Origin of the sequence: Streptomyces sp. NPDC056628, assembly GCF_042792555.1 — a bacterium.
Taxonomy (GTDB): domain Bacteria; phylum Actinomycetota; class Actinomycetes; order Streptomycetales; family Streptomycetaceae; genus Streptomyces.
In genome coordinates this window covers 1-54591 of the sequence record NZ_JBHTWG010000013.1, presented here as the reverse complement: position 1 = coordinate 54591, position 54591 = coordinate 1, and the positions used below count along the sequence as shown (strand labels likewise).

63 protein-coding genes, 3 tRNA genes and 2 pseudogenes (1 of these 68 only partly in view) are annotated in these 54591 nt (G+C 68.3%); 59 read left to right on the top strand and 9 right to left on the bottom strand.

Annotated features, from left to right (window positions below):
* From ACFRAC_RS18210 to ACFRAC_RS18200, 3 genes are all read right to left on the bottom strand, one after another.
* Positions 1–680: the 5' portion of an FG-GAP and VCBS repeat-containing protein gene (locus ACFRAC_RS18210; protein ID WP_382924862.1), read on the bottom strand. It extends 685 nt beyond the left edge of the window; 680 of the gene's 1365 nt are visible here — the first part of the coding sequence; it begins with the start codon at positions 678–680; its stop codon lies off the left edge, out of view.
* Positions 681–694: 14 nt separating this feature from the next.
* On the bottom strand, positions 695–2098 hold the full coding sequence (locus tag ACFRAC_RS18205) for an FG-GAP repeat protein (RefSeq protein ID WP_382924861.1): 1404 nt from the start codon (positions 2096–2098) through the stop codon (positions 695–697).
* Between the two features lie 867 nt (positions 2099–2965).
* Complete coding sequence (locus tag ACFRAC_RS18200) at positions 2966–3550, bottom strand: NADPH-dependent FMN reductase (RefSeq protein WP_382924860.1); 585 nt, start codon at positions 3548–3550, stop codon at positions 2966–2968.
* A gap of 370 nt (positions 3551–3920) precedes the next feature.
* On the opposite strand from ACFRAC_RS18200, the gene ACFRAC_RS18195 reads away from it, so the two are divergent.
* Together ACFRAC_RS18195 and ACFRAC_RS18190 are read left to right on the top strand one after the other, a co-directional pair.
* On the top strand, positions 3921–4220 hold the full coding sequence (locus tag ACFRAC_RS18195; RefSeq protein ID WP_382924859.1) for a hypothetical protein: 300 nt from the start codon (positions 3921–3923) through the stop codon (positions 4218–4220).
* 72 nt (positions 4221–4292) lie between these two features.
* Entirely contained in the window at positions 4293–4505 is a 213-nt protein-coding gene (locus ACFRAC_RS18190; RefSeq protein ID WP_382924858.1) for a hypothetical protein, read from the top strand.
* Between the two features lie 20 nt (positions 4506–4525).
* Here ACFRAC_RS18190 and ACFRAC_RS18185 read toward each other — a convergent pair whose 3' ends face one another.
* Both ACFRAC_RS18185 and ACFRAC_RS18180 read right to left on the bottom strand, forming a co-directional pair.
* Entirely contained in the window at positions 4526–5182 is a 657-nt protein-coding gene (locus ACFRAC_RS18185) for an SDR family oxidoreductase (protein WP_382924857.1), read from the bottom strand.
* Between the two features lie 127 nt (positions 5183–5309).
* Entirely contained in the window at positions 5310–6569 is a 1260-nt protein-coding gene (locus ACFRAC_RS18180; protein WP_382924856.1) for an amidohydrolase family protein, read from the bottom strand.
* 282 nt (positions 6570–6851) lie between these two features.
* Between ACFRAC_RS18180 and ACFRAC_RS18175 the strand changes: the two genes are divergently transcribed.
* The 9 genes from ACFRAC_RS18175 to ACFRAC_RS18135 all read left to right on the top strand — a co-directional run bounded on the left by ACFRAC_RS18175 (position 6852) and on the right by ACFRAC_RS18135 (position 12188).
* Positions 6852–6924, top strand: a tRNA-Thr gene (locus tag ACFRAC_RS18175).
* A gap of 46 nt (positions 6925–6970) precedes the next feature.
* Positions 6971–7043 (top strand) — tRNA-Met (locus ACFRAC_RS18170).
* Positions 7044–7133: 90 nt separating this feature from the next.
* Positions 7134–7298, top strand: a complete 165-nt coding sequence (rpmG, locus tag ACFRAC_RS18165) for a 50S ribosomal protein L33 (protein ID WP_003948671.1) — start codon at positions 7134–7136, stop codon at positions 7296–7298.
* 155 nt (positions 7299–7453) lie between these two features.
* Complete coding sequence (locus ACFRAC_RS18160; RefSeq protein ID WP_382924855.1) at positions 7454–7912, top strand: MaoC family dehydratase N-terminal domain-containing protein; 459 nt, start codon at positions 7454–7456, stop codon at positions 7910–7912.
* Positions 7913–7917: 5 nt separating this feature from the next.
* Entirely contained in the window at positions 7918–8346 is a 429-nt protein-coding gene (locus ACFRAC_RS18155; protein ID WP_382924854.1) for a MaoC family dehydratase, read from the top strand.
* A gap of 151 nt (positions 8347–8497) precedes the next feature.
* On the top strand, positions 8498–9067 hold the full coding sequence (locus ACFRAC_RS18150) for a TetR/AcrR family transcriptional regulator (RefSeq protein ID WP_382924853.1): 570 nt from the start codon (positions 8498–8500) through the stop codon (positions 9065–9067).
* A 92-nt stretch (positions 9068–9159) separates the two neighbouring features.
* Positions 9160–10623 carry an MFS transporter gene (locus tag ACFRAC_RS18145; RefSeq protein ID WP_382924852.1) on the top strand — a complete coding sequence of 488 codons (1464 nt, stop codon included), beginning with the start codon at positions 9160–9162 and terminating at the stop codon, positions 10621–10623.
* Positions 10624–10666: 43 nt separating this feature from the next.
* Positions 10667–11047, top strand: coding sequence for a DUF3291 domain-containing protein (locus ACFRAC_RS18140; protein ID WP_382924851.1), 381 nt, complete (start codon positions 10667–10669; stop codon positions 11045–11047).
* An 85-nt stretch (positions 11048–11132) separates the two neighbouring features.
* The gene (locus ACFRAC_RS18135; RefSeq protein ID WP_382924850.1) at positions 11133–12188 is read left to right on the top strand and encodes a UDP-N-acetylmuramate dehydrogenase; all 1056 of its coding nucleotides are present in this window, start codon (positions 11133–11135) and stop codon (positions 12186–12188) included.
* A 77-nt stretch (positions 12189–12265) separates the two neighbouring features.
* On the opposite strand, the gene ACFRAC_RS18130 is transcribed toward ACFRAC_RS18135, so the two are convergent.
* Positions 12266–12898, bottom strand: coding sequence for an NAD(P)-dependent oxidoreductase (locus ACFRAC_RS18130; RefSeq protein WP_382924849.1), 633 nt, complete (start codon positions 12896–12898; stop codon positions 12266–12268).
* A 106-nt stretch (positions 12899–13004) separates the two neighbouring features.
* Here ACFRAC_RS18130 and ACFRAC_RS18125 point away from each other — a divergent pair, with 106 nt between their 5' ends.
* Both ACFRAC_RS18125 and ACFRAC_RS18120 read left to right on the top strand, forming a co-directional pair.
* Positions 13005–13628: a TetR/AcrR family transcriptional regulator gene (locus tag ACFRAC_RS18125; RefSeq protein ID WP_382924848.1), complete on the top strand. Its 624-nt coding sequence runs from the start codon at positions 13005–13007 to the stop codon at positions 13626–13628.
* 24 nt (positions 13629–13652) lie between these two features.
* Positions 13653–14306 (top strand): annotated as a pseudogene (locus tag ACFRAC_RS18120) (hypothetical protein); the annotation flags it as partial.
* Here ACFRAC_RS18120 and ACFRAC_RS18115 read toward each other — a convergent pair.
* Positions 14290–15330, bottom strand: a complete 1041-nt coding sequence (locus tag ACFRAC_RS18115) for an adenosine deaminase (RefSeq protein WP_382924847.1) — start codon at positions 15328–15330, stop codon at positions 14290–14292. The pseudogene ACFRAC_RS18120 and the gene ACFRAC_RS18115 overlap by 17 nt on opposite strands.
* Positions 15331–15452: 122 nt before the next feature.
* Positions 15453–16679, bottom strand: a complete 1227-nt coding sequence (locus tag ACFRAC_RS18110) for a pyridoxal phosphate-dependent aminotransferase (protein WP_382924846.1) — start codon at positions 16677–16679, stop codon at positions 15453–15455.
* A 282-nt stretch (positions 16680–16961) separates the two neighbouring features.
* Here ACFRAC_RS18110 and ACFRAC_RS18105 point away from each other — a divergent pair.
* The 15 genes from ACFRAC_RS18105 (at position 16962) to tuf (ending at position 35517) form a co-directional block, all read left to right on the top strand.
* Positions 16962–17034 (top strand) — tRNA-Trp (locus ACFRAC_RS18105).
* 108 nt (positions 17035–17142) lie between these two features.
* Positions 17143–17424, top strand: coding sequence for a preprotein translocase subunit SecE (gene secE, locus ACFRAC_RS18100; RefSeq protein WP_361348331.1), 282 nt, complete (start codon positions 17143–17145; stop codon positions 17422–17424).
* Positions 17425–17505: 81 nt separating this feature from the next.
* Positions 17506–18387, top strand: a complete 882-nt coding sequence (gene nusG / locus ACFRAC_RS18095) for a transcription termination/antitermination protein NusG (protein WP_382924845.1) — start codon at positions 17506–17508, stop codon at positions 18385–18387.
* A gap of 170 nt (positions 18388–18557) precedes the next feature.
* The gene (gene rplK / locus ACFRAC_RS18090) at positions 18558–18992 is read left to right on the top strand and encodes a 50S ribosomal protein L11 (protein ID WP_055622551.1); all 435 of its coding nucleotides are present in this window, start codon (positions 18558–18560) and stop codon (positions 18990–18992) included.
* A gap of 83 nt (positions 18993–19075) precedes the next feature.
* Positions 19076–19801, top strand: coding sequence for a 50S ribosomal protein L1 (rplA, locus tag ACFRAC_RS18085; RefSeq protein WP_382924844.1), 726 nt, complete (start codon positions 19076–19078; stop codon positions 19799–19801).
* A gap of 129 nt (positions 19802–19930) precedes the next feature.
* Positions 19931–20737, top strand: coding sequence for a hypothetical protein (locus ACFRAC_RS18080; protein WP_382924843.1), 807 nt, complete (start codon positions 19931–19933; stop codon positions 20735–20737).
* Between the two features lie 288 nt (positions 20738–21025).
* A complete protein-coding gene (gene rplJ / locus ACFRAC_RS18075) occupies positions 21026–21556 on the top strand; it encodes a 50S ribosomal protein L10 (RefSeq protein ID WP_345015597.1) in 531 nt (176 codons plus the stop codon).
* Between the two features lie 110 nt (positions 21557–21666).
* Positions 21667–22050 carry a 50S ribosomal protein L7/L12 gene (rplL, locus tag ACFRAC_RS18070; RefSeq protein WP_382924972.1) on the top strand — a complete coding sequence of 128 codons (384 nt, stop codon included), beginning with the start codon at positions 21667–21669 and terminating at the stop codon, positions 22048–22050.
* A 552-nt stretch (positions 22051–22602) separates the two neighbouring features.
* Positions 22603–26088 (top strand): DNA-directed RNA polymerase subunit beta, encoded by a 3486-nt coding sequence (gene rpoB, locus ACFRAC_RS18065; RefSeq protein ID WP_382924842.1) that lies wholly within the window; start codon positions 22603–22605, stop codon positions 26086–26088.
* A 94-nt stretch (positions 26089–26182) separates the two neighbouring features.
* Positions 26183–30082: a DNA-directed RNA polymerase subunit beta' gene (locus tag ACFRAC_RS18060; RefSeq protein WP_382924841.1), complete on the top strand. Its 3900-nt coding sequence runs from the start codon at positions 26183–26185 to the stop codon at positions 30080–30082.
* Between the two features lie 155 nt (positions 30083–30237).
* Positions 30238–30816, top strand: a complete 579-nt coding sequence (locus ACFRAC_RS18055) for a DUF1707 and DUF4190 domain-containing protein (RefSeq protein ID WP_382924840.1) — start codon at positions 30238–30240, stop codon at positions 30814–30816.
* 341 nt (positions 30817–31157) lie between these two features.
* The gene (rpsL, locus tag ACFRAC_RS18050) at positions 31158–31529 is read left to right on the top strand and encodes a 30S ribosomal protein S12 (protein ID WP_003948652.1); all 372 of its coding nucleotides are present in this window, start codon (positions 31158–31160) and stop codon (positions 31527–31529) included.
* 2 nt (positions 31530–31531) lie between these two features.
* Positions 31532–32002 (top strand): 30S ribosomal protein S7, encoded by a 471-nt coding sequence (gene rpsG / locus ACFRAC_RS18045; protein ID WP_003992340.1) that lies wholly within the window; start codon positions 31532–31534, stop codon positions 32000–32002.
* A gap of 39 nt (positions 32003–32041) precedes the next feature.
* The gene (gene fusA, locus ACFRAC_RS18040; protein WP_382924839.1) at positions 32042–34168 is read left to right on the top strand and encodes an elongation factor G; all 2127 of its coding nucleotides are present in this window, start codon (positions 32042–32044) and stop codon (positions 34166–34168) included.
* 155 nt (positions 34169–34323) lie between these two features.
* Positions 34324–35517 (top strand): elongation factor Tu, encoded by a 1194-nt coding sequence (gene tuf, locus ACFRAC_RS18035; protein ID WP_361348290.1) that lies wholly within the window; start codon positions 34324–34326, stop codon positions 35515–35517.
* Between the two features lie 109 nt (positions 35518–35626).
* On the opposite strand, the gene ACFRAC_RS18030 is transcribed toward tuf, so the two are convergent.
* Positions 35627–36253 (bottom strand): TetR/AcrR family transcriptional regulator, encoded by a 627-nt coding sequence (locus ACFRAC_RS18030; protein ID WP_382924838.1) that lies wholly within the window; start codon positions 36251–36253, stop codon positions 35627–35629.
* 118 nt (positions 36254–36371) lie between these two features.
* Here ACFRAC_RS18030 and ACFRAC_RS18025 point away from each other — a divergent pair, with 118 nt between their 5' ends.
* The 31 genes and pseudogenes from ACFRAC_RS18025 to ACFRAC_RS17875 all read left to right on the top strand — a co-directional run.
* The gene (locus tag ACFRAC_RS18025; protein ID WP_382924837.1) at positions 36372–37391 is read left to right on the top strand and encodes an aldo/keto reductase; all 1020 of its coding nucleotides are present in this window, start codon (positions 36372–36374) and stop codon (positions 37389–37391) included.
* A gap of 462 nt (positions 37392–37853) precedes the next feature.
* Positions 37854–39212, top strand: coding sequence for an NADP-specific glutamate dehydrogenase (gene gdhA, locus ACFRAC_RS18020; protein WP_382924836.1), 1359 nt, complete (start codon positions 37854–37856; stop codon positions 39210–39212).
* 442 nt (positions 39213–39654) lie between these two features.
* Positions 39655–39963: a 30S ribosomal protein S10 gene (gene rpsJ, locus ACFRAC_RS18015; RefSeq protein ID WP_003948644.1), complete on the top strand. Its 309-nt coding sequence runs from the start codon at positions 39655–39657 to the stop codon at positions 39961–39963.
* 17 nt (positions 39964–39980) lie between these two features.
* Positions 39981–40625 carry a 50S ribosomal protein L3 gene (gene rplC, locus ACFRAC_RS18010; RefSeq protein WP_361348279.1) on the top strand — a complete coding sequence of 215 codons (645 nt, stop codon included), beginning with the start codon at positions 39981–39983 and terminating at the stop codon, positions 40623–40625.
* Between the two features lie 8 nt (positions 40626–40633).
* Entirely contained in the window at positions 40634–41290 is a 657-nt protein-coding gene (rplD, locus tag ACFRAC_RS18005) for a 50S ribosomal protein L4 (RefSeq protein WP_382924835.1), read from the top strand.
* Positions 41290–41709 (top strand): 50S ribosomal protein L23, encoded by a 420-nt coding sequence (rplW, locus tag ACFRAC_RS18000; RefSeq protein ID WP_382924834.1) that lies wholly within the window; start codon positions 41290–41292, stop codon positions 41707–41709. Before rplD ends, rplW begins: the two co-directional genes overlap by 1 nt.
* A gap of 38 nt (positions 41710–41747) precedes the next feature.
* Positions 41748–42584 carry a 50S ribosomal protein L2 gene (gene rplB, locus ACFRAC_RS17995; RefSeq protein WP_059192905.1) on the top strand — a complete coding sequence of 279 codons (837 nt, stop codon included), beginning with the start codon at positions 41748–41750 and terminating at the stop codon, positions 42582–42584.
* A 12-nt stretch (positions 42585–42596) separates the two neighbouring features.
* Positions 42597–42878: a 30S ribosomal protein S19 gene (gene rpsS, locus ACFRAC_RS17990; RefSeq protein WP_361348271.1), complete on the top strand. Its 282-nt coding sequence runs from the start codon at positions 42597–42599 to the stop codon at positions 42876–42878.
* A gap of 43 nt (positions 42879–42921) precedes the next feature.
* Positions 42922–43269, top strand: coding sequence for a 50S ribosomal protein L22 (gene rplV / locus ACFRAC_RS17985; protein WP_003998827.1), 348 nt, complete (start codon positions 42922–42924; stop codon positions 43267–43269).
* Positions 43269–44096 carry a 30S ribosomal protein S3 gene (gene rpsC / locus ACFRAC_RS17980; protein WP_030839666.1) on the top strand — a complete coding sequence of 276 codons (828 nt, stop codon included), beginning with the start codon at positions 43269–43271 and terminating at the stop codon, positions 44094–44096. The genes rplV and rpsC overlap by 1 nt, the downstream gene beginning before the upstream one ends.
* Before the next feature lie 5 nt (positions 44097–44101).
* Positions 44102–44521: a 50S ribosomal protein L16 gene (rplP, locus tag ACFRAC_RS17975; protein WP_030745246.1), complete on the top strand. Its 420-nt coding sequence runs from the start codon at positions 44102–44104 to the stop codon at positions 44519–44521.
* Entirely contained in the window at positions 44521–44745 is a 225-nt protein-coding gene (rpmC, locus tag ACFRAC_RS17970; protein ID WP_007494763.1) for a 50S ribosomal protein L29, read from the top strand. Before rplP ends, rpmC begins: the two co-directional genes overlap by 1 nt.
* A complete protein-coding gene (gene rpsQ, locus ACFRAC_RS17965) occupies positions 44742–45026 on the top strand; it encodes a 30S ribosomal protein S17 (protein WP_361348267.1) in 285 nt (94 codons plus the stop codon). Before rpmC ends, rpsQ begins: the two co-directional genes overlap by 4 nt.
* Positions 45027–45123: 97 nt before the next feature.
* Positions 45124–45492 carry a 50S ribosomal protein L14 gene (rplN, locus tag ACFRAC_RS17960; protein WP_003998823.1) on the top strand — a complete coding sequence of 123 codons (369 nt, stop codon included), beginning with the start codon at positions 45124–45126 and terminating at the stop codon, positions 45490–45492.
* 2 nt (positions 45493–45494) lie between these two features.
* Positions 45495–45818 carry a 50S ribosomal protein L24 gene (gene rplX, locus ACFRAC_RS17955; protein WP_033272457.1) on the top strand — a complete coding sequence of 108 codons (324 nt, stop codon included), beginning with the start codon at positions 45495–45497 and terminating at the stop codon, positions 45816–45818.
* Entirely contained in the window at positions 45818–46375 is a 558-nt protein-coding gene (rplE, locus tag ACFRAC_RS17950; RefSeq protein ID WP_007494758.1) for a 50S ribosomal protein L5, read from the top strand. Before rplX ends, rplE begins: the two co-directional genes overlap by 1 nt.
* 5 nt (positions 46376–46380) lie before the next feature.
* On the top strand, positions 46381–46566 hold the full coding sequence (locus ACFRAC_RS17945; protein WP_003948630.1) for a type Z 30S ribosomal protein S14: 186 nt from the start codon (positions 46381–46383) through the stop codon (positions 46564–46566).
* A gap of 213 nt (positions 46567–46779) precedes the next feature.
* Positions 46780–47178 carry a 30S ribosomal protein S8 gene (gene rpsH, locus ACFRAC_RS17940; RefSeq protein ID WP_053759511.1) on the top strand — a complete coding sequence of 133 codons (399 nt, stop codon included), beginning with the start codon at positions 46780–46782 and terminating at the stop codon, positions 47176–47178.
* A 24-nt stretch (positions 47179–47202) separates the two neighbouring features.
* Positions 47203–47742, top strand: a complete 540-nt coding sequence (rplF, locus tag ACFRAC_RS17935; RefSeq protein ID WP_382924833.1) for a 50S ribosomal protein L6 — start codon at positions 47203–47205, stop codon at positions 47740–47742.
* A 3-nt stretch (positions 47743–47745) separates the two neighbouring features.
* Positions 47746–48129 carry a 50S ribosomal protein L18 gene (gene rplR / locus ACFRAC_RS17930; RefSeq protein WP_007494754.1) on the top strand — a complete coding sequence of 128 codons (384 nt, stop codon included), beginning with the start codon at positions 47746–47748 and terminating at the stop codon, positions 48127–48129.
* 39 nt (positions 48130–48168) lie between these two features.
* Entirely contained in the window at positions 48169–48777 is a 609-nt protein-coding gene (rpsE, locus tag ACFRAC_RS17925) for a 30S ribosomal protein S5 (protein ID WP_030671799.1), read from the top strand.
* Positions 48777–48959: a 50S ribosomal protein L30 gene (gene rpmD, locus ACFRAC_RS17920; RefSeq protein WP_005481207.1), complete on the top strand. Its 183-nt coding sequence runs from the start codon at positions 48777–48779 to the stop codon at positions 48957–48959. The genes rpsE and rpmD overlap by 1 nt, the downstream gene beginning before the upstream one ends.
* A gap of 2 nt (positions 48960–48961) precedes the next feature.
* Entirely contained in the window at positions 48962–49417 is a 456-nt protein-coding gene (gene rplO / locus ACFRAC_RS17915; protein WP_062664033.1) for a 50S ribosomal protein L15, read from the top strand.
* Positions 49418–49661: 244 nt separating this feature from the next.
* Positions 49662–50975 (top strand): preprotein translocase subunit SecY, encoded by a 1314-nt coding sequence (secY, locus tag ACFRAC_RS17910; RefSeq protein ID WP_382924832.1) that lies wholly within the window; start codon positions 49662–49664, stop codon positions 50973–50975.
* Positions 50975–51637: an adenylate kinase gene (locus ACFRAC_RS17905; protein WP_382924831.1), complete on the top strand. Its 663-nt coding sequence runs from the start codon at positions 50975–50977 to the stop codon at positions 51635–51637. Before secY ends, ACFRAC_RS17905 begins: the two co-directional genes overlap by 1 nt.
* 132 nt (positions 51638–51769) lie before the next feature.
* A complete protein-coding gene (gene map, locus ACFRAC_RS17900) occupies positions 51770–52606 on the top strand; it encodes a type I methionyl aminopeptidase (protein ID WP_382924830.1) in 837 nt (278 codons plus the stop codon).
* A gap of 239 nt (positions 52607–52845) precedes the next feature.
* Complete coding sequence (gene infA, locus ACFRAC_RS17895) at positions 52846–53067, top strand: translation initiation factor IF-1 (RefSeq protein WP_003948620.1); 222 nt, start codon at positions 52846–52848, stop codon at positions 53065–53067.
* 59 nt (positions 53068–53126) lie between these two features.
* Positions 53127–53240, top strand: a complete 114-nt coding sequence (rpmJ, locus tag ACFRAC_RS17890) for a 50S ribosomal protein L36 (protein WP_003974245.1) — start codon at positions 53127–53129, stop codon at positions 53238–53240.
* 193 nt (positions 53241–53433) lie between these two features.
* Positions 53434–53814, top strand: a complete 381-nt coding sequence (gene rpsM / locus ACFRAC_RS17885) for a 30S ribosomal protein S13 (RefSeq protein WP_361157573.1) — start codon at positions 53434–53436, stop codon at positions 53812–53814.
* Between the two features lie 65 nt (positions 53815–53879).
* Positions 53880–54284 (top strand): 30S ribosomal protein S11, encoded by a 405-nt coding sequence (gene rpsK, locus ACFRAC_RS17880; protein ID WP_003956432.1) that lies wholly within the window; start codon positions 53880–53882, stop codon positions 54282–54284.
* 169 nt (positions 54285–54453) lie between these two features.
* Positions 54454–54591 (top strand): annotated as a pseudogene (locus ACFRAC_RS17875) (DNA-directed RNA polymerase subunit alpha); the annotation flags it as partial.

Below are 54591 nucleotides of genomic sequence, written 5' to 3'. Positions count from 1 at the left end.
GTCTTGCCGTCGCCGTTGACCTTTCCGGCGGCGAGGCCGTACGAGTTCCAGATCGCGTCCGGCTTGTCGATCTCCGAGACGCTGCCGGTGGTGCCCGACTTGGTGAACGGGCCTCGGTACAGCCAGGCGTCCCCTCCGCCGAGGACCGTGAGGTCGGGCGAACCGTCGCCGTTGAAGTCGCCGGCGGCGAGGTCGCCGCCGAAGTGGGCCCGGGAGCCGCTCGCGCCGGACTTCGGGCTGATGGTCGTGCCACCGGACAGGCCGGAGGCGGAGCCCCACACCACGGTCACCGTGCCGCGGTACTGGGCGCTGCCCACGTGCTCCGTCGAGTTGCCGACGACCAGGTCCGCGTACCCGTCCTTGTTGAGGTCGGCACTTGTGATGCTCTCGCCGAACATGTCGTCCTCCTCGCCCGCGCCCGGGATACCGGAGGTGTCCTGGTCGATGACCTGGGTGTGCGAGGTGTCGAGGCCGCCGGCCTTGCCGTAGACGACGGTGACGGCGCCGCCGGGGTGGTTGATCCGTTCGTAACCGCCGTACGCCACGTCGCGGTATCCGTCGCCGTTGAAGTCGTCGTAGTGCTTGGCGACCGCCGCCGAGGCCGGCGTGCTCAAGGCGAGCGGGGTCAGGGCGGAGGCGAGGAGTGCGGCCTTCAGGACCGCGGGGGTGGGTCTGCGCATGGGGGCTCCTTGGGTCAGCCGGTCAGGTCGCGGCCGAGGCTGGGGTCGTCGGTGGTGGAGATGCCGAAGGCGCTCGGGCCGTACGTCGTCGCGCCGGAGGTCGTGATACCGGAGGTCGAGCCCTTCAGGACGGTGACGTTGCCGTTGAAGTCGTTCTCGCCGTCCGAGCCGGCCAGCAGGTCGGCCTTGCCGTCCTTGTTCAGGTCGGTGAGCAGCGTGCCGTCGCCGAAGAAGTCGTTGCGCTCGCCGCTGCCGGGGACGCCGGCAGCGTTCTGTGTGAGCGTGACGGCGTCGGACGTGAGGCCCCGGGCGGTGCCGTAGAGGATGCGGACGGCTCCGCTGGCGACGTCATCGGTCGAGTCCTCGGGGTCGCCGAGTGCCAGGTCCTTGTAGCCGTCGCCGTTGATGTCGCCGGCGGACGGGATGCCCGGCCAGGGCAGGCCGGCACTGGAGGAGACGCCGGAGGACGAGACGTACGAGATACGGGCCCGGCCGGTGGCCGCCAGGTCGCCGCCGGTCGCGGTCTGCGTCCAGCCGGTGACGATGTCGCCGTAGCCGTCCTTGTTCAGGTCGGCGATGGCGAGCTTGGTGCCGTACGGCAGTTCGCTCTTCCTGGTCGGAGCCGAAGCCGTGCCGTAGTACAGGTGGTTGTGGTCGAGGTAGCGCTCCGAGCCGATCTTGGTGTGGCCGCCGATGACCAGGTCGGCCTTGGCGTCGGTGTTCACCTTGCCGGCGGTGAGGCGCAGGACGCCCGCGCCGCCGGTCCACGACGTCGTGTACGTGATCTTCGCGCCGGTCGAACCGGACCTGCTGAAGGCGCCCTTGTTGATCCACTGGGTGGTGCCGGTGGCGCCGACCGCGAGGTCGGGCCTTCCGTCGCCGGTGAAGTCGCCGATTGCGAGGGCCTGTCCCCAGTCGTCGTGCCGGGTCGGCGCCGGGTCCTTCACGGTGGTGGCCCCCTTCAGGCCGCTCGCCGAACCCCAGACGATCACCACCGCGCCGGCGCTCTCGTCGTCACCGACCGACTCGTACGGGGAACCGACCACCAGGTCGCTGTAGCCGTCCTTGTTCAAGTCGCCGACCGCCACCGCGGCGCCGAACCAGTCCTCCTCCTCGGCGGATCCGGGGACGTCGGAACTGTTCTGGCTGACGGACGCGGTACGGCCGACGCCGCCCGGTCCGCCGTACACGATGCCGACGGCGCCCGCGTGCCACTTGCCGCCGACGGTGGCCTCGGGGGCCGGGGCGACGGCGTCCTTGTAGCCGTCGCCGTTGAAGTCGGCGCTGTACTGGCCGGTTGCGGCCGCCGCCGGGGTGGCCGCAACCGAGAGCAGACCGCCCGTCAGCGCGGCCGCGGTGGCCGTCGCGAGGGCGAGTCGTAGGTGGTGCTTGTGCATGGGGGTATCGAGCTGGGGCATGCAGGTTCTCCTGGCTGCGGCATGCGGGATGCCGGAGTCAGGGCATCCGCGGTCGATATGCGATCAAGAAACTCACGTCGAGGCCCGAGGGTTGTATGTGCCTTCGAAGCATTTTCGAGGTTCACCAGACGGTGATGGCCGCGGTCCACCACCAGCGAGAGCAGGACCCAGTACGGCCGTCACGCCGAGGTCGCCGTCCCCTCGGGCTGAGGGGGGTCCGGTGACCTCGGCGTGGGCCGGACGCAGCCAGGCGGTAACCGACGCGGTAGCCGGGGCGCAGGATCTCGTACAGCGCAGGTCGGTCGCCCCCGGGGAGACGTGGTGGCTGAGGGCCTCGCGGATCGGGAGGAGCGGCGGGGAGTCTCCAGCTGCGTGGCAACACTGACGTACACCGGCGGACGAGCACGGACGCGTACGCACCATCAGCGCAGGTGGGGACCACACCAACCCAAGGCAGCCCCCGCCTGGGTTGCTTCAGGACGAGCAGCAATCCCCCAGGCGTCCCCCGGTCGGCGACTACTTCTCCATCCGGCCAGTTGAGCGGTGGGCTGGTGAGCCGGCTGTAAATGGGACGGCTCAGCCTTCCCAGGTTCGAATCCTGGCGCCGCCACCCTCACGGGAATCGGCCCCTGACCAGTAAGTTTGGTCAGGGGCCGTTCTCGTTCCCGGCTCACCTCAGTACCGCCGCTCCCCGCTGTTCCCCACCCGTTCTGGCACGGTCGTGGCCCGCGTAGTGAACTTGATCATGCGGTTGCCTGGAAGTCTTGGTCCCGGCATCCCGCAGATGACAGGGAGCGCCCCGACCCGTCGGTGGCGGATCGGGCCAGGGCACCCCACCTCTGCATACACCCCCGGACGGATGCGCAGCTAGGACCGGTACTGCTCCAGGCTCTCCAGGTTCCGGGTGGACCTCATGGCCTGGCTCCACGAGATCACCTGGTCGAGCATCGTGGCCAGCGGCTGATCATGCTGAGAGGAGGGCTTGAAGGTGGAGAAGTTCTCGAAGTCGGTGAACAGCGACAGCGAGACCTGGGCACGCACGGTCGCGATCTGCAGTTCAGACATGATCAGGCGCAGCTGCTCGACTGCGCGAGTTCCGCCGGCGCTGCCGTAGCCGACGAACCCGGCAGCCTTGTTGTTCCATTCGACGTACAGGTAGTCCAGGGCGTTTTTCAGCGCCCCCGAGGTGCCGTGGTTGTACTCCGGAGTGACGAACACGTATCCGTCGAACTCGGCGATCTTCGCGGCCCACCGCCGGGTGTGATCCTTGCTGTACTGGCCCATCGAGGGCGGCACCGGCTCGTCGAGCAGCGGCAGGTTGAACTCTCCGATGTCGACCAGCTCGAACTGGGCATCCTCGCGCTTCGAGGCGGCCTCGTGCACCCAACGGGCAACTGCCTCCCCGTTGCGGCCGGGCCGGGTGCTCCCCAGGACGATGGCAATCTTGGTCATGCAGTGCTCCGTCTCTGTCCAGGCCATCGGCTCCATGGGCCGACCAACCCACGCAACTAGATACTTTTAGTAACATATCCGCTACTTTTGGTGTCCGCCTGTCATGACCCGCGCCCGCCCGGCAATCATCCCGGTCTGCACCGTCGGCCCCCGCCTGCTGGCTGGAATGCAGCTGACAACGGGGAGAGGTAGGGGGTAGCAGCGGCTGGCACGCTTACAGCACCGCGCGCTCCTCGCTCACCTGTGCTCAGTACAGCCCGTCCGCCGTACGGAAGCCCTGGAGGCCGTCTCCCGCGCCTGGGCGGAGACCGAGCGGACCTGGCTGGCCGACCTTGACCCGATCGTTCGGAACCTCGTCGCCGAAGTCCTGTTGAACACCGCCGACGGCTCCCCACGGCATCGGGAGCAGGCGCGCGGCCTCGCCACCGACACCCGCGCGGAGACGGAGCGCAGCGGGATGATCCGCAGCGAGATCGCGGCCCACTCGTTTCTCGAGCGGATCCTGCTGCGCCACGGAGACGTCACCACCGCCGAACGGCACACCCGTACGGCGCTCCGCATGGTCTCGGACATGGCCGGCCTCATCATGGACGACGCGGTGAAGCGGCGCTTCCGCACGGCGGTCGCCCTCAACCGCCCAACACGCGCGGGCACGGAACTGCTCCCATGAGGATCCCCTCTGGGCTCCGTTGCCCCGGAGGGCTGTCGCGTTCCCGGTGATCCGGCGGGGCACACTGGCCCCATGGCCACGCCTCGCAGACGTTGTCCCGAATGCCGTCGAGAGATCGCCGTCGTCGCCGGCCGGTTCGCCCGGCACGATCCGCCCGGCGCGCGGGAGAACGGGGGACTCGTGTCCTGCCCGGGGTCCCGGCGGCAGACACAACTCGGCGCCGCTCAGCCCGCCTTGGACGGGTACGTCGTGCCCGACTTCCCCGGGCAGTTGCCGTTGTTCTGAGCGGCACCGCAGGACGTGTCTCAGTTACCCGCCACGGACTTCACCGCCACCGACACGGGAATGGAGCCGCTGATCACTTCGAGCGTCAGGCCCGCGGTCGCCGGAGTGTCGAGCAACTCCGCCAGCACGGCGGCCACATCGTCGCGGGGGATCGGGCCGCGGCCGGTGCGGGCCTCCAGGCGGACCAGGCCCGTTCCGGCGTCGTTCGTCAGCATTCCGGGCCGCAGGATCGTCCAGTCCAGGGCTTCCTGGGAGCGGACGTACTCGTCGGCGGCCCCCTTGGCGCGCAGGTAGACGTCGAAGAGCTCGTCGCCCTCGTGCGCCGGGTCGGCGCCCATCGAGGAGACGACCAGGAAGCGGCGTACGCCCGCCCGGACCGCCGCGTCCGAGAAGAGGACCGCCGCGCCCTTGTCCACCGTGTCCTTGCGGTCGGACCCGCTGCCCGGGCCCGCCCCGGCCGCGAACACCGCCGCGTCGGCGCCCTGAAGAGATTCGGCCACCTCCTCGACCGACGCCGACTCCAGGTCCAGCACCACGGGTTCGGCGCCGGCCTCCCGCAGATCGTCGCTCTGTTCGGCCTTGCGGATGATCCCCGCGACCTCGTCACCACGCGCGGAGAGCAACTGCTCCAGCCGCAGCGCGATCTGACCATGACCACCAGCGATGACAATGCGCATGCCTTCGACCGTACGCCCGGCCGACCTCATCCGCCGCACGACGCCGGCCAGTCACCCATGTCGGCGAACACGTCCCGGCGAACCAGCAGTCGGCGAGTCCCGTGACGAACAGCCGTACGCCCCGCCCTCACGACGGCTCCCCCCGTCCTTGCCGCGGCAGCCCCAGTTCCGCCGCCGCGGCCGAGTTGCAGTACTCCCGTACGGCGCTCGTGCGGGCCACCACGCGGCCCCGGTGCACCACGATCCGGCTGTAGGCCAAGGACAGCGCCGCCGCGAGGCGTTCCCCGCGTACCGCCAGCAGTTCGGCCGGGAAGCCCGCCTCCACGCGGACCTCCGGCAGGCCCAGCACCGCGCGTGCCGACGCGCTCACGCAGTCGTACGCGTCCTCGGGGCGCAGCCCGTGGCGGGAGGCGAGCAGGTAGGCGGCCTCGAACGGGTCGCCGCGGCCCACCGGGTTGGAGACGTCCTGCAGGGCGCCGCTTCCGGCGGCGACCCGGACCCCGGCGGCGCGCAGCAGCCGTACGGGCGCTGTGCCGCGGCGTTCCGCGCCCCCGCAGCCGCCCTGGGGCAGGCACACCACGGTGACCCCGGCCGCGGCGAGCTGGTCGGCGGTGCGGGAGGCCACGTCCGTGGGCAGGCGCCCCAGGGCGCCGCAGGGGCTCAGCGTGACTCCGGGGCGCAGGCCGCCCGCCATCGCGGCGAGACGGGACAGCCGCGCCGGGTCGGCGGCGTCGGTGTGCAGGTCGACGGGGCAGCCGTGCTCGGATGCGACCTCCAGGACGGCCTCGACGTACCCGGTCGGATCGGGGTCGAGGTCGGGGCAGCCGCCGACGACCGAGGCGCCCATCTTCAGCGCGTCCCGCAGTATGGCCAGCCCGTCCGCCCCCGCCACACCGGTGAGCAGCCGGGGCATGGCGACCGTCGTCAACTCCGTGAGCCCGCGCAAGGAACGCCGTGCCTGCAGGACGGCGGCGAGCGCGTTCAGTTCCTGGACGTCGCCCACGTGCACGTGGGCCCGCAGCGCGGTCGTGCCGTGGCCGAGCTGGAGCAGGGCCGCCTCGGTGGCCCGGCGCTGGACGTCCTCGGCGTCGTAGGACACGGGCCCGTCCCGGTCGTCGGCGGAGAGGGCGGTGTCGCCGTGGGCGTGCGGTTCGGCCGGGGCCGGCAGGAGCAGGTATCCGGTCAGGTCCACTCGGGATCCGCACGCGCGTGTGCCGTCCCCGGTCAGGCTCCCGGCCGTCCCCACCGCCTCGATGCGCCCGCCGCTCAGCCGTACGTCGACGGTCCGGCCGTCGGTGAGGTGTGCGCCGCACAGCAGGAGGGAGCCCGGGTCGGCGGGTCCCGGCGAGGAGGACGAGGGGGGCGGCTGGGGGTGGCTGTCGGGCATCGCGCTCCAGGGCTCGGGCTGCGCATCGGCGCTGCGGGACCCTGCCGGGGCACTGCGCCGGGCATGCAAGATCACGCAGAGTGAGTCGAGCCTAGGGTGGCCGTGCGGCCCTGGCGCGCAGGAGCGCAATAGTCGTACCGGTGTGGCCCGTCGTGTCGGGCCGCCGGCAGGTCGGCGGCACGGTCCCGGAGGCGGGCGTTCGGCCCGGTGTTCGGCTGTGGACGGGGGCCGGGAAACGGATTTGGGCGAACGGCGGCAGACCGTGTAATGTCTTCATCGCTCGCCCCAATAGCTCAGTCGGTAGAGCGTCTCCATGGTAAGGAGAAGGTCAACGGTTCGATTCCGTTTTGGGGCTCTGGTGTGAGGGGTTCCCGTCGCAAGACGGGGACTGATCGCATCACAGCGGTGTAGCTCAGTCGGTAGAGCAAGCGGCTCATAATCGCTGTGTCACCGGTTCAAGTCCGGTCACCGCTACTGACAGTAGCCGATTGCGGGGTCGGTCCTTCGATCGGCTACTCTTTCTTGCGTTGAATCAGTCCATCTGTTCGTCTTAGGAGCACTCACGTGGCTGCCACCGACGTCCGCCCGAAGATCACGCTGGCCTGCGTGGAGTGCAAGGAGCGGAACTACATCACCAAGAAGAACCGGCGTAACAACCCGGACCGTCTTGAGATGAAGAAGCACTGCCCGCGTTGCAACGCGCACACCGCGCACCGCGAAACGCGATAAATCAGGCTCGTACGCGAGGCCGTCCCCGATCATGGGGGCGGCCTCGCGTCGTTTCCGGCCCGGTTACCGGTCGGTTCCGGCCGACCGGGCGCCGGATTCAGGACAATCGAAGCTGCGTCAGGACATTCGCAGCAGACACCAGGAGGTGCCGGGCCATGGCGCTCGACCAGTCCTTCGTGGGGCGGACCTACTCGCCCACCGAGCCCTACGAGGTGGGGCGGGAGAAGATCCGTGAGTTCGCGGTGGCGGTGGGGGACGCCAACCCGGTCTACACGGACCCGGAGGCCGCCAAGGAGTTCGGTCACCCCGATGTGATCGCCCCGCCGACCTTCGTCTTCGCCATCACCTTCGCGGCCGCCGGGCAGGTCGTCGCCGACCCGCAGCTGGGCCTGGACTACAGCCGGGTGGTGCACGGGGACCAGAAGTTCGCCTACACGCGCCCGGTGCGCGCCGGTGACCGGCTCTCCGTGACCTCGACGATCGAGGCCATCAAGACCATGGCGGGCAACGACATCCTGGATGTCCGCGGCGAGGTCCACGACGAGGCCGGCGAGCACGTCGTGACCGCTTGGACGAAGCTCGTGGCGCGCGGGGCCGAGGAAGGACAGGGCTGAGACCGATGACGGCGAAGATCGCGTACGACGAGGTCGAGGTCGGCACCGAGCTGCCCGCCCAGAGTTTTCCCGTGACCCGCGCCACGCTGGTGCAGTACGCGGGCGCCTCCGGCGACTTCAACCCGATCCACTGGAACGAGAAGTTCGCCAAGGAGGTCGGGCTCCCGGACGTCATCGCGCACGGCATGTTCACCATGGCGGAGGCGATCCGTGTGGTCACCGACTGGACAGGCGACCCGGCGGCGGTCGTCGAGTACGGCGTCCGCTTCACCAAGCCCGTCGTCGTCCCGAACGACGACAAGGGCGCCACGATCGAGGTCAGCGGCAAGGTCGCGGCCAAGCTGGACGACAACAAGGTCCGCGTGGACCTGACCGTGATGAGCGCCGGGCTGAAGGTGCTCGGCATGTCCCGGGCGGTCGTCCAGCTGGCGTGACGCACGCGTGGCGTGACGCACACTTGGCTTGAAACGCGCGTACACGCGTGTGAGGGGCGTCCTGCCTGGTGGGGCGCCCCTTTCCCCTGCCCCCGCAGATCACCCCGAAGTGCGGTTGACTCGGTTAGTGATTGAGTACTAACTTCTCAGCATGGTCAGGATGAGTGCGGAGGAGAGGCGCGAGAGCGTCGTGCGGGCGGCCATGGCCGAGTTCGCGCGGGGTGGCTACCACGGCACGTCCACCGAGACGATCGCCAAGCGGGTCGGTGTCTCGCAGCCGTATCTCTTCCGCCTCTTCCCGGGCAAGCGGGCGATCTTCCTGGCCGCGGCCGAGCAGTGCGTGGAGGACATCCACCGGGTCTTCGCCGAGGCCGCCGAAGGGGTGGAGGGCGAGGAGGCCCTGCACGCCATGGGTGAGGCCTACCGCCGGATGGTCTCCGAGCAGCCCGAGCGGCTGATGATGCAGATGCAGATGTTCCTCGCCGTGGCCGCCGCCGAGCAGGAGGGCGACCACGAGTTCGGCGAGGCCGTGCGGGCCGGCTGGATGCGCCTGTGGGACACCGTGCACCTGTCGCTGGGGGCGGACGTCCAGGAGACGACCACCTTCATGGCGTACGGGATGCTCATCAACTGCCTGGTGGCCATGGGTTTCCCGCCGGATCACCGGGTCTGGGCGGGCATGGCGCCCGCCGAGGGGGACGGGAACGAGAGCGGATCGTAGGGGAGGGCGGCGGGCGTCGCCGCGCTCTTTTGTGACCGTAAAAGTTAGTGATCGATAACTACCAAGCGGAATCGCACACTCCTGGGGGAGTCATGTCACACCGGACCGATCACACCGCGGGGGCGACGAACCCGCGCGGGACCGTCTGGGCCCTGGTCATCACGAGCGTCGCCGGATTCATGGCGGCGCTCGACAACCTCGTCGTCACCACCGCACTGCCCTCCATCCGGACGGACCTGGGCGGCGGACTGCACGACCTGGAATGGACGGTCAGCGCCTACACGCTCACCTTCGCCGTCCTGCTGATGTTCGGCGCGGCGCTCGGTGACCGCTTCGGCCGCCGCCGGCTCTTCCTCGTCGGCATCACGATCTTCACCGGCGCGTCCGCCGGCGCGGCGCTCGCACCCGGCATCGACTCGCTGATCGCCGCCCGCGCGGTGCAGGGCGTCGGCGCCGCCATCATGATGCCGCTCACCCTCACCCTGCTGACGGCGGCGGTGCCCGCGGCCCGGCGCGGGATGGCGTTCGGCATCTGGGGCGCGGTCAACGGGCTCGCGGTCGCGTCCGGGCCGCTCATCGGGGGCAGCCTCACCGAGCACATCTCCTGGCAGTGGATCTTCTGGCTGAACGTCCCGCTGGGCGTGGCCCTGCTGCCGCTCGCCCGGCTGCGCCTCGCCGAGTCGCACGGCACCGGCGCCCCGCTCGACCTCCCCGGCACCCTGCTGGCCAGCGGCGGACTCTTCGGCATCGTGTACGGGCTGGTGCGCGGCCCGTCCGACGGCTGGACCGGGCGCCTGGTCCTGACCGGCCTGTTCGCGGGCGGCGCGCTGCTCATCGGGTTCGTGCTCTACAGCACCCGGGCCCGCAACCCCATGCTGCCCATGCGGCTGTTCCGCTCCCGCACCTTCGCCGGGATCAACGCCGCGAGCCTGCTGATGTTCCTCGGGATGTTCGGGTCGATCTTCCTGCTCAGCCAGTACATGCAGGGCGTGCTCGGCTACTCGCCGACCGAGGCGGGCCTGCGGATGCTCCCCTGGACCGGCATGCCGATGCTGGTCGCGCCGGTCGCCGGCATCCTCGCCGACCGCGTCGGGGGCCGGCCCGTGGTCGCCACGGGACTGTTCCTCCAGGCCGCCGGTCTCGCCTACATGGCGTCCGTGGTCACCGTCGACGTCTCCTACGCCGCCCAGCTGCCCGGCCTGATCATCAGCGGTGTCGGTATGGCGCTGTTCTTCGCACCCGCCTCCCACCTCGTCATGTCCAGCGTCCGCCCCGCCGAGCAAGGCGTCGCGTCCGGCGCCAACAACGCCCTGCGCGAGGTCGGCGGCGCGCTCGGCATCGCGATCATGGGCTCGATCTTCGCGGCCCAGGGCGGCTACGAGACCGGCCAGACCTTCGTCGACGGGCTGCGGCCCGCCCTGGTCACCGGTGCCGCCGTGGTGGCCCTCGCCGGTGCCGCGGCCCTGCTCGTCCCGGGCCGGCGGCACGTCGTCGAGGCCGCCGCCGACGAGACCGGGAGCCTGCCGGAGCGCGAGCTCCAGCCGGCCTCCCGGTGACCTCGCCCCACCCGCGGCGCCTGCCGAGAAGAGAGGACCAGCTGTGCCCACCCTGCCCTGGACCGCGCCGAACCCCGTTCCGCCCGGCACCGACGTGCACGTCTTCGCCTCCCGCTTCGAGACCCGCACCCTGTGGGGAGCGTTCCGCTTCCTCCTCCGCACGCCGGGCGTGTGGCGGCAGGTGAGCCGGGCGCCCGGCGCGTACGGTGCCACCCTGAAGGCCGAGGTGTTCAAGAAGACCTTCTGGACCCTGTCCGCCTGGGAGTCACCGGCCGCGCTGAAGGACTTCGCCCGCTCCGGCCCGCACGCTCCGACCGCCCGGGGCCTGTCCGGGCAGACGCAGGACGCGAAGTTCGCCCATTGGGAGGTGCCGGGCGACGAGCTGCCGCTGGACTGGGCGCAGGCGCGTCGCCGGCTCACCTGACCGGCACACGCGCGTGGAGCCCGTCACGGCCCCGGCATCCACAGGGGTGCCGGGGCCGTCGGCGCCGTCTCGTAGTCTTGGGCGCGTGCAGGTACTCCACGACGCCCTCCTCGCCCCCCTCACCACCTTCCGGCTGGGCGGCCCGGCCGCCCGCCTGGTCAGCGCCACCACCGACGCCGAGGTGATCGACGTCGTGCGCGAGGCGGACGCCGCGGGGACCCCGCTGCTGGTCATCGGCGGCGGGTCGAACCTGGTCATCGGTGACAAGGGCTTCGAGGGCACCGCACTCGTCATCGCCACGAAGGGCGTCGAGCTCGACGGCACCACCCTGGAGCTGGCCGCGGGCGAGGTGTGGACCGACGCCGTCGCCCGCACCGTCGAGGCCGGGCTCGCCGGCATCGAGTGCCTCGCGGGCATCCCCGGCAGCGCGGGCGCCACCCCGATCCAGAACGTCGGGGCGTACGGCCAGGAGGTCTCCGCGACCATCACCGAGGTGATCGCCTACGACCGCCGGGCCGGCGAGACCATCACGCTGACGAACGAGGAGTGCGCCTTCTCGTACCGCCACAGCCGCTTCAAGTCCGACCCCGAGCGCTATGTCGTCCTGCGCGTCCGGTTCGAGCTGGAGGACGCGGACGGGCTCTCCGCGCCGGTCCGGTACGCCGAGACGGCCCGCGCCCTGGGCGTGGAGGTCGGCGACCGGGTGCCGCTGGCCGCCGCGAGGGAGACCGTCCTGAAGCTGCGCGCCGGGAAGGGCATGGTGCTCGACGCCGACGACCATGACACCTGGTCGGCCGGGTCGTTCTTCACCAACCCGATCCTGACCGACGAGCAGTTCGCGGCGTTCCGCGCGCGCGTGGGCGAGCGTCTCGGCGAGGGTGTGGAGCCACCCGCGTACCCGGCGGGGGAGGGGCACACCAAGACCTCCGCGGCCTGGCTCATCGACAAGGCCGGCTTCACCAAGGGCTACGGCAGCGGCCCCGCCCGTATCTCCACCAAGCACACCCTCGCCCTCACCAACCGGGGCGAGGCGACCACCGAGGACCTGCTGGCGCTGGCCCGCGAGGTCGTCGCCGGGGTCCGCGAGGCGTTCGGGATCACGCTGGTCAACGAGCCGGTGATGGTCGGCGTCAGCCTGTAGGGCCACGGACTCCCGCCGGGACGGGGGGCCACCTCCTCCCGCCGGGAAAGCCCGTCGGTACGCCACGGGAAAGGGCGTCAGTACGCCACCCCCACGCCCTGCTTCACCGTCCTCGCGTCCTGGGCCATCGCCAGCATCGCGTGCGCCACGTCGGCGCGGCCGATGAAGCGGCCCCGGGCCGGGGTGCCGCCGATCACCGTGCGGTACGCGCCGCTGAGCGGCTTGTCCTGGAGCCGGGGCGGGCGGACCGACGTCCACTCCACGGAGCTGCGGGCGAGTTCCGCCTCCATCTCCCGCAGGTCGTCGTAGACGCCCTTGAGGACCCGGGAGACCACGGCGCGCGTCGTCCGGTCCAGCGGGCCGTCCTGCGGCGCGGCCGGCCCGAGCGGCGCCGCGCTCACCACCAGCAGCCGGCGCGTGCCCTCGGCCTCCATGGCCCGCAGCACCGTACGGGTCAGACGCGCGGTGATCCCGGCGTCCTTGCGGGTGCGCGCGCCGAGGCCGGACAGGACGGCGTCCCGGCCGGCCACCGCGGGACGCACGGCCTCCGGGTCGGTCAGATCCGCGCGGAACACCTCCAGCCCCGCCCCCGTCACCGGCAGCCGCGCGGGATCCCGTACGACCGCCGTCACCTCGTGCCCGGCGGCGAGCGCCTGGCGGACGATCTCCTGACCGATGCCTCCGGTGGCACCGAACACCGTGAGCTTCATGGCTCTCCCCGATCTCGAACAACTGGTGGGTAAGTGTTCACTCACCTCTCCTTCCCTAGAGTGGGTAAGTACTCACCCACGCGTCAACCCCAGTAAGGTCCGTTTCGTGGAATCCGTGCCGAAGCCCGCCCGCGTCCGCATCCTCGACGCCGCCCACGACCTGCTGCTCACCGTCGGTCTCGCCCGGGCCACCACCAAGGAGATCGCCAAGGCGGCCGGGTGCTCCGAGGCCGCGCTCTACAAGTACTTCGAGAGCAAGGAGGAACTGTTCGTCCGGGTCCTCGGCGAGCGGCTGCCCCGGCTGACCCCGTTGCTCGGCGCCCTCACGGCGGAGCCCGGCACCGGCTCCCTGGAGGACAACCTGACCCGCATCGCCGAGCAGGCCGCCCTCTTCTACGAGCAGAGCTTCCCGATCGCCGCCTCCCTGTACGCCGAGCCCCAGCTCAAGCGACGGCACGACGAGGCGCTGCGCAAGATCGGCGCCGGCCCGCACGTGCCCATCGAGGCCCTCGACGCCTATCTGCGCGCCGAGCAGGCCGTGGGCCGCGTCCGCACCGGAGCCGACACCTTCGCGGCCGCCTCCCTGCTCCTCGGCGCCTGCGCCCAGCGCGCGTTCGCCTACGACGCCGGCCCGGAGGACGCCCGCCCGCCCGCGGACGCCTTCGCCGCCCGGCTCGCCCGGACCCTGCTGGACGCAATCTCCGTTGCGCGGGACGCCGCCCGTCCGTGACCCTGACGCCATGAGGCATCGCACATGCTGCTGAGGCTGACCGAGTTCCGGCCCCGCACGGGACCCGTCGTCCACCGGGTCGTCCAGCCGAGGACATCCCTGCGTCACACCTCGCTGACCGCCCCCGACCCCATCGGCCTGCTGCTCGGCGACCACGACGGACTGAACCGGCTGGCCGCCCTGTTCTCCTTCGCCTCCCGCTCCCCGCACACGATCGTCCACGTGCCCCTGCGCGACGGAGTCCCGCCCGACGAGGGCCGGGGCGAGCGGATCGATCTCGTCCTGGCCCACCGCACCCTCGGCCTGCGCCCCAGCCGGTGGCCCGGACTGCGCCGCACGCTGCGCCAGGGCACGCCGCTGACCGTCCGCACCGACGAGGCGCGCACCGCGCGGGACGCGCGCGCCTGGCAGGAGAGGCGGGACCGCGACGACCTACGGCACACCACCCACGCGCGCACGCTCTTCCTGTTCGGTGGCCGGGAGGCGTTCGCCGAGTCCGCCGCCGCGTTCGGCTACGCGGCCGGCTTCGGGCCGCGTCAGAAGCGCGTAGCCGAAGGGCACCTCGCGATGATGACCGGGCTGCCGCTGGTCCAGCCGCCCGGGGGCGGGCACCCCTTCGAGGTCCTGGTCTGCTTCAAGCCGTATCCGCCGTACGCCCACTTCAGACGGCCGGGCGGACCAGCCAGTCGTCCACGTCCGCCAGCAGCTTCTTCTTCGTCTCCCCGGGCGCGGCCGAGGCGCGCACGGACTGGCGGGCCAGCTCCGCCAGCTCCGCGTCGCTGAAACCGTGGTACTGCCGCGCGATCTCGTACTGGGCCGCGAGCCGCGAGCCGAAGAGCAAGGGATCGTCCGCGCCCAGGGCCATCGGCACCCCCGCCTCGAACAGGGTGCGCAGCGGGACGTCCTCGGGCTTCTCGTACACACCGAGGGCGACGTTCGACGCCGGGCACACCTCGCAGGTCACGCCCCGGTCGGCGAGGCGCTTCAGCAGCCGCGGGTCCTCCGCCGCGCGCACCCCGTGGCCGATCCGGTGCGCGTCCAGGTCGTCCAGGCAGTCCCGGACCGAGGCCGGCCCGGTCAGCTCGCCGCCGTGCGGCGCCGACAGCAGGCCGCCCTCGCGCGCGATGTGGAAGGCGCGGTCGAAGTCCCGGGCCATGCCCCGGCGCTCGTCGTTGGACAGGCCGAAGCCGACGACACCCTGGTCGGCGTAGCGCACGGCGAGCCGGGCCAGGGTGCGCGCCTCCAGCGGGTGCTTCATGCGGTTCGCGGCGACCAGGACGCGCATCCCGAGCCCCGTGTCCCGCGCCGCCGTCCCGACCGCGTCCAGGATGATCTCCAGCGCCGGGATCAGCCCGCCCAGCCGGGGCGCGTACGACGTCGGATCGACCTGGATCTCCAGCCAGCCGGAGCCGTCCCGCACGTCCTCCTCGGCGGCCTCCTTGACCAGGCGCTGGATGTCCTCCGGCTGCCGCAGGCACGAGCGGGCGGCGTCGTACAGGCGCTGGAAGCGGAACCAGCCCCGCTCGTCCGTCGCCCGCAGCTTGGGGGACTCGCCTCTGGTCAGCGCGTCGGTCAAGGCCTCGGGCAGGTGGACCCCGTACTTGTCGGCCAGCTCCAGCAGGGTCGTCGGCCGCATCGAGCCGGTGAAGTGCAGGTGCAGATGGGCTTTCGGCAGCTCAGAGACATCACGTACACGCTCCATTCCCAGATCCTGCCGCACGCCCGAGGGGTCCCGGTAGCGGTTTCCCCTTTAGTGGTCTTGCTCGCACAAACAAATGAGGGCACCTCCGGGATCCGGAGGTGCCCTCGGGCGGACGGGGGACGTCAGTCCTGGGCCTCCGCCAGCAGCTTCTGGATACGGCTCACGCCCTCGACGAGGTCCTCGTCGCCGAGCGCGTACGACAGGCGCACATAGCCCGGCGTGCCGAACGCCTCACCCGGGACGACCGCGACCTCGGCCTCCTCCAGGATCAGCTCCGCCAGCTCGACGCTGCTCTGCGGGCGCTTGCCGCGGATCTCCTTGCCGAGCAGGGCCTTCACCGACGGGTAGGCGTAGAAGGCGCCCTCGGGCTCGGGGCAGACCACGCCGTCGATCTCGTTGAGCATCCGCACGATCGTCCGGCGCCGCCGGTCGAACGCCTCGCGCATCTTCGCGACGGCCTCCAGGTCGCCGGAGACCGCGGCGAGGGCGGCGGCCTGCGCCACGTTCGAGACGTTGGACGTGGCGTGCGACTGGAGGTTGGTCGCGGCCTTGACGACGTCCTTCGGGCCGATGACCCAGCCGACCCGCCAGCCCGTCATGGCGTAGGTCTTGGCGACACCGTTGACCACGATGCACTTGTCGCGCAGCTCGGGGAACAGGCCCGGCAGGGAGACCGCGGCGGCCTCTCCGTACACCAGGTGCTCGTAGATCTCGTCCGTGAGGACCCACAGACCGTGCTCGAGGGCCCAGCGGCCGATCGCCTCAGTCTCGGCCTCGGTGTAGACGGCGCCGGTCGGGTTGGACGGCGACACGAAGAGGACGACCTTCGTCTTCTCGGTGCGGGCCGCCTCCAGCTGCTCCACGGAGACGCGGTAGCCGGTCGTCTCGTCGGCGACGACATCCACCGGCACACCGCCCGCGAGCCGGATCGACTCCGGGTACGTCGTCCAGTACGGCGCCGGGACGATGACCTCGTCGCCCGGGTCGAGGATCGCGGCGAAGGCCTCGTAGATGGCCTGCTTGCCGCCGTTGGTGACGAGGATCTGCGAGACGTCCGGCTCGTAGCCGGAGTCGCGCAGCGTCTTCGCGGCGATCGCGGCCTTCAGCTCGGGAAGACCGCCGGCCGGGGTGTAGCGGTGGTACTTCGGGTTCTTGCAGGCCTCGATGGCGGCCTCGACGATGTAGTCCGGGGTCGGGAAGTCGGGCTCACCGGCGCCGAAGCCGATCACCGGACGCCCGGCGGCCTTGAGGGCCTTGGCCTTGGCGTCCACGGCGAGGGTGGCGGACTCGGAGATCGCGCCGACTCGGGCGGAGACCCGGCGCTCGGTCGGAGGGGTTGCAGCGCTCATGACCCCATCGTTTCAGACAGGAAACGCGCCCGGCACACGGGTTTCACGGACTGAACATCCCCTGAACATCCGTCCGGTTCCCGCCCTCGGCCAGCGCGATCTTGCGTCCGCGGAGGATCGCCCGGCCGGCGAAGCTCCGCCGGCCGGGTCCCCATCGGCCACTTTCTGTTCGACGGGGCGCTCGGGACCACGTACACTCTCACCTCGTTGGCCTTCAGCAGCCGCCGCCGCACGGTGCACAGCGAGCACCCGCGCGGATGCGGTACGTTGGGGGGCACACAAAGGGTCGTAGCTCAATTGGTAGAGCACTGGTCTCCAAAACCAGCGGTTGGGGGTTCAAGTCCCTCCGGCCCTGCTACACACACCATCGCCAGGATGTGTGCGCATGTACGTACAGCAATGCACCGCCGTGCGGCTCAAACCGGGCGCGGCACGGCCACGACCCGGAATCAGGTGAGGACGAGTGACGGACGCCGTGGGCTCCATCGACATGCCTGATGCCCAGGACGAGGCGGCGGAGAAGAGAACGCGCAAGGGCGGCAAGCGCGGCAAGAAGGGCCCGCTGAAGAGGCTCGCGCTGTTCTACCGCCAGATCGTCGCGGAACTCCGCAAGGTCGTCTGGCCGACGCGCAATCAGCTGACGACGTACACCACAGTGGTGATCATCTTCGTCGTCATCATGATCGGTCTCGTGACCGTGATTGACTATGGGCTCGACCACGCCGCCAAGTACGTCTTCGGCTGAGCAAAGAGCGAAGGGCGCCGCGGGTTACCGGCGCCCCTTTCGCATGTTCCACCCCTATGTATCCAGGAAGAAGCAGCCACCGTGTCTGACCAGAACCTGAACGACGCCGTCGAGCCGGACCAGTCCGTGGACGACGAGCTCGACATCGTCGAGGGCGCGGACGAGGACCTGGACGAGGTCGAGGCTGCCGATGCCGAGGCGGGCGAGCCCGCCGAGGAAGCCGCGGTGAACACCGAGGACGCTTCGGATGACTCCGAGGACGCTTCGGAGGACGCCGAGGACGCTTCGGAGGACGCCGAGGACGCGGACGAGGCGACCGAGGAGGAGGCCGAGCCGGCCGAGCCCGTCGACCCCGTCGCCGCCCTCCGCGAGGAGCTCCGCACCCTGCCCGGCGAGTGGTACGTGATCCACACCTACGCCGGCTACGAGAACCGCGTGAAGACCAACCTGGAGCAGCGCGCCGTCTCGCTGAACGTCGAGGACTACATCTTCCAGGCCGAGGTGCCGCAGGAAGAGGTCGTCCAGATCAAGAACGGCGACCGCAAGACGATCAAGCAGAACAAGCTGCCGGGCTACGTCCTGGTCCGTATGGACCTGACGAACGAGTCCTGGGGCGTCGTCCGCAACACCCCGGGCGTCACCGGCTTCGTGGGCAACGCCTACGACCCGTACCCGCTGACCCTGGACGAGATCGTCAAGATGCTCGCCCCGGAGGCCGAGGAGAAGGCCGCCCGCGAGGCCGCCGAGGCCGAGGGCAAGCCGGCGCCGCAGCGCAAGGTCGAGGTCCAGGTGCTGGACTTCGAGGTCGGCGACTCGGTCACCGTCACCGACGGCCCGTTCGCCACGCTGCAGGCCACGATCAACGAGATCAACGCCGACTCCAAGAAGGTCAAGGGTCTCGTCGAGATCTTCGGCCGCGAGACGCCGGTCGAGCTGAGCTTCGACCAGATCCAGAAGAACTAGTCGGCGTCTTCCCGAGAGTTTCCGAACAGGTCAGATCGGCTGTCCCGCAGCCTGTCTGACCTGCTCGGTTTCAGGCCGCGCATCTATACCCGTTATCGTTGTGCGGTATGCCTGCGTCCAGGAACGCCATCTGGGGGCAGGTAGGACCCGAAGAGAGGAACCGGAGAGCAATGCCTCCCAAGAAGAAGAAGGTCACGGGGCTCATCAAGCTCCAGATCCAGGCCGGTGCCGCGAACCCGGCCCCGCCGGTCGGCCCCGCGCTGGGTCAGCACGGCGTCAACATCATGGAGTTCTGCAAGGCCTACAACGCCGCGACCGAGTCGCAGCGTGGCTGGGTCATCCCGGTGGAGATCACGGTCTACGAGGACCGCTCCTTCACCTTCATCACCAAGACGCCCCCGGCCGCCAAGATGATCCTCAAGGCCGCGGGTATCGAGAAGGGCTCCGGCGAGCCGCACAAGACCAAGGTCGCCAAGATCACCGAGGCGCAGGTCCGCGAGATCGCCCAGACGAAGCTGCCCGACCTCAACGCCAACGACCTGGACGCCGCGTCGAAGATCATCGCCGGTACCGCGCGTTCCATGGGCGTCACGGTCGAGGGCTGACCTCCACCCCCCGTACGACAAGCAGAACGTGGGAGGGCCCGCTCGGCCCGGACCACGACTCCTAAGAACACACAGGAGCAGTAGTGAGCAAGCGCAGCAAGTCTCTCCGCGCTGCGGACGCCAAGATCGACCGGGAGAAGCTCTACGCCCCGCTCGAGGCCGTCCGTCTCGCCAAGGAGACGTCCACGACCAAGTTCGACGGCACCGTCGAGGTCGCCTTCCGTCTGGGTGTCGACCCGCGCAAGGCCGACCAGATGGTCCGTGGCACCGTGAACCTCCCGCACGGCACCGGTAAGACCGCCCGGGTCCTGGTCTTCGCGACCGGTGACCGTGCCGAGGCCGCGCGTGCCGCGGGCGCCGACATCGTCGGCGCCGACGAGCTGATCGACGAGGTCTCGAAGGGCCGCCTGGACTTCGACGCCGTCGTCGCCACCCCGGACCTCATGGGCAAGGTCGGCCGCCTCGGCCGCGTGCTCGGTCCCCGTGGTCTCATGCCGAACCCCAAGACCGGCACCGTCACCCCCGATGTCACCAAGGCTGTCAACGACATCAAGGGCGGCAAGATCGAGTTCCGCGTCGACAAGCACTCGAACCTGCACTTCATCATCGGCAAGACGTCGTTCGACGACACCAAGCTGGTGGAGAACTACGGCGCGGCGCTGGAGGAGATCCTCCGTCTGAAGCCGTCGGCCGCCAAGGGCCGGTACATCAAGAAGGCCGCCATCAGCACCACGATGGGCCCCGGCATTCCGCTGGACTCCAACCGCACCCGCAACCTCCTCGTCGAGGAGGACCCGGCCGCGGTCTGAGCCGACGGCTCACCAGGCTCGACGACGGGCCCCGCACCCTTCCCGGGTGCGGGGCCCGTTCCTCGTCCCCGCCCGCTGTGTCAGTGCCCTGGGTTAACGTGCCTTCACGGGAACCGCACGGGGGGTTGCATGGGCAACACGAGGGCGCACCGGCCGGCGCTGTGGACCGCGCTGCCGACAGCGCTGACGGCTCTGGCCGCCTGTACCGCTCCCGAAGGGTCCGCGGGTCCTGAGCGCACCGCGCCCGCCCCGGCCGTGACGGCCGCCCTGCGTCAGGCCGAGCGGTCCACCGACCGCGCCGCGTCCTCGTACGTGGAGTCCACGACCACCATGGGCTCCTCGCTCTCCATGACGGCGCACGGCACCCTCGCCTGGCGCGGCGCCCTCACCGGCACCCTGCGCATCCGGTACACGGGCGGCAGCACGGCCGAGACGATGCGCCGCCTGGGCACCACGTCGATGGAGGCCCGCTACCTCCCCGACGCGTACTACGCCCGCATGGGCGAGGTGTTCGCCGGCAAGACCGACGGCAGGCACTGGATCAGGTACGCCTACGACGACCTGGAGCGCCTCGCGGGCGGCTCCGGGGCCGACCTGGCCGACCGGATGCGCGACACCGCGCCGCACACCTCGGTGAAGCGGCTCCTCGCGTCCTCGGACGTCCGCAGGGTCGGCGAGGAGACCGTGCGCGGCATCCGGGCCACGCACTACTCCGGCACCGTGCCGGGGGAGGGCGCGGACGGGCAGACCGTCGACATCTGGGTCGACGACCAGGACCTGCTGGTCAAGAAGGTCGAGAAGGGCCGTTCGGCCACGGAGGCGCTGACCCAGACCGCCTACTACCGTGACTACGGCGTGCGGGTCACGGTCGGGAAGCCACCGGCCGGAGACACCGCGGACCTCGGGGAACTGCTGGGGGGCGAGCCCCGGAGCTGATGCCGTAAGGGGCGATTTGCCTGACGGCGATGGCGTCCCGTACTCTCCTACAGAAGCCAAAGACCGCTGGTCGTTGCCGTGCGCTCGAATGAGGGTGCGGTGGCCGAAGGATCCGCTGAATAGCGGACGACCCGCGCAGGTGTCAGTGGAAGAGCTCCCGGAGTGCGCACAGCCTGTGCGCAAGGCCGGTCGAGTCCGCCCCGTGCGCCTGCGCCGGGGCGTTTCGTTTTCCCCAGTCCTCCTTCGGGTCCGCGCGGTCAGAATCACCCGGAAGGAGGCCGAGACTCTATGGCGAGGCCCGACAAGGCTGCCGCAGTGGCGGAGTTGACGGAGCAGTTCCGCAACTCCAACGCTGCCGTGCTGACCGAGTACCGCGGTCTCACCGTGGCGCAGCTCAAGACGCTGCGTCGTTCGCTCGGTGAGAACGCCCAGTACGCCGTGGTGAAGAACACGCTGACCAAGATTGCGGCCAACGAGGCCGGGATCTCGACGCTGGACGACCTGTTCAACGGTCCGACGGCTGTCGCCTTCGTCACCGGTGACCCGGTGGAGTCGGCTAAGGGTCTGCGCGACTTCGCCAAGGACAACCCGAATCTCGTCATCAAGGGCGGTGTCCTTGACGGCAAGGCGCTGTCCGCCGACGAGATCAAGAAGCTTGCGGACCTCGAGTCCCGCGAGGTTCTGCTCGCCAAGCTGGCGGGCGCTCTGAAGGGCAAGCAGACACAGGCTGCTCAGGTCTTCCAGGCGCTCCCGTCGAAGCTCGTCCGTACCGTGGACGCGCTTCGTGCCAAGCAGGACGAGCAGGGCGGTGCCGAGTAATTCGGCTCGCACGATGACCGCCGCCGCCTGAGGCGGAGGTCGTAGCGGGCCAACGTACGCCCGCCAGCACATGTACATCCGGCACCTGCCGAATTAGTGGAAGGAAAGCCATCGTGGCTCTCACCCAGGACGAACTGCTCGCCGAGTTCGAGAACATGACCCTGATCCAGCTCTCCGAGTTCGTGAAGGCGTTCGAGGAGAAGTTCGACGTCACCGCCGCCGCGGCCGTCGCCGTTGCCGGCCCGGCCGGCCCGGCCGCCGCCGCCGAGGCCCCCGAGGAGAAGGACGAGTTCGACGTCGTCCTCACCGGCGCCGGCGACAAGAAGATCCAGGTCATCAAGGTCGTGCGTGAGCTGACCTCCCTCGGCCTGAAGGAGGCCAAGGACCTGGTCGACGGTGCGCCGAAGCCGGTTCTGGAGAAGGTCAACAAGGAGGCCGCGGACAAGGCCAAGGAGTCCCTCGAGGGCGCCGGCGCCTCCGTCGAGGTCAAGTAAGACCTTCACGAACGCAGGCCCGACAGGGCTGTAACGCGGACGTACCGAGGAGCGATCATCCATTCGGGTGGTCGCTCTTCGGTGTTCCCGGGGCGCGGCCGCGGTTGCCTTGCGCCGCGTTCGTCGGGGGGTATGGTGATCTTCGTCGTGTCCCTGGTCGGCCCGGGGTTCGGGTATGAGGGCCTTGACGAACCGCACGCAGCGCGCAATTCTCAGGACGCGTCGTCACAAGGATCCGAATCCGAGGCATGGATCGGCGACGAAGAGGGCAGTATCACCGTGCGTTGAAGGCAGGTATGGCGCAGGCGTTGAGAACAATGAGGGTCTCTGAAAACCGGGACTGGACATCAGTGTGCCTAGTGGCTACACTGACCCTTTGCGCTGCCTGTTAGCTGTCCCCTGCCCGTCACCAGGGGTCTGCCCTCGCCTCACTATCGCCGACCGGATATCTCTGACCTGGCCGAACAGCCGGATCGGACGACGTCTGTCCCGGTATGAGAGTGAGGGGCCGGTACGCGCGTAGTGAGTCCGAGCCCTCGGAAGGACCCCCTCTTGGCCGCCTCGCGCAACGCCTCGACCGCGAATACGAACAACGGCGCCAGCACCGCCCCGCTGCGCATCTCTTTTGCAAAGATCAAGGAGCCCCTCGAGGTTCCGAACCTGCTCGCGCTGCAGACCGAGAGCTTCGACTGGCTGCTCGGCAACACCGCCTGGCAGAGTCGGGTCGAGGCGGCTCTGGAGTCGGGTCAGGACGTCCCCACCAAGTCCGGCCTCGAGGAGATCTTCGAGGAGATCTCCCCGATCGAGGACTTCTCCGGGTCGATGTCGCTGACGTTCCGCGACCACCGTTTCGAGCCCCCGAAGAACAGCATCGACGAGTGCAAGGAGCGCGACTTCACGTACGCGGCCCCGCTCTTCGTCACCGCCGAGTTCACCAACAACGAGACCGGCGAGATCAAGTCCCAGACGGTCTTCATGGGCGACTTCCCGCTCATGACCAACAAGGGCACCTTCGTCATCAACGGCACCGAGCGTGTCGTGGTGTCGCAGCTGGTCCGCTCGCCCGGCGTCTACTTCGACTCCTCCATCGACAAGACGTCCGACAAGGACATCTTCTCCGCCAAGATCATCCCGTCCCGGGGTGCCTGGCTGGAGATGGAGATCGACAAGCGCGACATGGTCGGTGTGCGCATCGACCGCAAGCGCAAGCAGTCCGTCACCGTCCTTCTGAAGGCGCTCGGCTGGACCACCGAGCAGATCCTCGAGGAGTTCGGCGAGTACGAGTCGATGCGCGCCACCCTGGAGAAGGACCACACCCAGGGCCAGGACGACGCGCTGCTCGACATCTACCGCAAGCTGCGTCCGGGCGAGCCCCCCACGCGTGAGGCCGCGCAGACGCTGCTCGAGAACCTCTACTTCAACCCCAAGCGCTACGACCTGGCCAAGGTCGGCCGCTACAAGGTCAACAAGAAGCTGGGTGCGGACGCTCCGCTGGACGCGGGCATCCTGACCGTCGAGGACATCATCTCGACGATCAAGTACCTGGTGAAGCTGCACGCGGGCGAGACCGAGACGGTCGGCGACAGCGGTCAGAGCATCGTCGTCGAGACCGACGACATCGACCACTTCGGCAACCGTCGTCTGCGCAGCGTCGGCGAGCTCATCCAGAACCAGGTCCGTACGGGTCTGGCGCGTATGGAGCGCGTCGTGCGCGAGCGCATGACCACTCAGGACGTCGAGGCGATCACGCCGCAGACCCTGATCAACATCCGGCCGGTCGTCGCCTCCATCAAGGAGTTCTTCGGCACCAGCCAGCTGTCGCAGTTCATGGACCAGAACAACCCGCTGTCCGGGCTGACGCACAAGCGTCGTCTGTCCGCGCTCGGCCCGGGTGGTCTGTCCCGTGAGCGGGCCGGCTTCGAGGTCCGTGACGTGCACCCCTCGCACTACGGCCGCATGTGCCCGATCGAGACGCCCGAAGGCCCGAACATCGGTCTGATCGGTTCGCTCGCCTCGTACGGCCGCGTCAACGCGTTCGGCTTCGTCGAGACCCCGTACCGCAAGGTCATCGACGGCCAGGTCACCGACGAGGTGGACTACCTGACCGCCGACGAGGAGGACCGCTTCGTCATCGCGCAGGCCAACGCGCCGCTGACGGACGACCTCCGCTTCGAGGAGGCCCGCGTCCTCGTCCGCCGCCGTGGCGGCGAGGTCGACTACGTCGGCGGCGAGGACGTCGACTACATGGACGTCTCCCCGCGCCAGATGGTGTCGGTCGCGACCGCCATGATCCCGTTCCTCGAGCACGACGACGCCAACCGTGCCCTCATGGGCGCGAACATGATGCGCCAGGCCGTTCCGCTGATCAAGGCGGAGGCCCCGCTCGTCGGCACCGGCATGGAGTACCGCTCCGCCGTCGACGCCGGCGACGTCGTCAAGGCCGAGAAGGCCGGTGTGGTCCAGGAGGTCTCCGCGGACTACATCACCACCGCCAACGACGACGGCACGTACATCACGTACCGCCTGGCCAAGTTCGCCCGCTCCAACCAGGGCACCTCGGTCAACCAGAAGGTCATCGTCCACGAGGGCGACCGGATCGTCGAGGGCCAGGTCCTGGCCGACGGCCCGGCCACCGAGAACGGTGAGATGGCCCTCGGCAAGAACCTGCTCGTGGCGTTCATGCCGTGGGAGGGTCACAACTACGAGGACGCGATCATCCTGTCGCAGCGCCTCGTGCAGGACGACGTCCTCTCCTCGATCCACATCGAGGAGCACGAGGTCGACGCCCGTGACACCAAGCTCGGCCCCGAGGAGATCACCCGGGACATCCCGAACGTCTCCGAGGAGGTCCTCGCCGACCTCGACGAGCGCGGCATCATCCGTATCGGTGCCGAGGTCGTCGCCGGTGACATCCTCGTCGGCAAGGTCACGCCCAAGGGTGAGACCGAGCTGACCCCGGAGGAGCGCCTGCTGCGCGCCATCTTCGGTGAGAAGGCCCGTGAGGTCCGTGACACCTCGCTGAAGGTGCCGCACGGCGAGATCGGCAAGGTCATCGGCGTCCGCGTCTTCGACCGCGAGGAGGGCGACGAGCTTCCCCCCGGTGTGAACCAGCTGGTGCGCGTCTACGTCGCGCAGAAGCGCAAGATCACCGACGGTGACAAGCTCGCCGGCCGTCACGGCAACAAGGGCGTCATCTCCAAGATCCTGCCGATCGAGGACATGCCGTTCCTGGAGGACGGCACCCCGGTCGACATCATCCTCAACCCCCTGGGTGTCCCGTCCCGAATGAACCCGGGACAGGTCCTGGAGATCCACCTCGGCTGGCTCGCCAGCCGCGGCTGGGACGTCTCCGGCCTCGGGGAGGAGTGGGCGCAGCGCCTCCAGGTCATCGGCGCCGACCAGGTCGCCCCCGGCACCAACGTCGCGACCCCGGTCTTCGACGGTGCGCGTGAGGACGAGCTGGCGGGTCTGCTGCAGCACACCATCCCGAACCGCGACGGCGAGCGGATGGTGCAGCCGACCGGCAAGGCCCGGCTGTTCGACGGCCGCTCCGGTGAGCCGTTCCCGGAGCCGATCTCCATCGGCTACATGTACATCCTGAAGCTGCACCACCTGGTCGACGACAAGCTGCACGCCCGGTCGACCGGTCCGTACTCGATGATCACCCAGCAGCCGCTGGGTGGTAAGGCCCAGTTCGGTGGCCAGCGCTTCGGTGAGATGGAGGTGTGGGCGCTGGAGGCTTACGGCGCCGCCTACGCCCTCCAGGAGCTGCTGACCATCAAGTCCGACGACGTGACCGGCCGCGTGAAGGTCTACGAGGCCATCGTCAAGGGCGAGAACATCCCCGAGCCCGGCATCCCCGAGTCCTTCAAGGTGCTCATCAAGGAGATGCAGTCCCTGTGCCTCAACGTGGAGGTGCTGTCCTCGGACGGCATGTCCATCGAGATGCGCGACACCGACGAGGACGTCTTCCGCGCTGCGGAGGAGCTTGGCATCGACCTGTCCCGGCGCGAGCCGAGCAGCGTCGAAGAGGTCTGACGGGAGTCCGGAGGCCTTCGCGATGAAGGCCTCCGGCCCCAGGACCCCCGTATCAGACCCCATGACTTACAACCCTGAGAGGGATTGACGCATAGTGCTCGACGTCAACTTCTTCGACGAGCTCCGGATCGGTCTGGCTACCGCTGACGACATCCGTCAGTGGAGCCACGGCGAGGTCAAGAAGCCCGAGACCATCAACTACCGCACGCTCAAGCCCGAAAAGGACGGCCTCTTCTGCGAGAAGATCTTCGGCCCCACCCGGGACTGGGAGTGCTACTGCGGCAAGTACAAGCGTGTCCGTTTCAAGGGCATCATCTGTGAGCGCTGCGGCGTCGAGGTGACGCGCGCCAAGGTGCGCCGTGAGCGGATGGGCCACATCGAACTGGCCGCTCCCGTCACGCACATCTGGTACTTCAAGGGTGTCCCGTCGCGCCTCGGCTACCTGCTGGACCTGGCGCCCAAGGACCTCGAGAAGGTCATCTACTTCGCGGCGTACATGATCACGTACGTCGACGAGGAGCGCCGTACCCGCGACCTGCCCTCCCTGGAGGCGCACGTCTCGGTCGAGCGCCAGCAGATCGAGAACCGCCGGGACGCCGACCTGGAGGCCCGCGCCAAGAAGCTCGAGACCGACCTGGCCGAGCTCGAGGCCGAGGGTGCCAAGGCCGACGTGCGCCGCAAGGTGCGCGAGGGTGCCGAGCGCGAGATGAAGCAGCTGCGCGACCGTGCGCAGCGCGAGATCGACCGCCTGGACGAGGTGTGGACCCGGTTCAAGAACCTCAAGGTCCAGGACCTCGAGGGCGACGAGCTGCTCTACCGCGAGCTGCGTGACCGCTTCGGCACGTACTTCGACGGCTCGATGGGTGCCGCGGCGCTGCAGAAGCGCCTGGAGTCCTTCGACCTCGAGGAGGAGGCCGAGAGGCTCCGCGAGATCATCCGCACCGGCAAGGGCCAGAAGAAGACCCGTGCGCTCAAGCGCCTGAAGGTCGTCTCCGCGTTCCTGCAGACCAGCAACAGCCCCAAGGGCATGGTGCTCGACTGCGTGCCGGTCATCCCGCCGGACCTGCGTCCGATGGTGCAGCTGGACGGTGGCCGCTTCGCGACCTCCGACCTGAACGACCTGTACCGCCGTGTGATCAACCGCAACAACCGCCTGAAGCGGCTTCTCGACCTCGGCGCGCCCGAGATCATCGTGAACAACGAGAAGCGCATGCTCCAGGAGGCCGTCGACGCGCTGTTCGACAACGGCCGTCGTGGCCGGCCGGTCACCGGTCCGGGCAACCGTCCGCTGAAGTCCCTCAGCGACATGCTGAAGGGCAAGCAGGGCCGCTTCCGTCAGAACCTGCTCGGCAAGCGCGTGGACTACTCCGCGCGTTCCGTGATCGTCGTCGGTCCGCAGCTGAAGCTGCACCAGTGCGGTCTGCCGAAGGCGATGGCGCTGGAGCTGTTCAAGCCGTTCGTGATGAAGCGCCTGGTCGACCTGAACCACGCGCAGAACATCAAGAGCGCCAAGCGCATGGTGGAGCGCGGCCGTACGGTCGTGTACGACGTCCTCGAAGAGGTCATCGCCGAGCACCCGGTTCTGCTGAACCGTGCTCCCACCCTGCACCGCCTCGGCATCCAGGCCTTCGAGCCGCAGCTGGTCGAGGGCAAGGCCATCCAGATCCACCCGCTCGTCTGCACCGCGTTCAACGCGGACTTCGACGGTGACCAGATGGCCGTGCACCTGCCGCTGTCCGCGGAGGCGCAGGCCGAGGCCCGCATCCTGATGCTGTCCTCGAACAACATCCTCAAGCCCGCCGACGGCCGCCCGGTGACGATGCCGACCCAGGACATGGTCCTCGGTCTGTTCTTCCTCACCACGGACGGCGAGATGCGGGACGTGAAGGGCGAGGACCGCTCCTTCTCCTCCGTGGCCGAGGCGATCATGGCCTTCGACGCCGGCGAGCTCTCGCTCCAGTCGAGGATCGACGTCCGCTTCCCGGTCGGCACCATCCCGCCGCGCGGCTGGACCCCGCCGGCGCAGGAGGAGGGCGAGCCGGAGTGGCAGCAGGGTGACTCGTTCCGTCTGCGGACGACCCTGGGCCGCGCGCTCTTCAACGAGCTGCTGCCCGAGGACTACCCGTTCGTCGACTACGAGGTCGGCAAGAAGCAGCTCTCCGAGATCGTCAACGACCTCGCCGAGCGCTACCCGAAGGTCATCGTGGCGGCGACGCTCGACAACCTGAAGGCGTCCGGCTTCTACTGGGCGACCCGTTCCGGTGTCACCGTGGCCATCTCCGACGTCGTCGTTCCCGAGGCGAAGAAGGAGATCGTCAAGGGCTACGAGGCGCAGGACGAGAAGGTCCAGAAGCAGTACGAGCGCGGTCTGATCACCAAGGACGAGCGCACGCAGGAACTCATCGCGATCTGGACCAAGGCGACCAACGAGGTCGCCGAGGCCATGAACGCGAACTTCCCGAAGACCAACCCGATCTTCATGATGGTGAACTCGGGTGCACGAGGCAACATGATGCAGATGCGTCAGATCGCCGGTATGCGTGGTCTGGTGTCGAACGCGAAGAACGAGACGATCCCGCGTCCGATCAAGGCGTCGTTCCGTGAGGGTCTGTCCGTGCTGGAGTACTTCATCTCCACGCACGGTGCCCGTAAGGGTCTGGCGGACACCGCTCTGCGTACCGCCGACTCGGGTTACCTGACCCGTCGTCTGGTCGACGTCTCCCAGGACGTCATCATCCGCGAGGAGGACTGCGGCACCGAGCGCGGTCTGAAGCTGCGGATCGCCAACCGCGGCGCCGACGGTGTGCTGCGCAAGGCGGACGACGTCGAGACCGGCGTCTACGCCCGCATGCTCGCCGAGGACGTCGTCATCGACGGCAAGGTGATCGCGCCGGCCAACGTGGACCTGGGCGACGTGCTCATCGACCAGCTGGTGCGCCACGGTGTCGAGGAGGTCAAGACCCGTTCGATCCTGACCTGCGAGTCCCAGGTCGGCACCTGCGCGATGTGCTACGGCCGTTCGCTGGCCACCGGCAAGCTGGTCGACATCGGTGAGGCGGTCGGCATCATCGCCGCCCAGTCCATCGGTGAGCCCGGTACCCAGCTGACGATGCGTACCTTCCACACCGGTGGTGTGGCCGGTGACGACATCACCCAGGGTCTGCCGCGTGTCGTCGAGCTCTTCGAGGCCCGTACCCCGAAGGGTGTCGCCCCGATCTCCGAGGCCACCGGCCGCGTGCGGATCGAGGAGACCGAGAAGACCAAGAAGATCATCGTCACCCCGGACGACGGCAGCGACGAGACGGCGTACCCGATCTCGAAGCGTGCCCGTCTCCTGGTCACCGAGGGCGACCACGTCGAGGTGGGCCAGAAGCTCACCGTGGGTGCCATCAACCCGCACGACGTGCTGCGCATCCTGGGTCAGCGTGCCGTCCAGGTCCACCTGGTCGGCGAGGTCCAGAAGGTCTACAACTCGCAGGGTGTGTCGATCCACGACAAGCACATCGAGATCATCATCCGGCAGATGCTGCGCCGTGTGACGATCATCGAGTCCGGCGACGCCGAGCTGCTGCCCGGCGAGCTGGTCGAGCGCTCGAAGTTCGAGCAGGAGAACCGTCGTGTGGTCCAGGAGGGCGGTCAGCCGGCCTCCGGTCGTCCGCAGCTCATGGGTATCACCAAGGCCTCGCTGGCCACGGAGTCCTGGCTGTCGGCGGCGTCCTTCCAGGAGACGACGCGAGTCCTCACGGACGCGGCGATCAACGCCAAGTCCGACTCGCTCATCGGCCTCAAGGAGAACGTCATCATCGGTAAGCTCATCCCGGCCGGTACGGGTCTGTCCCGCTACCGCAACATCCGGGTCGAGCCGACCGAGGAGGCCAAGGCCGCGATGTACTCGGCCGTCGGCTACGACGACATCGACTACTCGCCGTTCGGCACCGGCTCCGGCCAGGCCGTTCCGCTGGAGGACTACGACTACGGTCCGTACAACCAGTAAGCGAGCGATCGTGTGAAGGGCGGCCACCCCTCGGGGTGGCCGCCCTTCGGCGTGTCCGGGTACGGCTCGGGGATGTCCCAGGGACCGACCCGATGCCCGTGAGGCCGGTTCGGCGCATGATGGAGGGACTCCGACCGTTACGGGGAGGGTGCCCCATGACTCAGCCGTCGTGGCCACCGTGGCAGCCCTGGCAAGGGCCCGGGCCGCAGCCGTGGCAGAAAGGTGCGGGCGGTGCGCCGCAGCCCTGGGCCCAGGCCGCCGCCCCCGCGATGCTCGCCTCGCACGCCGACCGCGAGCGCGCCGTGGACGTGCTCAGGGCCGGGTTCGGGGAGGGACGCCTGGAGAAGCCCGAGTTCGAGCAGCGGGTCGCGCGGGCCTACGCGGCCCGTACGGTGGGGGAACTGGCCCTGCTGGTGGCCGACCTGCCCCAGGGGCCCCTGCCGCTGCCGGCGCCCGTCACACCGGTGCCGCGGACCTTCCTGCCGTACGACCGGCCACGGACCAACGGCAAGGCGGTCGGTTCGGCCGTGTGCGGGGTGCTCTGCCTGATGAGTTTCGGCCTGGCCGGCATACCGGCCGTCGTGCTGGGGCACTCGGCCCGCGCCGAGATACGGCGCACGGGGGAGAGCGGTGACGGGCTCGCCCTGACGGGGCTCGTCCTCGGCTGGCTGTCGAACGCGGCGTGGGTGGCGCTCCTGACGCTGATGATCGTGGCCGCGGCCGTGTCCGCGTGACGGTACCGGGCGCTGCGGCGAGAGGGCTGTGACGTGGCCGGACCGGCCGAACGAAGATCGTTCCCGTCGCGTGGTCTTGACATCGACCGCATGGCGATGCGGGCAGGACCCATTTGTTTTGACCGCAGCGAATGCGATAGGTACGCTCAGACCTTGTGCCTGGGGTGTGCCCTGGCTCTCGTGCGTGCCTTCAGACCGCACAGCGAGCTGTGAGCGGCCACCGTAATCTGTGCTCTTTTCGCCTCGCGGCGGGAGTCCGCCGGATTCGACACACCCGACCGCGTGGGTCGGTGGCGTTCCAGGTTAGCTTCACCATTCGGCACACAGAAACCGGAGAAGTAGTGCCTACGATCCAGCAGCTGGTCCGCAAGGGCCGGCAGGACAAGGTCGAGAAGAACAAGACGCCCGCACTCGAGGGTTCCCCTCAGCGTCGTGGCGTCTGCACGCGTGTGTTCACGACCACCCCGAAGAAGCCGAACTCGGCCCTGCGTAAGGTCGCGCGTGTGCGTCTGACCAGCGGGATCGAGGTCACCGCTTACATTCCGGGTGAGGGACACAACCTGCAGGAGCACTCCATCGTGCTCGTGCGCGGCGGCCGTGTGAAGGACCTGCCGGGTGTTCGCTACAAGATCATCCGTGGCTCCCTCGACACCCAGGGTGTCAAGAACCGCAAGCAGGCCCGTTCCCGCTACGGCGCCAAGAAGGAGAAGTAAGAATGCCTCGTAAGGGCCCCGCCCCGAAGCGCCCGGTCATCATCGACCCGGTCTACGGTTCTCCTCTGGTGACGTCGCTCATCAACAAGGTGCTGCTGAACGGCAAGCGCTCCACCGCCGAGCGCATCGTCTACGGTGCCATGGAGGGTCTGCGTGAGAAGACGGGCAACGACCCGATCATCACGCTGAAGCGCGCGCTGGAGAACATCAAGCCGACCCTCGAGGTCAAGTCCCGCCGTGTCGGTGGTGCGACGTACCAGGTTCCGATCGAGGTCAAGCCCGGTCGTGCCAACACGCTCGCGCTGCGCTGGCTGGTCGGTTACTCCCGCGCCCGTCGCGAGAAGACGATGACCGAGCGTCTGCTCAACGAGCTTCTCGACGCGTCCAACGGCCTCGGTGCCGCTGTGAAGAAGCGCGAGGACACCCACAAGATGGCCGAGTCCAACAAGGCCTTCGCGCACTACCGCTGGTAGTCGCTACCCACATCGAGACCGAGAGAAGACTGAAGCCTTATGGCTACCACTTCACTTGACCTGGCCAGGGTCCGCAACATCGGGATCATGGCCCACATCGACGCGGGCAAGACGACCACCACCGAGCGGATCCTGTTCTACACCGGTGTGTCCTACAAGATCGGTGAGGTCCACGACGGCGCTGCCACCATGGACTGGATGGAGCAGGAGCAGGAGCGTGGCATCACGATCACCTCGGCTGCCACCACCTGTCACTGGCCGCTGGACGACGTCGACCACACCATCAACATCATCGACACCCCGGGCCACGTCGACTTCACCGTCGAGGTGGAGCGCTCGCTGCGCGTGCTCGACGGTGCCGTGACGGTGTTCGACGGCGTCGCCGGCGTGGAGCCCCAGTCCGAGACGGTGTGGCGTCAGGCGGACCGCTACGGCGTTCCGCGTATCTGCTTCGTCAACAAGCTCGACCGGACCGGCGCGGAGTTCCACCGCTGCGTCGACATGATCTCGGACCGCCTTGGTGCGCAGCCGCTGGTCATGCAGCTTCCGATCGGTGCCGAGGCCGACTTCAAGGGCGTCGTGGACCTGGTCCGCATGAAGGCGCTCGTGTGGTCCGCCGAGGCCGCCAAGGGCGAGATGTACGACGTCGTCGACATCCCGGCCACGCACACCGAGGCCGCCGAGGAGTGGCGCGGCAAGCTGATCGAGGCCGTCGCGGAGAACGACGAAGAGATCATGGAGCTGTACCTCGAGGGCGAGGAGCCCACCGAGGAGCAGCTGTACGCCGCGATCCGTCGCATCACCATCGCGTCCGGCAAGTCCAACGACACCACGGTCACCCCGGTGTTCTGCGGCACCGCGTTCAAGAACAAGGGCGTCCAGCCCCTGCTCGACGCGGTCGTGCGCTATCTCCCCACCCCGCTTGACGTCGAGGCCATCGAGGGCCACGCCGTCAACGACCCGGAGGAGATCATCAAGCGCAAGCCGTCGGAGGACGAGCCGCTGTCGGCGCTGGCGTTCAAGATCATGAGCGACCCGCACCTCGGCAAGCTCACCTTCGTCCGCGTGTACTCCGGTCGCCTGGAGTCCGGCACCCAGGTGCTGAACTCCGTCAAGGGCAAGAAGGAGCGCATCGGCAAGATCTACCGCATGCACGCGAACAAGCGTGAGGAGATCGACGCGGTGGGCGCCGGCGACATCGTCGCCGTCATGGGTCTGAAGCAGACCACCACCGGTGAGACGCTGTCCGACGACAAGAACCCGGTGATCCTGGAGTCCATGGACTTCCCGGCGCCGGTCATCCAGGTCGCCATCGAGCCCAAGTCGAAGGGCGACCAGGAGAAGCTCGGCGTCGCGATCCAGCGTCTGGCCGAGGAGGACCCGTCCTTCCAGGTTCACACGAACGAGGAGACGGGCCAGACCATCATCGGTGGTATGGGCGAGCTGCACCTCGAGGTGCTGGTCGACCGTATGCGCCGTGAGTTCAAGGTCGAGGCCAACGTCGGCAAGCCGCAGGTCGCCTACCGCGAGACGATCCGCAAGGCCGTCGAGCGCGTCGACTACACGCACAAGAAGCAGACTGGTGGTACCGGCCAGTTCGCCAAGGTGCAGATCGCGATCGAGCCGATCGAGGGCGGCGACGCCTCGTACGAGTTCGTGAACAAGGTCACCGGTGGCCGTATCCCGAAGGAGTACATCCCTTCGGTCGACGCCGGTGCGCAGGAGGCCATGCAGTTCGGCATCCTCGCGGGCTACGAGATGACCGGCGTGCGGGTCACGCTGATCGACGGTGGCTACCACGAGGTCGACTCCTCCGAGCTCGCGTTCAAGATCGCCGGCTCGCAGGCCTTCAAGGAGGCCGCGCGCAAGGCCAGCCCCGTGCTGCTCGAGCCGATGATGGCCGTCGAGGTCACCACGCCCGAGGACTACATGGGCGAGGTCATCGGTGACATCAACTCCCGCCGTGGCCAGATCCAGGCCATGGAGGAGCGGGCGGGTGCTCGCGTCGTGAAGGGCCTCGTGCCCCTCTCGGAGATGTTCGGTTACGTCGGCGACCTGCGCAGCAAGACGTCCGGCCGGGCCAGCTACTCCATGCAGTTCGACTCCTACGCCGAGGTTCCGCGGAACGTCGCCGAGGAGATCATCGCGAAGGCCAAGGGCGAGTAACGCACCGCGTTCACACGCTTTAGGCTTGACACCGGAGCCTCAGGGGGCGTTCCACCGCAACAGCGGGCGGAATGCCCCGGGGCCCGGGCTTTCCAGCAAAGATCACCTGGCGCCGATGAAGCAAGGCGTTCAGAACCACTCCACAGGAGGACCCCGTGGCGAAGGCGAAGTTCGAGCGGACTAAGCCCCACGTCAACATCGGCACCATCGGTCACATCGACCACGGTAAGACGACCCTCACGGCCGCCATTACCAAGGTGCTGCACGACGCGTACCCCGACCTGAACGAGGCCTCGGCGTTCGACCAGATCGACAAGGCTCCCGAGGAGCGCCAGCGCGGTATCACCATCTCCATCGCGCACGTCGAGTACCAGACCGAGACGCGTCACTACGCCCACGTCGACTGCCCCGGTCACGCGGACTACATCAAGAACATGATCACGGGTGCGGCGCAGATGGACGGCGCCATCCTCGTGGTCGCCGCCACCGACGGCCCGATGCCGCAGACCAAGGAGCACGTGCTCCTGGCCCGCCAGGTCGGCGTTCCCTACATCGTCGTCGCCCTGAACAAGGCCGACATGGTGGACGACGAGGAGATCCTGGAGCTCGTCGAGCTCGAGGTCCGTGAGCTGCTCTCCGAGTACGAGTTCCCGGGCGACGACCTTCCGGTCGTCAAGGTCTCGGCGCTCAAGGCCCTTGAGGGCGACAAGGAGTGGGGTCAGACCGTCCTCGACCTGATGAAGGCCGTCGACGAGAACATCCCGCAGCCCGAGCGTGACGTCGACAAGCCGTTCCTGATGCCGATCGAGGACGTCTTCACGATCACCGGTCGCGGTACGGTCGTCACCGGCCGTATCGAGCGTGGTGTCCTCAAGGTCAACGAGACCGTCGACATCGTGGGCATCAAGCCGGAGAAGACCACCACCACGGTCACCGGCATCGAGATGTTCCGCAAGCTGCTCGACGAGGGCCAGGCCGGTGAGAACGTCGGTCTGCTGCTCCGCGGCATCAAGCGCGAGGACGTCGAGCGCGGCCAGGTCATCATCAAGCCCGGTTCGGTCACGCCGCACACCGAGTTCGAGGCCCAGGCCTACATCCTGTCCAAGGACGAGGGTGGCCGCCACACGCCGTTCTTCAACAACTACCGTCCGCAGTTCTACTTCCGTACGACGGACGTGACCGGCGTGGTGACCCTCCCCGAGGGCACCGAGATGGTCATGCCGGGTGACAACACCGAGATGAAGGTGGAGCTCATCCAGCCCGTCGCCATGGAAGAGGGCCTGAAGTTCGCCATCCGTGAGGGTGGCCGGACGGTCGGCGCCGGCCAGGTCACCAAGATCAACAAGTGAGCTTGCTGATCTGACCTGGTAGCTCCAGCGCGAGCACCTGAAGGGGCCCGCACGACTTCGGTCGTGCGGGCCCTTTCGCATGCCCGCACGCCGGTCCGGACGCCCTCCGTCAGGGGGTGCGGCGCAGCCCGTCGACCAGGACGGCGGCCAGCCTGCGGGCGTCGTAGTCGGGGTCGCTCTCCGCGCCGATGCACAGGTTGCCGACGCCGCGCAGCAGGGTGAGGGCATCGATGTCGTCGCGGATCTCGCCGGCGGCCACCGCCGCGGACAGCAGGTCGGCGCAGACGGGTACCAGGCGGTCCAGGAAGTAGTCGTGCAGGGCGGCGAAGCCGGACTGGTCGGAGCGCAGCACGGCGGCGAGGCCGTGCTTGGTGACCAGGAAGTCCACGAACAGGTCGATCCAGCGGCGCAGGGCCGCGTGTGGGGTCGCGGCGTCGGCGAGCAGGGCGGGGCCGGCCTCGGCGCAGGCGTCCACCTGGTGCCGGTAGACGGCGATGATCAGGTCCGCGCGGGTCGGGAAGTGCCGGTAGAGCGTGCCCATGCCGACGCCGGCCCGGGAGGCGATGTCCCGCACCGGAGCGTCCACGCCCGAGGTGACGAAGACCGCGGCGGCCGCTTCGAGCAGCGTCTCCTTGTTGCGCCGGGCGTCCTTCCGCCGGGACGGGGCCGCGCTTCCGCCGCGCTGGTCGCTCTCGCTCACCGCGTCGCTCCTCGCTCTCTCGCCGGTTCTCCGCATGGTCTCACGCAGGCAGGGAGGGAGCCGTGGTACGCCTGCGCTTGCGAAAACGGAACAGTGTTCCGTATCGTCGGAGGCGTACCGGAGCGTTGTTCCGTTTTAAGTGCAGGAGGCTCCCATGCAGTACCGCACGCTCGGCCGGACCGGTGTCCAGGTCAGCACGCTCGCGCTCGGCGCCATGAATTTCGGCACCATCGGGCGCACCACGCAGGACGAGGTCACCGCCATCGTCGACGCGGCCCTGGAGGCCGGCGTCAACCTCATCGACACCGCCGACTTCTACGGCGAGGGCGAGTCCGAGGAGATGGTCGGCAAGGCCATCGCGGGCCGCCGCGACGACATCGTGCTGGCCACCAAGGCCACCATGCCGATGGGGGAGGAGCGCAACCACCGGGGCAGCTCCCGCCGTTGGCTGTACACCGCCCTGGACGACAGCCTGCGCCGCCTCGGGGTGGACCACGTCGACCTGTACCAGATCCACCGCTGGGACCCGGCCACCAGCGACGAGGAGACCCTGTCGGCTCTCACCGACCTCCAACGCGCGGGAAAGATCCGCTACTTCGGCTCCTCCACCTTCCCCGCGTACCGCATCGTGCAGGCCCAGTGGGCCGCCCGCGAGCTGCGTCTGGGCCGGTACGTCACCGAGCAGCCCAGCTACTCGATCCTCCAGCGCGGCATCGAGTCGCACGTCCTTCCGGTGACCCAGGAGTACGGCCTCGGGGTGCTGGTGTGGAGCCCGCTCGCCTCGGGCTGGCTGTCCGGCGCGGTCCGCAAGGGCCGCGAAGCGACCACGAGCCGGGCGCGGTTGCTGCCCGAGCGGTTCGACCTCTCGGTCCCCGCCAACCAGGCCCGTAGCGAGGCCGTGGAGCGGCTGGCCGAGATCGCCGACCAGGCCGGCCTGACCCTGATCCAGCTGGCGCTGGGATTCGTGAACGCGCACCCCGGCGTGACCGCCGCGCTCATCGGCCCCCGCACGCTCGACCATCTGGGATCCCAGCTCGCCGCCGCCGACACCGTGCTCCCCGCCGACGTCCTCGACGCGATCGACGAGATCGTCGCCCCCGGCACGGACCTGGCCCCGCACGAGAAGTTCGACACGCCGCCCGCCCTGCTCGACGCGTCCCTGCGCCGCCGCTGACCGGGACGGGCGGCACCTGATGCCCCCACACCCCGGCCGAGCTTCGGGATCACGACCGCGCCCTCACAGGTCGGCTACGACGGCGTCGTGCAGGTCTGGCGCGAGGCGGACGCGCTGCCGCAGATCGGGCACGCCTGGCTGTTCGGCCACCTCACGCCCCTCTTCGGCGCCCCGCCGGGCCCGGTTTCCGAGGCTGGACGCTGCTCGCGGCCCTCGCGGCAGAGACCGAACGGGGGTCGCCGAGGAGGCCGTCCGGCCGTCCGTATGACGGTGCGTGGATTCCGGACATCGGACTCTCGGGCCCGCTTCTTGGAATCGCGTTAACGGAGGAGTAACACTGGGACGGTCGGCCGGCCTCCCGTATACGAAACAGGTCCGGCCGACGTCCCGCGCGCGGCAACGGCGCCGAGCGCCCCCACCGGTGCCGTACCGGTGAAGCCGTGTCAGAAAGGGACCTGCCCCGTGACCACGCGACCCGACCCCAAGGCTTCCCTCGACCGTCTGCGGGCCGAGGTGGAGCGCCGCAACCCCGCGGAGCCCGAGTTCCACCAGGCCGCCCGCGAGGTCCTGGAGACGCTCGCGCCCGTGCTCGCCGCGCGGCCCGAGTACGCGGATCCGGGGCTCGTGGAGCGGCTGGTCGAGCCGGAACGACAGATCATGTTCCGGGTCCCGTGGCAGGACGACCGGGGGCGGATCCACGTCAACCGGGGCTTCCGTGTCGAGTTCAACAGCGCCCTCGGCCCGTACAAGGGCGGTCTGCGCTTCCACCCCTCGGTGAACCTCGGCATCATCAAGTTCCTGGGCTTCGAGCAGATCTTCAAGAACGCGCTCACCGGGCTCGGCATCGGCGGCGGCAAGGGCGGCAGCGACTTCGACCCGCAGGGCCGCAGCGACGCCGAGGTCATGCGCTTCTGCCAGTCCTTCATGAGCGAGCTGTACCGGCACATCGGCGAGTACACCGACATCCCCGCGGGGGACATCGGCGTCGGCGCCCGGGAGATCGGCTACCTGTTCGGCCAGTACCGGCGCATCACCAACCGCTGGGAGGGCGGCGTCCTCACCGGCAAGAGCTCCGGCTGGGGCGGCTCGCTGATCCGCCCGGAGGCCACCGGGTACGGCAACGTGCTCTTCACCGAGGCCATGCTGCGCGCCCGCGGGGAGGACCTGGAGGGGCAGACCGCGGTCGTCTCCGGCTCCGGCAACGTGGCGGTCCACACCATCCAGAAGCTGGCCGCCCTCGGCGCCAACCCGGTCACCTGCTCCGACTCCGGCGGCTACGTCGTCGACGAGAAGGGCATCGACCTGGAACTGCTGCGCCAGATCAAGGAGGTCGAGCGGGGCCGGGTGAGCACGTACGCCGAACGCCGGGGCGCCTCCGCGCGGTTCGTGCCGGACGGGCGCGTCTGGGAGGTGCCGGCGGACATCGCCCTGCCGTCGGCCACCCAGAACGAGCTGAACGCCGCCGACGCCGACGCCCTCATCCGCAACGGCGTGAAGGCGGTCTCCGAGGGCGCGAACATGCCCACCACGCCCGAGGCCGTGCAGCTGTTCCAGCGGGCCGGGGTGGCCTTCGGACCCGGCAAGGCGGCCAACGCCGGCGGGGTCGCGGTCAGCGCGCTGGAGATGACGCAGAACGCCTCGCGCACGTCGTGGAAGGCCGACCAGGTCGAGAGCGAGCTGGCCCGCATCATGAGCGACATCCACACCACCTGCGCCGAGACGGCCGAGCGCTACGGCGCCCCGGGCGACTACGTGACCGGTGCGAACATCGCCGGCTTCGAGCGGGTGGCGGACGCGATGCTGGCCCAGGGCGTCATCTGACCCGCTGGGGAGGCGCGCGCACGGGGGCTCAGGGTTTGACCTACGTCACGCTCGGGGTATTCTCTCCGGCTCGATTGGCCAGGCCCCTGCCCCGTATGGCAGACTAACGGGGTTGCTCGGTCGAGTGTTGATGCTGCGCGCCTCCCGCCGGGAGGACCGGAAGCGAGTCCCACAGTACTCGTCGCCCTAACTGCCGAAAGGCAGCGCTGGGGCGGACGTACGGGAATCTTCCGGGAAGTGTCAGCGCGGCACCGACCAGGCACCCGGTGGGCCTCCTAGCTCCCGGCTTGCGGTTCCGGAAGGGCCGTGTTCCCACGCAGGGATGTTCGAACAAGGGACATCTGTGTCAGCGGGAGCGCGACACGCCCGACCGCGTGGGTCGGAGGAGGTCAAGGGAACACCGGGTTCCAGAGCGTATGAGAGACAGGACTACTGAGTAGCCATGGCGGGACAGAAGATCCGCATCCGGCTCAAGGCCTACGACCACGAGGTCATCGACTCTTCGGCGAAGAAGATCGTCGAGACGGTGACTCGCACTGGTGCGTCGGTCGCGGGCCCGGTGCCGCTGCCCACTGAGAAGAACGTGTACTGCGTCATCAAGTCGCCGCACAAGTACAAGGACTCGCGCGAGCACTTCGAGATGCGCACGCACAAGCGCCTGATCGACATCCTCGACCCGACCCCCAAGACCGTTGACTCTCTGATGCGACTCGACCTCCCGGCCGGTGTCGACATCGAGATCAAGCTCTGAGGCCGGTGATCTGAACGATGGCTAAGCAGATCAAGGGCATCCTGGGCGAGAAGCTCGGCATGACGCAGGTGTGGGACGCGAACAACCGCGTCGTCCCGGTCACCGTCGTCAAGGCGGGCCCCAACGTCGTCACCCAGGTCCGTACCAACGACGCCGACGGCTACGAGTCCGTCCAGCTCGCCTTCGGCGAGATCGACCCGCGCAAGGTGAACAAGCCCCTCAAGGGCCACTTCGCGAAGGCCGACGTCACCCCCCGTCGTCACCTCGTCGAGATCCGCACCGCGGACGCCTCCGAGTACACGCTGGGCCAGGAAGTCACCGCCGAGGTGTTCGAGGCCGGCGTGAAGGTCGACGTGACCGGCAAGAGCAAGGGCAAGGGCTTCGCCGGTGTCATGAAGCGCCACAACTTCCGTGGCCTCGGCGCCGGACACGGTACCCAGCGCAAGCACCGCTCTCCCGGTTCCATCGGTGGCTGCGCCACCCCGGGCCGTGTGTTCAAGGGCCTCCGTATGGCGGGTCGCATGGGCAACGAGCGGGTCACCACCCAGAACCTGACCGTCCACGCCGTTGACGCGGAGAAGGGTCTGCTGCTCATCAAGGGCGCGGTTCCCGGTCCGAACGGCGGCCTCGTCCTGGTCCGCACCGCGGCCAAGGGGGCCTGAGGTAACCGATGAGCACTGTTGACATCCTTTCGCCGGCTGGCGACAAGGCCGGTTCCGTCGAGCTCCCCGCGGAGATCTTCGGCGTAGAGAAGATCAGCGTTCCGCTGCTCCACCAGGTCGTCGTCGCCCAGCTGGCCGCTGCCCGTCAGGGCACGCACAAGACCAAGACCCGTGGCGAGGTCCGTGGTGGCGGCAAGAAGCCGTACCGCCAGAAGGGCACCGGTCGCGCCCGTCAGGGTTCGACCCGCGCGCCGCAGTTCGCCGGTGGTGGCGTCGTGCACGGTCCCGTGCCGCGTGACTACTCGCAGCGGACCCCGAAGAAGATGAAGGCCGCGGCCCTGCGCCACGCCCTCACCGACCGGGCCCGCAACAACCGCATCCACGTCGTCTCCGGCGTGATCGAGGGCGACAACCCGTCCACGAAGGCCGCGAAGAGCCTGCTCGGCAAGATCTCGGAGCGCAAGAACCTGCTCCTGGTCGTCGAGCGCGCCGACGAAGCCGCGTGGCTGTCCGCCCGCAACCTGCCCCAGGTCCACATCCTGGAGCCGGGCCAGCTGAACACGTACGACGTTCTCGTCTCGGACGACGTGGTCTTCACCCAGGCCGCGTTCGAGTCCTTCGTGTCGGGCCCGAAGGCCGATGACACCGAAGGGAGCGAGGCCTGATGGCTATCCGTCACCCCGCCATTGCCTCCAAGGCCGCGAAGAAGGCCAAGGCCGCTCGCGTCGCCAAGGCGCGCCGCCACGAAGCCGAGGGCAAGAACACCGTCGTCACTCCGGTGAGCAAGTCGTACACGGACCACCGTGACGTCCTGCTGAAGCCGGTCGTGTCGGAGAAGAGCTACGCGCTCCTCGACGAGAACAAGTACACGTTCATCGTCGACCCGAACGCCAACAAGACCCAGATCAAGCAGGCCGTGCAGGCGGTCTTCGACGTCAAGGTCACTGGGGTCAACACGATCAACCGCGCCGGCAAGCGCAAGCGGACCCGCACCGGGTTCGGCCAGCGTGCCGCCACCAAGCGCGCGATCGTGACCCTCGCCGAGGGCGACCGTATCGACATCTTCGGCGGTCCGACCGCGTAAGCGGGTCGGATCGTCCGATATCGGACGAGGACTGAGAAATGGGAATCCGCAAGTACAAGCCGACTACGCCGGGCCGCCGTGGCTCCAGCGTCGCCGACTTCGTCGAGGTCACGCGGTCCACGCCGGAGAAGTCGCTGGTCCGCCCGCTGCACAGCAAGGGCGGCCGTAACAACGCCGGTCGTGTGACCGTTCGCCACCAGGGTGGCGGACACAAGCGCGCCTACCGCGTGATCGACTTCCGTCGTCACGACAAGGACGGCGTGCCGGCGAAGGTCGCGCACATCGAGTACGACCCCAACCGCACCGCGCGCATCGCGCTGCTGCACTACGCCGACGGCGAGAAGCGCTACATCCTCGCCCCGCGCAACCTGCAGCAGGGTGACCGCGTCGAGAACGGTCCCGGGGCCGACATCAAGCCGGGCAACAACCTGGCGCTCCGTAACATCCCGGTCGGTACCACGATCCACGCGATCGAGCTCCGTCCCGGTGGCGGCGCCAAGTTCGCCCGCTCCGCCGGTGCCTCCGTGCAGCTGCTCGCGAAGGAGGGCCAGATGGCCCACCTCCGCATGCCGTCCGGTGAGATCCGCCTGGTCGACGTGCGCTGCCGCGCCACCGTCGGCGAGGTCGGCAACGCCGAGCAGAGCAACATCAACTGGGGCAAGGCCGGTCGCAAGCGCTGGCTGGGCGTCCGCCCGACCGTTCGCGGTGTGGCGATGAACCCGGTTGACCACCCGCACGGTGGTGGTGAGGGCAAGACCTCCGGTGGTCGCCACCCGGTCTCCCCGTGGGGTCAGAAGGAGGGTCGTACTCGTTCGCCGAAGAAGGCTTCGAACAAGTACATCGTCCGCCGCCGCAAGACGAACAAGAAGCGCTAGGAGCGGGTTTAGATGCCGCGCAGTCTCAAGAAGGGGCCCTTCGTCGACGACCACCTGATCAAGAAGGTGGACGCCCAGAACGAAGCCGGCACCAAGAACGTCATCAAGACCTGGTCCCGTCGCTCCATGATCGTGCCGGCCATGCTCGGCCACACGCTCGCGGTGCACAACGGCAAGACCCACATCCCGGTGTTCGTCACCGAGGCGATGGTCGGTCACAAGCTCGGCGAGTTCTCGCCGACGCGCACCTTCCGGGGCCACGTCAAGGACGACCGGAAGTCGAAGCGCCGCTAGTAGCGGATCGCATTCAGACACGTAAGAAACTGAAGGGACAACCATGGAAGCCAGGGCCCAGGCGCGGTACATCCGCGTCACGCCCATGAAGGCCCGCCGCGTGGTGGACCTCATCCGTGGCATGGACGCCACGGAGGCCCAGGCTGTTCTGCGATTCGCTCCGCAGGCAGCCTCCGTGCCGGTCGGCAAGGTGCTCGACAGCGCCATCGCCAACGCCGCGCACAACTACGACCACACGGACGCCTCCTCGCTGTTCATCAGCGAGGCGTACGTCGACGAGGGCCCGACCCTGAAGCGGTTCCGGCCGCGCGCCCAGGGCCGTGCCTACCGGATCCGCAAGCGGACCAGCCACATCACCGTGGTCGTCGCCAGCAAGGAAGGAACCCGGTAATGGGCCAGAAGGTTAACCCGCATGGGTTCCGGCTCGGTGTCACCACGGACTTCAAGTCCCGGTGGTACGCCGACAAGCTGTACAAGGACTACGTCAAGGAAGACGTCGCCATCCGTCGGATGATGACGTCCGGCATGGAGCGCGCCGGTATCTCGAAGGTGGAGATCGAGCGCACCCGTGACCGCGTCCGTGTGGACATCCACACGGCACGCCCGGGCATCGTCATCGGCCGCCGCGGCGCCGAGGCCGACCGCATCCGCGGTGACCTGGAGAAGCTGACCGGCAAGCAGGTCCAGCTGAACATCCTCGAGGTCAAGAACCCGGAGACGGACGCTCAGCTGGTGGCCCAGGCCGTCGCCGAGCAGCTCTCCTCCCGCGTCTCCTTCCGCCGTGCCATGCGCAAGAGCATGCAGTCGGCGATGAAGGCCGGCGCCAAGGGCATCAAGATCCAGTGCGGTGGCCGCCTCGGTGGCGCCGAGATGTCCCGCTCGGAGTTCTACCGCGAGGGCCGCGTGCCCCTGCACACGCTCCGCGCGAACGTGGACTACGGCTTCTTCGAGGCCAAGACGACCTTCGGCCGCATCGGTGTGAAGGTCTGGATCTACAAGGGCGACGTCAAGAACATCGCCGAGGTCCGCGCCGAGAACGCTGCGGCCCGTGCGGGTAACCGCCCGGCCCGTGGTGGCGCCGACCGCCCGGCCCGTGGTGGCCGCGGTGGCGAGCGTGGCGGGCGCGGTCGTAAGCCGCAGCAGGCTGCCGGCGCCGAGGCCCCCAAGGCCGAGGCTCCCGCCGCCGCTCCGGCTGAGAGCACCGGAACGGAGGCCTGACCGTCATGCTGATCCCCCGTAGGGTCAAGCACCGCAAGCAGCACCACCCGAAGCGCAGCGGTATGTCCAAGGGTGGAACGCAGGTTGCGTTCGGCGAGTACGGCATCCAGGCGCTGACCCCGGCCTACGTGACGAACCGCCAGATCGAGGCGGCTCGTATCGCGATGACCCGCCACATCAAGCGTGGCGGCAAGGTCTGGATCAACATCTACCCGGACCGTCCCCTCACCAAGAAGCCGGCCGAGACCCGCATGGGTTCCGGTAAGGGTTCGCCGGAGTGGTGGATCGCCAACGTCAAGCCCGGACGCGTCATGTTCGAGCTGTCGTACCCCAACGAGAAGATCGCCCGTGAGGCCCTGACTCGCGCAGCCCACAAGCTGCCGATGAAGTGCCGGATCGTCAAGCGCGAGGCAGGTGAAGCGTGATGTCGGCCGGTACCAAGGCGTCCGAGCTGCGCGAGCTGGGCAACGAGGAGCTTCTGGCGAAGCTCCGCGAGGCCAAGGAAGAGCTGTTCAACCTCCGCTTCCAGGCGGCCACGGGTCAGCTCGAGAACCACGGTCGGCTGAAGGCCGTCCGTAAGGACATCGCGCGGATCTACACCCTGATGCGCGAGCGTGAGCTGGGCATCGAAACGGTGGAGAACGCATGAGCGAGAGCAACGTGACTGAGAACAAGGAAGCCCGCGGTTTCCGCAAGACCCGTGAGGGTCTGGTCGTCAGCGACAAGATGGACAAGACCGTCGTCGTCGCCGTCGAGGACCGCGTCAAGCACGCGCTGTACGGCAAGGTCATCCGCCGTACCAGCAAGCTCAAGGCACACGACGAGCAGAACGCCGCGGGTGTCGGCGACCGCGTCCTCCTCATGGAGACCCGGCCGCTGTCCGCGACGAAGCGCTGGCGCATCGTCGAGATCCTCGAGAAGGCCAAGTAATTCCTGCGGGGCAAACCCGGCAGGTCAGTTCCGCCAGGCTCCGGGAGCCGCTCGCTGAGCGGCTCCCGGGGAACCGGCAGACAAACAGGAGATAGACGTGATCCAGCAGGAGTCGCGACTGCGTGTCGCCGACAACACTGGTGCGAAGGAGATCCTTTGCATCCGTGTGCTCGGTGGCTCCGGTCGCCGCTACGCGGGCATCGGTGACGTCATCGTCGCCACCGTCAAGGACGCGATCCCCGGTGGCAACGTGAAGAAGGGTGACGTCGTCAAGGCCGTCATCGTTCGCACCGTCAAGGAGCGCCGCCGTCCGGACGGCTCGTACATCCGCTTCGACGAGAACGCCGCCGTCATTCTGAAGAACGACGGCGACCCTCGCGGCACCCGTATCTTCGGCCCCGTCGGCCGTGAGCTGCGCGAGAAGAAGTTCATGAAGATCATCTCGCTCGCGCCGGAGGTGCTGTAAGCATGAAGATCAAGAAGGGCGACCTGGTCCAGGTCATCACCGGTAAGGACAAGGGCAAGCAGGGCAAGGTCATCGCGGCCTTCCCCCGCGAGGACCGAGTCCTGGTCGAGGGTGTCAACCGGGTCAAGAAGCACACCAAGGCCGGCCCGACCGCTAGCGGTTCCCAGGCCGGCGGCATCGTGACCACCGAGGCGCCGATCCACGTCTCCAACGTCCAGCTGGTCGTTGAGAAGGATGGCAACAAGGTCGTCACGCGTGTCGGCTACCGCTTCGACGACGAGGGCAACAAGATCCGCGTTGCCAAGCGGACGGGTGAGGACATCTGATGGCTACCACCACCACTCCGCGTCTCAAGACGAAGTACCGCGAGGAGATCGCGGGCAAGCTGCGTGACGAGTTCAAGTACGAGAACGTCATGCAGATCCCCGGCCTCGTCAAGATCGTGGTCAACATGGGTGTGGGCGACGCCGCCCGCGACTCCAAGCTGATCGAGGGCGCCATCCGCGACCTCACCACGATCACCGGTCAGAAGCCGGCCGTCACCAAGGCCCGCAAGTCCATCGCGCAGTTCAAGCTGCGTGAGGGTCAGCCGATCGGTGCCCACGTCACGCTCCGTGGCGACCGCATGTGGGAGTTCCTGGACCGCACCCTGTCGCTCGCGCTCCCGCGCATCCGCGACTTCCGCGGTCTGTCCCCCAAGCAGTTCGACGGCCGTGGCAACTACACCTTCGGTCTCACGGAGCAGGTCATGTTCCACGAGATCGACCAGGACAAGATCGACCGCGTCCGGGGTATGGACATCACCGTGGTCACCACGGCGACCAACGACGCTGAGGGCCGCGCGCTCCTTCGTCACCTCGGCTTCCCCTTCAAGGAGGCGTGAGCGAGATGGCGAAGAAGGCTCTGATCGCTAAGGCTGCTCGCAAGCCCAAGTTCGGTGTGCGTGGCTACACCCGCTGCCAGCGCTGCGGCCGCCCGCACTCCGTGTACCGCAAGTTCGGCCTGTGCCGCGTGTGCCTTCGTGAGATGGCTCACCGTGGCGAGCTGCCGGGCGTGACCAAGAGCTCCTGGTAATCCCCCCTTTCAGGGATAACCAAGGCTCTCGGTAAGCAGACAGGGCGGCAGGACGCCCAGCCCGCATGCCTTAGGCTTGTGGGGTTGGGCGTCTGTCGCCGCCCTTACGACTTACTACGCCGTAGGTCCACCGCGCCGCACCCGTCCCGTCTCGGATCGGGGAGAGGGATGGCGCACCAGGAAACCCCGGCGAGAGAGGCCGAAGGCCAATTCATGACCATGACTGATCCGATCGCAGACATGCTTACGCGTCTGCGGAACGCGAACTCGGCGTACCACGACACCGTGGCGATGCCGCACTCGAAGATCAAGTCGCACATCGCGGAGATCCTCCAGCAGGAGGGCTTCATCACGGGCTGGAAGGTCGAGGACGCCGAGGTCGGCAAGAGCCTCGTTCTCGAGCTGAAGTTCGGCCCGAACCGTGAGCGCTCCATCGCGGGCATCAAGCGGATCTCCAAGCCCGGTCTCCGGGTGTACGCGAAGTCCACCAACCTGCCGAAGGTGCTCGGCGGCCTGGGCGTGGCCATCATCTCCACGTCGCACGGTCTCCTCACCGACAAGCAGGCCGGCAAGAAGGGCGTGGGTGGGGAAGTCCTCGCCTACGTCTGGTAGCAGAAGGGAACGGAGGAAACAGCTATGTCGCGCATCGGCAAGCTCCCCATCGCGGTTCCCGCCGGCGTGGACGTCACCATCGACGGCCGTACGGTCAAGGTCAAGGGCCCCAAGGGCGAGCTGACCCACACCGTCTCGGCGCCGATCGAGGTCGCCAAGGGCGAAGACGGCACCCTGTCGGTGACCCGCCCGAACGACGAGCGTCAGAACAAGGCCCTGCACGGCCTGTCCCGCACGCTGGTGGCGAACATGATCACCGGCGTGACCCAGGGTTACGTGAAGAAGCTCGAGATCAGCGGTGTCGGTTACCGCGTGACCGCCAAGGGTTCGAACCTCGAGTTCGCCCTCGGTTACAGCCACCCGATCACGGTCGAGGCCCCCGAAGGCATCTCCTTCAAGGTCGAGGCGCCCACGCGCTTCTCGGTCGAGGGCATCGACAAGCAGAAGGTCGGTGAGGTCGCGGCCAACATCCGCAAGCTGCGCAAGCCCGACCCGTACAAGGCCAAGGGCGTCAAGTACGAGGGCGAAGTCATCCGCCGCAAGGTCGGAAAGGCGGGTAAGTAAGCCATGGCATACGGACAGAAGATCCTCAAGGGCGACGCCTACAAGCGCGCCGCGATCAAGCGCCGCCACATCCGGATCCGTAAGCACATCAACGGTACGGCGGAGCGTCCGCGTCTGGTCGTTACCCGCTCGAACCGCCACATCGTGGCCCAGGTGATCGACGACATCAAGGGTCACACCCTGGCGTCCGCGTCCACCCTGGACACCTCGATCCGCGGTGGCGAGGGCGACAAGTCCGCGCAGGCCAAGCAGGTCGGCGCCCTGGTCGCCGAGCGTGCCAAGGCCGCCGGTGTCGAGGCTGTCGTGTTCGACCGTGGTGGCAACCAGTACGCCGGGCGCATCGCTGCCCTGGCGGACGCCGCCCGCGAAGCCGGGCTCAAGTTCTGAGCCTGCCGTAGCTAGCGGAAACAGAGAGAGGTAAATCCAATGGCTGGACCCCAGCGCCGCGGTGGCGGTGCCGGTGGCGGCGAGCGGCGGGACCGGAAGGGCCGTGACGGCGGCGCAGCTGCCGCCGAGAAGACCGCGTACGTTGAGCGCGTTGTCGCGATCAACCGCGTCGCCAAGGTTGTGAAGGGTGGTCGTCGCTTCAGCTTCACCGCGCTGGTCGTGGTGGGTGACGGTGACGGCACCGTGGGTGTCGGTTACGGCAAGGCCAAGGAGGTGCCGGCCGCCATCGCCAAGGGTGTTGAGGAGGCCAAGAAGCACTTCTTCAAGGTCCCCCGTATCCAGGGCACCATCCCGCACCCGATCACGGGTGAGAAGGCTGCCGGCGTCGTGCTGCTCAAGCCCGCGTCCCCCGGTACCGGCGTTATCGCCGGTGGCCCGGTGCGTGCGGTGCTCGAGTGCGCCGGTATCCACGACGTCCTGTCGAAGTCGCTCGGCTCGTCGAACGCGATCAACATCGTGCACGCGACCGTGGAGGCCCTGAAGGGCCTGCAGCGTCCCGAGGAGATCGCGGCCCGCCGTGGTCTGCCCCTCGAGGACGTCGCTCCCGCGGCTCTGCTGCGTGCGCGTGCCGGGGCTGGTGCTGCGTAATGGCTCAGCTCAAGATCACGCAGACGAAGTCGTACATCGGCAGCAAGCAGAACCACCGCGACACCCTGCGCTCCCTTGGTCTCAAGGGCATCAACACGCAGGTCGTCAAGGAGGACCGCCCCGAGTTCCGCGGCATGGTGCACACCGTCCGCCACCTCGTGACGGTCGAGGAGGTCGACTGATCATGGCGGAGCAGAACCCGCTCAAGATCCACAACCTCCGTCCGGCCCCCGGCGCCAAGACCGCGAAGACCCGTGTCGGTCGTGGTGAGGCGTCGAAGGGTAAGACGGCCGGTCGTGGTACCAAGGGCACCAAGGCCCGTTACCAGGTTCCGGAGCGCTTCGAGGGCGGCCAGATGCCGCTGCACATGCGCCTCCCGAAGCTGAAGGGCTTCAAGAACCCGTTCAAGACCGAGTACCAGGTCGTCAACCTGGACAAGCTCGCCTCCCTCTACCCCGAGGGTGGCGAGGTCACGGTCGCGGATCTGGTCGAGAAGGGTGCCGTTCGCAAGAACAGCCTCGTCAAGGTGCTCGGCCAGGGCGAGATCTCCGTGGCGCTGCAGGTGACGGTCGACGCCGTCTCCGGCTCCGCCAAGGAGAAGATCACCGCCGCCGGCGGCAGCGTCACCGAGCTCGTCTGAGTGCATCAGGCGTCTTGATGACTTGAGCGATCCCGACCGGGGATACCCCACAAATGGGGTATCCCCGGTTGGTCGTTCCAAGGGGGGCGGTCTCGCCGGTAAGGTGGCCTGCACTGCCCACTTTCACCGGGTGCTTCAATGGGGCACTCTGAGCGGCAGTTGACCGTTAGCTAAGTCGTTCCCTATCAGTCGAACCTCAGACCGTCACCCTTGACGCAGTTGCGCGGGGGTCGCAGGAGGCACCGTGCTCACCGCGTTCGCCCGGGCGTTCAAGACGCCCGACCTGCGCAAGAAGCTGCTCTTCACGCTCGGCATCATCGTGATCTACCGGGTCGGGACGCACATCCCGATCCCCGGCGTCGACTACCGGGCCGTTCAGGTCTGTATCGACCAGGCGAGCACGAACCAGGGCATCTTCGGCCTGGTCAACATGTTCAGCGGCGGTGCGCTGCTGCAGATCACGATCTTCGCGCTCGGCATCATGCCGTACATCACGGCGAGCATCATCCTGCAGCTGCTGACCGTCGTGATCCCGCGTCTGGAGGCCCTGAAGAAGGAGGGCCAGTCGGGTACCGCGAAGATCACGCAGTACACCCGTTACCTCACGGTCGCGCTGGCCATCCTCCAGGGCACCGGCCTGGTCGCGACGGCCCGCAGCGGCTCGCTGTTCCCGCAGTGTGCTGTCGCCGGCCAGATCGTCCCGGACCGCTCCATCTTCACGACCATCACGATGGTCATCACCATGACCGCCGGTACGGCCGTCGTCATGTGGCTCGGTGAGCTCATCACCGACCGCGGCATCGGCAACGGCATGTCGATCCTCATGTTCATCTCGATCGCCGCGACCTTCCCGGCCGCGATGTGGGCCATCAAGCAGCAGGGCGACCTGGCGGACGGCTGGATCGAGTTCGGCACGGTGATCCTCGTCGGCCTGGTCATGGTCGGCCTGGTGGTCTTCGTCGAGCAGGCCCAGCGCCGTGTACCCGTGCAGTACGCCAAGCGCATGATCGGCCGCCGTTCCTACGGCGGCACGTCGACCTACATCCCACTCAAGGTGAACCAGGCGGGTGTGATCCCCGTCATCTTCGCTTCGTCGCTGCTCTACATCCCGGCACTGATCGTCCAGTTCTCCGGATCGAACGCCGGTTGGGCCGCCTGGATCCAGCAGAATCTGGCCAGTACTTCGGCCCCGGTTCACATCGCTCTGTACTTCCTGCTGATCGTCTTCTTCGCGTTCTTCTACGTGGCCATCTCGTTCAACCCCGAGGAAGTCGCGGACAACATGAAGAAGTATGGTGGCTTCATCCCGGGCATCCGGGCTGGCCGTCCGACCGCTGAGTACCTGTCGTACGTACTCAACCGGATCACGTGGCCGGGCTCGCTGTACTTGGGTCTGATCGCTCTCGTGCCGACGATGGCGTTGGCTGGTTTCGGGGCAGACCAGAACTTCCCGTTCGGTGGGACCAGCATCCTCATCATCGTGGGTGTGGGTCTTGAGACGGTGAAGCAGATCGAGAGCCAGCTCCAGCAGCGCAATTACGAAGGGTTCCTCCGCTGATGCGAATCGTCCTCGTCGGGCCGCCGGGTGCCGGGAAGGGAACGCAGGCCGCGTTCCTGGCCAAGAACCTGTCGATCCCGCACATCTCCACGGGCGACCTGTTCCGCGCCAACATCAGCCAGCAGACGGACCTCGGCAAGCTCGCGAAGTCCTACATGGACGCGGGCAACCTGGTGCCGGACGAGGTCACCATCGGGATGGCCAAGGACCGCATGGAGCAGCCGGACGCCGAGAACGGCTTCCTGCTCGACGGCTTCCCGCGCAACGTGTCGCAGGCCGAGGCGCTCGACGAGATGCTCCGCTCCGAGAGCATGAAGCTCGACGCGGTGCTGGATCTCGAGGTCCCCGAGGACGAGGTCGTCAAGCGGATCGCCGGGCGGCGGATCTGCCGCAAGGACTCCAGCCACGTCTTCCACGTCACGTACAGCCGGCCGGAGCAGGAAGGCGTCTGCGACGTCTGCGGCGGCGAGCTGTACCAGCGGGACGACGACTCCGAGGAGACCGTCCGCAAGCGGCTCGAGGTCTACCACACGCAGACCGAGCCGATCATCGACTACTACAAGGCGCAGGGGCTGGTCGTGACCATCTCCGCCCTCGGCAAGGTCGAGGAGGTCACGGCTCGCGCCATGCAGGCGCTGAAGCGTGACGAGGACGACAAGTAGGAGTCACCAGCTCGTACGGCGCAGCCGCGGTTCCCGGTCAGGGGGCCGCGGCTGCTGCATGGGGCGGGGTGTGCCTCCGCCCTTATGGTTGAGAAAAGTCCCGCAGTCCGGTCCGAGAAAGGCCCCGCCGCCATGGTGCAGATCAAGAACCCCGAGCAGATCGCCAAGATGCGCGAGGCGGGGCTGGTCGTCGCCGCCATCCACGCGGCCACCCGGGAGGCCGCGGTGCCCGGGGCCAGCACCAAGGACCTGGACGAGGTCGCGCGCAAGGTGCTCGCCGAGCACGGGGCCAAGTCGAACTTCCTGGGCTACGGCGGCTTTCCGGCGACGATCTGCACGTCCGTGAACGACGTCGTCGTCCACGGCATCCCCTCGGAGGACGTCGTCCTCAAGGACGGCGACATCATCTCCATCGACTGCGGCGCCATCGTCGACGGCTGGCACGGGGACGCCGCCTACACGGCCTTCGTCGGTTCCGGGCACGCCCCCGAGCTCGTGGAGCTCTCCCGGGTGACCGAGGAGTCGATGTGGGCCGGCATCGCGGCCATGAAGCAGGGCAACCGCCTCGTGGACGTCTCCCGCGCCATCGAGACGTACATCCGCCGCCAGCCCAAGCCGGGCGGCGGCCGCTACGGGATCATCGAGGACTACGGCGGCCACGGCATCGGCACCGAGATGCACATGGACCCGCACCTGCTGAACTACGTGGAACGCCGGCGCGGCAAGGGCCCCAAGCTGGTCCCCGGCTTCTGCCTGGCCATCGAGCCCATGGTCTCCCTGGGCACCCCGAAGACCGAGGTGCTCGAGGACGACTGGACCGTGATCACGACCGACGGCACCTGGTCCTCCCACTGGGAGCACTCCGTCGCGCTGACGGAGCAGGGCCCGCTGGTCCTGACGGCACCGGACGGCGGCAAGGCGAAGCTGGCGGAGCTCGGTGTGACGGCGGCGCCCGATCCGCTGGGATGACCGACGGCCTGAAGCCGGTCCGCCGCGGAGGCCGGCGCAGCCGCTCGACGCTGTGAGGCGCCCCGGGCGTCATGCCGGATCCGGATCCGCTTGCGTAAGGATCTCCCCTGTGGGGCAGACTTCCCCGATTCGTGTTTCCGGGTGCCCTGACGTAGACTGACTCGTCGGCTCTTGTGTACCCGCATGTCTGCATGCGTTCGCAGAGAGTCGATCAAGGTAGTCGATTCGAAGGGCGAAGCGTGGCCAAGAAGCAAGGTGCCATCGAGATCGAGGGCACTGTCGTCGAGTCTCTTCCGAACGCCATGTTCAAGGTCGAGCTCCAGAACGGCCACCAGGTCCTGGCACACATCAGCGGCAAGATGCGTATGCACTACATCCGCATCCTCCCTGACGACCGGGTCGTGGTGGAGCTGTCTCCGTACGACCTCACGCGTGGCCGGATCGTCTACCGCTACAAGTAGATCTTGCCCGGGTCCCGGTTTTGCCGGGGCGTTGGCACTGACCCGGAGAACCTCACCCCATGAAGGTCAAGCCGAGCGTCAAGAAGATCTGCGACAAGTGCAGGGTGATCCGCCGTCACGGTCGGGTCATGGTGATCTGCGACAACCCGCGCCACAAGCAGCGCCAGGGCTGACGCACGACCCCACCCCTCTGCACCGCTATCGCAGAGATTCGCGCGACGCGAGCTGAATTTGTTCATACGCAGAGCCCGGGCGAGCGATCGCCTGACACCCCCGGTTCGGAGGCCGGGGACCCAGTTCGTACCTGGTACGGCGGCTGGGAACCGGTTCTGCGGAAGACCTCCGACAACCACCAGGAGCCATTGAATGGCACGCGTTTCCGGTGTTGACATCCCGCGCGAAAAGCGCGTGGAGATCGCCCTCACCTACGTGTTCGGTATCGGCCGGACTCTTTCGCAGCAGACGCTGGCCGCCGTCGGCGTCGACCCGAACACTCGCGTCCGCGACCTCTCCGAGGAGCAGCTCGTCGCGATCCGCGAGTACGTCGACAACAACATCAAGACCGAGGGTGACCTCCGTCGCGAGATCCAGGCCGACATCCGCCGCAAGGTCGAGATCGGTACCTACCAGGGTCTGCGTCACCGTCGCGGTCTGCCCGTCCGCGGTCAGCGCACCAGCACCAACGCGCGTACCCGCAAGGGCCCGCGTCGCGCCATCGCCGGTAAGAAGAAGCCGGGCAAGAAGTAGTCCACAGCGGACTTACCGTCCAGCGGTCTTCGCTGTAGGACCGACCACCTCCCGTAGGAGTACAGATGCCCCCCAAGGGTCGTCAGGGCGCTGCCAAGAAGGTACGCCGCAAGGAAAAGAAGAACGTCGCTCACGGCCACGCGCACATCAAGAGCACGTTCAACAACACGATCGTCTCCATCACGGACCCGTCCGGCAACGTGATCTCCTGGGCCTCCGCCGGCCACGTCGGCTTCAAGGGCTCCCGGAAGTCCACGCCGTTCGCCGCGCAGATGGCCGCCGAGTCGGCTGCCCGCCGCGCCCAGGAGCACGGCATGCGCAAGGTCGACGTGTTCGTCAAGGGCCCGGGTTCCGGTCGTGAGACCGCGATCCGCTCCCTGCAGGCCACGGGCCTCGAGGTCGGCTCCATCCAGGACGTCACCCCGACCCCGCACAACGGCTGCCGTCCGCCGAAGCGCCGTCGCGTCTGATCGCGCGCTTCACCGGGCTTTTCGGGCGGTACGGCTCCTCGGGGCCGTATCGCCCGTACCCTTGCAGTACCCGTCCCTCTTGCCGGGGACGACCCGTCCCTCTTGCCGGGGACGGTATCCGTCGGGCGTCAAATAGCGGGCGTCCACGAATGAAGGATCTGATCCACACATGCTGATCGCTCAGCGTCCCTCGTTGACCGAAGAGGTCGTCGACGAGTTCCGCTCCCGGTTCGTGATCGAGCCGCTGGAGCCGGGCTTCGGCTACACCCTCGGCAACTCCCTGCGCCGCACCCTCCTCTCGTCGATC

Bases quoted from the DNA above. Each gene is read 5' to 3' on its own strand.
- map (WP_382924830.1), top strand. From the start codon at position 51,770: ATGGTGCAGATCAAGAACCCCGAGCAGATCGCCAAGATGCGCGAGGCG.
- ACFRAC_RS18110 (WP_382924846.1), bottom strand. From the start codon at position 16,679: ATGAGCGCTGCAACCCCTCCGACCGAGCGCCGGGTCTCCGCCCGAGTC.
- ACFRAC_RS18080 (WP_382924843.1), top strand. From the start codon at position 19,931: ATGGGCAACACGAGGGCGCACCGGCCGGCGCTGTGGACCGCGCTGCCG.
- ACFRAC_RS18025 (WP_382924837.1), top strand. From the start codon at position 36,372: ATGCAGTACCGCACGCTCGGCCGGACCGGTGTCCAGGTCAGCACGCTC.
- rpmD (WP_005481207.1), top strand. From the start codon at position 48,777: ATGGCTCAGCTCAAGATCACGCAGACGAAGTCGTACATCGGCAGCAAG.
- rplB (WP_059192905.1), top strand. From the start codon at position 41,748: ATGGGAATCCGCAAGTACAAGCCGACTACGCCGGGCCGCCGTGGCTCC.
- rpsJ (WP_003948644.1), top strand. From the start codon at position 39,655: ATGGCGGGACAGAAGATCCGCATCCGGCTCAAGGCCTACGACCACGAG.
- rplR (WP_007494754.1), top strand. From the start codon at position 47,746: ATGGCATACGGACAGAAGATCCTCAAGGGCGACGCCTACAAGCGCGCC.
- rplP (WP_030745246.1), top strand. From the start codon at position 44,102: ATGCTGATCCCCCGTAGGGTCAAGCACCGCAAGCAGCACCACCCGAAG.
- rpsE (WP_030671799.1), top strand. From the start codon at position 48,169: ATGGCTGGACCCCAGCGCCGCGGTGGCGGTGCCGGTGGCGGCGAGCGG.
- ACFRAC_RS18150 (WP_382924853.1), top strand. From the start codon at position 8,498: ATGGTCAGGATGAGTGCGGAGGAGAGGCGCGAGAGCGTCGTGCGGGCG.
- rpsG (WP_003992340.1), top strand. From the start codon at position 31,532: ATGCCTCGTAAGGGCCCCGCCCCGAAGCGCCCGGTCATCATCGACCCG.
- rpmC (WP_007494763.1), top strand. From the start codon at position 44,521: ATGTCGGCCGGTACCAAGGCGTCCGAGCTGCGCGAGCTGGGCAACGAG.
- ACFRAC_RS18200 (WP_382924860.1), bottom strand. From the start codon at position 3,550: ATGACCAAGATTGCCATCGTCCTGGGGAGCACCCGGCCCGGCCGCAAC.
- rpsQ (WP_361348267.1), top strand. From the start codon at position 44,742: ATGAGCGAGAGCAACGTGACTGAGAACAAGGAAGCCCGCGGTTTCCGC.
- rplJ (WP_345015597.1), top strand. From the start codon at position 21,026: ATGGCGAGGCCCGACAAGGCTGCCGCAGTGGCGGAGTTGACGGAGCAG.
- rpsH (WP_053759511.1), top strand. From the start codon at position 46,780: ATGACCATGACTGATCCGATCGCAGACATGCTTACGCGTCTGCGGAAC.
- ACFRAC_RS18185 (WP_382924857.1), bottom strand. From the start codon at position 5,182: ATGCGCATTGTCATCGCTGGTGGTCATGGTCAGATCGCGCTGCGGCTG.
- fusA (WP_382924839.1), top strand. From the start codon at position 32,042: ATGGCTACCACTTCACTTGACCTGGCCAGGGTCCGCAACATCGGGATC.
- rplF (WP_382924833.1), top strand. From the start codon at position 47,203: ATGTCGCGCATCGGCAAGCTCCCCATCGCGGTTCCCGCCGGCGTGGAC.
- ACFRAC_RS18145 (WP_382924852.1), top strand. From the start codon at position 9,160: ATGTCACACCGGACCGATCACACCGCGGGGGCGACGAACCCGCGCGGG.
- ACFRAC_RS17945 (WP_003948630.1), top strand. From the start codon at position 46,381: ATGGCGAAGAAGGCTCTGATCGCTAAGGCTGCTCGCAAGCCCAAGTTC.
- rplO (WP_062664033.1), top strand. From the start codon at position 48,962: ATGGCGGAGCAGAACCCGCTCAAGATCCACAACCTCCGTCCGGCCCCC.
- rplE (WP_007494758.1), top strand. From the start codon at position 45,818: ATGGCTACCACCACCACTCCGCGTCTCAAGACGAAGTACCGCGAGGAG.
- ACFRAC_RS18190 (WP_382924858.1), top strand. From the start codon at position 4,293: ATGGCCACGCCTCGCAGACGTTGTCCCGAATGCCGTCGAGAGATCGCC.
- ACFRAC_RS18115 (WP_382924847.1), bottom strand. From the start codon at position 15,330: ATGGAGCGTGTACGTGATGTCTCTGAGCTGCCGAAAGCCCATCTGCAC.
- rplW (WP_382924834.1), top strand. From the start codon at position 41,290: ATGGCTATCCGTCACCCCGCCATTGCCTCCAAGGCCGCGAAGAAGGCC.
- ACFRAC_RS18055 (WP_382924840.1), top strand. From the start codon at position 30,238: ATGACTCAGCCGTCGTGGCCACCGTGGCAGCCCTGGCAAGGGCCCGGG.
- ACFRAC_RS17905 (WP_382924831.1), top strand. From the start codon at position 50,975: ATGCGAATCGTCCTCGTCGGGCCGCCGGGTGCCGGGAAGGGAACGCAG.
- ACFRAC_RS18205 (WP_382924861.1), bottom strand. From the start codon at position 2,098: ATGCCCCAGCTCGATACCCCCATGCACAAGCACCACCTACGACTCGCC.
- rpsS (WP_361348271.1), top strand. From the start codon at position 42,597: ATGCCGCGCAGTCTCAAGAAGGGGCCCTTCGTCGACGACCACCTGATC.
- rpsM (WP_361157573.1), top strand. From the start codon at position 53,434: ATGGCACGCGTTTCCGGTGTTGACATCCCGCGCGAAAAGCGCGTGGAG.
- rpmJ (WP_003974245.1), top strand. From the start codon at position 53,127: ATGAAGGTCAAGCCGAGCGTCAAGAAGATCTGCGACAAGTGCAGGGTG.
- ACFRAC_RS18160 (WP_382924855.1), top strand. From the start codon at position 7,454: ATGGCGCTCGACCAGTCCTTCGTGGGGCGGACCTACTCGCCCACCGAG.
- rplD (WP_382924835.1), top strand. From the start codon at position 40,634: ATGAGCACTGTTGACATCCTTTCGCCGGCTGGCGACAAGGCCGGTTCC.
- rplK (WP_055622551.1), top strand. From the start codon at position 18,558: ATGCCTCCCAAGAAGAAGAAGGTCACGGGGCTCATCAAGCTCCAGATC.
- rplC (WP_361348279.1), top strand. From the start codon at position 39,981: ATGGCTAAGCAGATCAAGGGCATCCTGGGCGAGAAGCTCGGCATGACG.
- rpsC (WP_030839666.1), top strand. From the start codon at position 43,269: ATGGGCCAGAAGGTTAACCCGCATGGGTTCCGGCTCGGTGTCACCACG.
- ACFRAC_RS18180 (WP_382924856.1), bottom strand. From the start codon at position 6,569: ATGCCCGACAGCCACCCCCAGCCGCCCCCCTCGTCCTCCTCGCCGGGA.
- rpsK (WP_003956432.1), top strand. From the start codon at position 53,880: ATGCCCCCCAAGGGTCGTCAGGGCGCTGCCAAGAAGGTACGCCGCAAG.
- ACFRAC_RS18155 (WP_382924854.1), top strand. From the start codon at position 7,918: ATGACGGCGAAGATCGCGTACGACGAGGTCGAGGTCGGCACCGAGCTG.
- rplX (WP_033272457.1), top strand. From the start codon at position 45,495: ATGAAGATCAAGAAGGGCGACCTGGTCCAGGTCATCACCGGTAAGGAC.
- ACFRAC_RS18030 (WP_382924838.1), bottom strand. From the start codon at position 36,253: ATGCGGAGAACCGGCGAGAGAGCGAGGAGCGACGCGGTGAGCGAGAGC.
- rplV (WP_003998827.1), top strand. From the start codon at position 42,922: ATGGAAGCCAGGGCCCAGGCGCGGTACATCCGCGTCACGCCCATGAAG.
- ACFRAC_RS18130 (WP_382924849.1), bottom strand. From the start codon at position 12,898: ATGAAGCTCACGGTGTTCGGTGCCACCGGAGGCATCGGTCAGGAGATC.